The organism is Pigmentibacter ruber, from assembly GCF_009792895.1.
GTDB classification, from domain to species: domain Bacteria; phylum Bdellovibrionota_B; class Oligoflexia; order Silvanigrellales; family Silvanigrellaceae; genus Silvanigrella; species Silvanigrella rubra.
The window spans coordinates 288,358-346,028 of the sequence record NZ_WSSC01000002.1; the positions used below are offsets into that span (position 1 = coordinate 288,358).

Below are 57,671 nucleotides of genomic sequence, written 5' to 3' on the forward strand. Positions count from 1 at the left end.
CAAAATATTTAACTTCAGAAAAAGTGTCTACAATAAATTCAAATACAAACTTCGGCTTATATCAAAAATTTTTGACACAATTAGAAACAGTAGCAAAATCAGAAAATATTGATTTTGTAGTTATTTTGGGAGATTTCTTAACTCATGGTTTCCATCAAAAGTTAAATGACTATGCTAAATTAACGCAACAAAATGAAGTAGAGTCATTTATTAAAAAAACATTTGAATACATTAGTATAACAGTGAATGCAAAACTGCCAAAAGATGTTGAAGTGTTTCCTGTAATTGGAAATAATGATTCCTATAAAGCAAACTATAATTTTGATAATCCTAAAAGTTCTAATTTTTATAAAGATTTGTCAGTTATTTGGGGAAGCAATGCTAAGCAATTAACTAAATCAAAAACTTTTGTTACTGAAGGTGGCTATTATACTATAAATCTAGCAGATAAAAAATTATCTATCGTTGCTTTAAATACCAATATGTTATCCAATAAAGCACAATCAGTAGATGGTTCTGACATTGACTCCAGTGCCAAAAATCAATTGAATTGGTTTAGTGATTTATTTAAAGCTGCAGAAAAAACAAATAACAATGAAAATAAAGATAATAAAGATGAATTCCGTATTCCTGCGGAAAATAAAGTTTTAGTCATCTCCCATATTCCAAATGGAATTGATGGTTATGCTTCATCTGTGTCTAAAGATGGTTCAGCTGTACCATTTTGGAAGAGTGAAGTACATTCTAATTCTTATTTAAATATTCTTAAAACAAATTCACAAAGAATTTCAGGTATATTGGTAGGCCATACACATCATGATGGATTCCAAATGATTGATGCTTCAAAAAGTCTTTCATCCTCATCTGTACCTTCATTAACTTCACTAAGAAATAATCCAGGGTTTAAAATTTTTAAACTTAACAAGGAAAATACTTTGATTGATTCAAAAGTTCATTCTTATGATTTAAATGAACAAAAATGGGACGAAAATCCAAAATCTTTTTCTGAGTTACATACCAGCGCTGGGCATTTGACTCATGGCTATGAAATATTATTGAGCGCGTGGTCGAAAGATACAAATCAAGCGGATGAGCATTATTTAAAACGATTAGTTTTAAATGCAGATCATAAAACTTTAGTACAAAAATGGAAACATTATTTTTGTGCTGCAGGAAACGGAATGACAATTAAAGATTTTAATGATTGTTACAAAAAGGTAACTGAAAAAAACTAATTCGTAATTTTTTAAAAAAGACATTTTGCTAATTTAGTAAAATGTCTTTTTTGTTTTTGATAATAAATTTAATAAAAATAGATAAAAATCAATTTCTTTTGTTACCATAAATAAAAATTTAATAAAATACAAATTTGCAGAAATTTCTGGACAAGTAAAAAAATAATTGATAATTTTTTTCATTCAAAGAATTGTCTTTAAATTTTCCATAGTTTTCTTAGTCATGCTGGTCAATAATTGTAGGTACAATTATTTTACTATGCATTGGAGGTTATTTGTATGAAGTTAGTTAGTGCTCTTTTTGGTTCGATTTTTGCACTTGGTTTTACTGTTTCTGCAATGGCTGATGTTCCTCCGTATGTTACAATCCCACCTGTAGTTAACGGTCAACCTAATCCATCCTATGGTGGTAGTGGTTGTCCAGCGGGTTCTGCGCGTGCCGTTGTTGCACCTGACCTGAAGTCCTTTACTATGATTTTTGATAAGTATGTTGTGAATGCAGCAGGATCAAATTCACTTGATAGAAAAAATTGTCAAATATTGATTAACTTTGAATTTCCTCAAGGATGGTCCTATTCCATTGCAAGAATGGATTATCGCGGCTTTTATAATTTAAGCGCAGGAACTTATGGTTCTCAACAAGCATTGTATTATTTTCAAGGAAATCTGCAACAAGCTAGACTAAATACAGTATTTAGAGGTCCTACTTCTGGTGATTATACTATTAGTGATACTTTAGGAATTAATAATTTAGTTTGGTCTCCTTGTGGATCATTAAGTGGATTAAATGTAAATACTTCTTTAATCGCACAAGTTGGACCAAATAATCCTAATGGATATGCAACTTTAACTACAGATTCAGCGGATGGAAGTGTACAAACTACTTATGCTTTGCAATGGCAAAGATGTGGACACTAAAAATAAAAAATTAAAATGAAAAAAATTTTCTTTCATTTTAAATCGGAACAAAATTTATCAGTTAAATTATTTTTACTATTTAACTGATATTTTTCTTTTAAAACTTTCCCTACTTCGATTGCTGCAAAGCAATGAATTTTAGTTGTGGGGTGAACCAAATCCCAAAATAAAAATTCTTGTGCCTTGCTACAACTTTCATTTGGAATAGCTGGTTTACTAGGGACTCCCACATAACAGGCGTTTTTAATATTACTAACAAAATATCTCCCTGGATTTTGCCTAACTTTATTTAAAAATTCAAAGGCATCAAAGTAAATTAAATTAATATCTTTATTTTCATCTCTAAAATTAGCAATTTTTTTATCCAGTAAATAGTTTTCTAACTTTGTGATATTAGATAAAATCCATTTCATTTTTTTAAAGCTATCAATTTCTGTTGTTAATGCAATGTTACCTAAATCAGGTATATTTGCGATAAAAATATTTTTCGCACCCAAATTTTTTAATTTAGTTAAACTTTGAGAAATATCATTTGTTAAATTATATAATGTATTAAAAGTCTCTATTGGTTCTTTAAAATTCATTTTAAAAATATTGTTAGCACCTGCCCAAAGGAAAAACATTGTGTTACTAAAATCTTTACCCTTATTTTCATTCTCAAATTTATTTATTTGATTTATGAGATCAACTGCTTCTGGATATCTTGGATTTTTGTCAGATGTTAAGGCTCCTAAAAAAGCATAATTTAACATTTTAAAATTATTTTCTTCGGCTAAATATTCTAGCCAAATTTTCCCATTACTTGCTCTTCCTGCAAAATAAGGTTTGAGTGGCATAGGATTACTTGTTTCTTTTGAAGCATTTAAGTAATTGCCATTGTCAGATAAGCTGTCTCCAAAAGTAACGATATTATTTATTGTTACTTTTTGATTGTTATTGTCAGCTAAAACTGGAAATTTGAAGAAAATAAAAAGATAAATTGTGATGAAAATTTTTTTTAAATTTCTCATTTCTCACCAGATTCTAAAATTATTGATTTATATTTTTTTCATTGACTCTTCTCGCAGATTCTTTCGGAGAATTTTTCCTATTGGAGATTTTGGAAGCTCTGTTCTAAATTCAATCTGTTTAGGTACTTTATAACTTGTCATGAATTTATGACAATGTTCCAAAACATTTTCCTTAGTCAAAGAGTCATCCTTCCTTACTATAAATGCTTTTACAGCTTCATTTGTCTTTTCATTAGGTACGCCAATGACAGCGACTTCACCAACACCAGCTAATTTAGCAATACAATCTTCTACTTCATTTGGATACACATTAAATCCACTCACTAATATCATATCTTTCTTACGATCAACTATTTTTATATATCCATCATTATCCATTACACCTATATCGCCAGTGAGCAGCCAATTTCCTTTTAAACATTTGGCGCTTTCTTCAGGACGTTGCCAGTAACCTTTCATCACTTGTGGCCCTCGAACAGCAATTTCACCTGCGTCTCCCAATTGAACTGGTATTCCTTCTTCGTTCAAAAGAACAACATCAGTACTTGGCATAGGGATGCCAACCGTATCGCTTTTTATCATTCCATTTATGGGATTAAAGGTAACAACAGGAGAAGCCTCAGTCAGGCCAAAGCCTTCTACAACTATGGTTTTTGTTACAATATTCCATCTTTCTGCTACAGCTTTATGCAAAGCAGCTCCGCCAGCAATTGAAGCTTTTAAATCTTTAGGTGGTTTTTCAGCAAACCATTTTTCATTTAATAGTCCATTAAATAAAGTATTTACTCCTGAAATCCAAGTGATTTTCTTCATTGAAAATGCTTTTTCTAAATTTTTTAGTGGTCTTGGATTGGGAATTAATATACTTTCTCCACCACAATAATAAAATGTTATTAAATTTACAGTAAAAGCAAAGATATGATAAAGTGGTAAAACTGATAAAATATACTCATTACCAGGTTCAATTTTTGATTTCCCCATTTCTACAATTTGATACATATTCGCTAAAAGGTTTTTATGGGTAAGCATTGCACCTTTGCTCACGCCAGTAGTTCCTCCAGTATATTGTAAAGCGCATAAATCTTCGAGAGTAATATTACTCCAGTATTTATGTGGATTTAATTGCTTTGCTTTTTGAATATTTATTCCTTTATGGATAGCTGAAGTAATCCTTGTTGTATATACTTCACACTTTGGTATTTGTTTTTTCACAAATTTCAAAACAGAATGAACTATTGTTCTTTTTAAAATTGGAAAAAAATCAACAACACTTACTAAAATAACTTTTTCTATATTTGTGTTAGGAATTACTTCTTTTAGCTTATCTGCAAACATATCAATAATAATTAAAACTTTTGCTCCACTATCTTTAAACTGATGCTGCATTTCATAAGCTGTATATAATGGGTTTGCGTTTACTAAGACACAACCTGCTTTAAATACACCAAATACTGCAATGGGATATGATAAACAATTAGGTAATTGAATAGCGACCCTGTCACCTTTTGCAAGTTTTAACTCTTCTCTTAAATAAACAGCAAATGCATCTGAATATAATTCAATATCAGAGTAAGAGAGCTTACTTTCCATGCCATTGTGCAGAACCATACTGCAGGCAATTTTGTCTTTCCATCTAGCAGAACTGCGTGTCACCATATCTGCTAAATTTGAAAATTCAAATTGACCTAAATCTAGATTTGTTCCTGGCCCATAATTTTTTTGCCAAGGTCGGTCTTTGCATTCAATTACCTGATCCACCATTTTTCGTCTCCTCTATCTCGCATTTGGTGGATTGTATAAAATCATGTTGAAACGTCAATTTCAATACTGAAAATATTATATATTTAATTTGTGCTATTATAAAAAAGATTGATTTAATTTTATAACCTTATTTATTGCCTGTTAATTTTGCCTACTTTAAAGTAAAAATTGTTTAATGTTACCTAATATAAATAGATTTTGACTGTTACTATTTTTTTCCTCTAAAGATTTTAAAAATTAAGGTACTCTTAAGCAAACCTTTTATAGGAGGGCTTTATGGCAGTGAATGGAGTAAAGAACTCTGCAAATTTAGCAAATGCTATTCAAAGTGCAGATGCAGGAAAAGTCGAAAAACCGGAGAAGGCAAACATAAAAAATGCAGCAGCAAATTATGCAAAAGCCGCAACTCCTCCTGGTATTAAAGAAGCCGCAAATGTGCAAATCTCACAAAAAGCAAAAGAGATGAGTTTAGCTAAAAAAATAGCTGAAGAATCACCTGATATAAGAGATGATAAAGTAGCATATTTTAAAGATCTTATTGATAAAGGTGAATATAAAGTAGATTCAGAAAAGGTTGCTAATGCTATGGTTAGGGAAGCTATGCGTGATGAGTTAGCAAAAGATCCAGGAGTTGTTTTTAGATAATTTATATAAAGTGAAAAGATATGGAAGAACTAATTACACTGCTTTCACAATTTAATGATATATTGAAAAAACAAATATCCAATTATATTGAATACATTCCAATTTTAGAAGAAGAAGAGCTTGCTATTACAAATTGTGATTTAACAGCACTTGAAAAAATAGTAATAGTAAAAGATCAGCACTCAAGAATATCACAATCATTGGAACAGAGAAGGGTATCTATTTTAAGAAAAATTTGCTATATGATAGCTTTTGATCCTAGGGGTCAAAAACTTTCCTTAAGTTTATTTAAAATTACTTTTAAGAAATATTTAGATAATATTAAAACTTTGGTAAATGAAGATACATACAAAAAAATTTTGGAAGTAGAAGAAAATATTCTTTACACAGCAAATGAATTTGAAAATTTATTTGAAACTGTCTATCCTCGGATTTATAGAAATCAATTAATTTTAAAAAAATTACTAAGAAATATTACTTTATCAATAAATTTATTTCAATCAGAAGCTAATATTGGTATGAATTATGACAATCTTGGAAAAGCACATTCTAATGCAAATAAAGGTTCAGTTAATTCTTCAATGCGAATAAAAGCTTAAAGGAACAGAATGGTAGCAACATTAAACCACATTTTAAATATGGGTAGCGAATCGCTGCAAAACTCTAGAGTGGGAGTGGATGTTACTGGTCATAACATTTCTAATGCTCAAACTCCTGGTTATAGTAGACAAGTTGTTAATTTAGAAACAAAATGGCCAATTGAATATGGTTACCACGTTTTTGGTGATGGTTCTAGAATACAAAGTATCCGCAGAGCACATGATAAATTTATTGAAGGTCAATTAAGAAGAGAAGTACAAGAACAAAGTAGAACCGAAACTCTTTCAGATGGATTAAAAAAGTTAGAAAGTTTTTTTAATCCAGATTTGACTTCTACAATACGTGATAGATTTACAAGTTTTGTTAACTCTATTCGTGAATTATCTAATTTTCCTGAAGAACCTTCAGTACGAATTAATACAATAGAGAGTGGTAAAGCATTAGCGCAATCTTTTAATTCAACACATGCAAATATTGTACAAGTACAAACTGATGCCAATGAAGAAATTCGACAAAATATCAATCTTGTAAATCAAAAAATTGCGGAAGTAGCAAAATTAAACAGACAAATCCGTGAAATGGGTGCGGGTAATCTTTCTGATGTAAACGATCTTGAAGATAGAAGAGATAAATTGATTAAAGAAATAGGCTCTATAGTTGATATTAATGCCTATAAAGATAGTAATGATCAAATTACTTTACGTGGACCTGGTGAAAGTTTATTAGTGGAAGGTGGTTTATCTTCGCGATTTATGCTTGAAGATATTTATACAGTTAATAGTATGCCTAATGTTGTTGTTTCAGAATTTGAAAAAGAACGTTATTTTGATATGACCCATTTAATCAAAACTGGAAAAATGGGTGCATTATTGCAAATTAGAGATAAGTATGCACAAAATTTAAGAAACGAAGTAAATTCATTGGCCAAAGGTTTTGGTGATTCCTTTAATGACATTCATGTTAAAGGATATGGTGTTAATGATATGAAAGAAACAAATGGGAGAGTATTTTTTGAAGGATTAAATGGACCAGGAGAGCCAGCACAAGATATCGAAGTATCATTAGGAATTGTTTATAACCCAAATGCTATTGGAGCTGCTATGTCTACAACAACTCCAGGCGATAATGTTGTAGCAAATAAGCTTGTAAAACTATTCTATGAACCATTATTTGATGATGAAACAACCACGATAACTGGTATTTATGATAAAATGATTAGTAAAATTGGTATTGCAGCTTTAAAAACTAAAGAAGAAGCCACAGCTTCACAAATTGTTTTTGATCGCTTAAAAGCGCAAAGAGAAAGTGTTGCTGGTGTTTCTTTAGATGATGAAGCTGCAAATCTCTTAAAATATCAACACTTATTTACTGCGAGTTCAAGAGTAGTAACAACCGCTGATGAAATGTTTAAAACTGTATTGGATTTAAAAAGGTAATGTTCTAAGTTTTTGAGGAGTTTATATGCCTGTAAATCCACGAATATCAGAACAATATAGATACGGATCAACCCTAGACAGAATAGGAACTGTTAAGAATATTGCAGATGATGTTCATGAAACAGCTGTTTCTGCAAGAAAATTAAAAAGAATAAGTGATGATCCTGTTGCAACAATTAGAGTTTTGCGTAACAGAACACGTATCTCTAATTTAGATCAATATAGAAAATCTTTAGATTTTGGTCGAGGCTATTTAGCTAAAACAGAAGATGCATTAACCTCAATTTATGAATCATTAATTCGCGCAAAAGAATTATCTATTCAGCAATCAAATAATATTTATGATGATGCGTCTCGTAAAGCTGTTGCAGAAGAAATTCGACAAATTTTAAATCATGTTATTATTTTAGGTAACACAACATATGGTGATAAATATGTTTTTGGTGGTTTCCAAACAACACAACCACCAGTCTCACCTGATGGACATTATTTAGGTGATGATGGATATATTTTTATTCAAGTCGACGAAGATAGTTTTAGACCAATCAATGTTAGTGGAAGAATGGTCTTTGATGTTCCTGGTGGTATGGAAGGAAAACGTCCTCCATTGGTTAATATCTTACAAAATATGTATGAGTCTCTTTTTGCTTGGGATAAAGATCAATTGCACCAGTCTATGGTTGACTTAGATGGTGCAATGAATTCTGTTGTTACAGCTACAGCCTCGTTAGGCGCGAGACGTGTTGCTTTAGAAGATGTTTCTGAAAGATTAGACAGAGGAGAATCTCAGTTACATAGCGACAATAATAATTTAGAGGGAGCTGATTTAGTTAAATCTGCATTAGATTTAAAACGTGCTGAAACAGCACTTAATTTTACATTACAAGCAAGTTCTAAAATGCTTACACCTTCCTTGCTTGAATTTCTTAAATAATTTATAACGAAGTTTAATTGAATATTGTTCCTTATTATTGAGGTTAGAATGAAGATAACTATAATTTCTGGTAGTCATAGAAAACATTCAGAATCAGATAGAGTTGGTAAATTTATTGAAAATACTTTTAAAAAAAATCATAATTTAGATATTAATTTCTTTTCTCTCGCAAATAATCCTTTGCCTTTTTTTGATGAAGAATTTTGGAATGCAGAAAATGAAAATTGGCAAAAAGTTTGGTCACCAATTGCGAAAGAATTTCAAACTTCAGATGCTTTTGTTATTATTTCTCCAGAATGGCATGGAATGGTTCCTGCTGGATTAAAAAACTTATTTTTACTCGCTTCTCCAAAAGAATTTGGCCATAAGCCCGCTTTAATTACTTCAGTATCTGCAGGAGGAAGTGGAGCATATCCAGTAAGTGAATTACGCACTAGCAGTTATAAAAACAATCGAATTTGTTATATTCCTGAGCATTTAATTATTCGCGATTGTGGTAATGTCCTAAAATCAGAACAACCTGCAAATCCAACTGATGAGGCCATTAGAAATAGAATTAAATTTGCAACAAATTTATTAGTTGAATACGCCAAAGCATTTAAGCAAATTAGAGAAAGTGAAGTTATTGATTATAAGAGCTTTGCATTTGGAATGTAAATTTTTTTGCATACTTCTAATTAATCCTATAATTAGAAGTAAAATTTTAAATTATCTCTGTAATAAGATACTGTTTAGTTAATTTCTTTTCTGCTGAACCACAACTAGAGATATTTTCAATTGAATTTGTTTCTATTACTTGAAAAATTCTTTTAATTGTTTCTTTGTTTAGATTATAATAGAAATATACTAAAAGACCTTCTTTTTCAGGATTTGTTACTATTTCATAATTTTTATTACTAAAGGATTCCCATTCCCAAGAATATTGTTTAAATAATTCACCTTCTACAAGAGATGCTATTTTATTATTTAAACCACTCATTCCTCGATAATTATTATTTACAAATAATTTATTTTTATCTCTTAGAAGAAAATCCTCGGCTAAATTTAAATCAAAAAGACCATACCAACGCATGCTTGGAGCTTCAAAAAATGTCGGTGCGTATCTATGCCCACCAATATGAGAAGATTTCCAGACACGAAAGTTAAGATTATTTTGATGAATAATTTCATTAAATTTTTGAAAAAGAGTGAAACCATATTTACCGCAACATTGATCTCTATTACTGTGCACACAAATAAAAATTTCCTTAGTAGAGGAATTACTTTTTATGCTCCATTCTAGTAAATTTGAATTTTTATTTTGCAAATAATCTAAGCAATAATTTGAAAATAAATTTAATTGTGAATGAGGTATACTCAGTTCTATTTTTTCATAAAAATTAAATTCAGAAAAAGATTTTTTAAAGATAAAAATTTTTGTGAAATTATTTTCACAATGCTCATTTTTAGAAAAATAATTAATACCAACATTAATCTTATTTTTAGCTAATATAGAAGGTAATAACTTAAATTCTTCAGGGTATTTGTTTGATTTAACTGGAATTGCGTCCCAAGGCTCTTCTAATTCAATACTTAATTGAATATCATAATTTGCTGCTGTACCGATAATTTTTTCATTACTGTATTTTGTTATTTGGGAACACTCTACATGTTGAGTCATTATCTCTTCCTTTAGACGGTATTCTTTAAAAGTTGTAAAATGGTTTTAAATATTTTGTTAAAATGTTCAGCTTTTATAATTAAAGGTGGAGTAAAGGAGAGAACATCGGCTCTCTCTCCTTCAGGTAAAACAATAAAACCATGATTCAATAATTGCTCCATTAAGGGAACACAAAATGCTGCATCGCTTTTATAAAACCATAATCCTTTCATAAAACCTTTTCCTCTTATTACAAAAGGAAACCGTGTATAAAGTCCTTCTTTTTGCATATTATGTTTGAATTTTAAAAATTCAGCATCAATTTTAACAAGCTCTTTTTGAAAATTTGGAAGTTGTTTTTGAATTGTTTTAATAGTTTCAAAGGCAACAGCACATGCTAAAGGATGGCCTAAAAATGTTTGAGTTTGTCTTGCCTCGCCTTTAGATTTTCCCCACACATCCATAATGTCGCCAATACATAGACTAATAGGTAGTCCTCCGCCCATAGCTTTTCCTAAACAAAGTAAATCTGGTGTTACGTTACAATGCTGCAAAGCAAACATTTCTCCTGTCCTACCAAATCCAGTATAAATTTCATCAAAAATGAGGAGTGTTCCATATTGTGTACATAATTGCTTACAGGTTTTTAGAAAATCTGGAGTAAAAGATCTTTTCCCTCCTCTTCCTTGGATTGGTTCTAATACTAATGCTGCATATACTTTCTTTTTTAATTCATCTTCAAGTAAATTTAGGACAACACTTTCAGGATAAAGTTGATGAATGTTTTTTAGTTGCTGCGAATCTAGAAAAGTTTCATCATCAGAAAAAGCAGGAAAAGGAATTGCAACACTTTTATTGAAGAGCCAAGGCTCAAATCCATGAATAAAATCTTGTCTGTGATTGAGAGCAAGTGGTGCGAATTGCAATCCATGATATCCACCTGAAAAGCTTAAAAATTGAAACCTTTTTGTTGCAAGCATGGCTGTTTTTATTGCAGATTCTATAGCATCTCCACCGCTTTGACTTAACAATGATTTTGGATTTGCATAGGGGGTTATTTTTGCAATCAGTTCTAACAAATTGATTTTTGCTTCGGTTGGATGAACATCGCCCATACCATGAATTAATTTTGCAGACTGTTTTCTAATGGCCTGAAGTGTTGTTTGAGGCCTGTGCCCAAGTGCTAGAACACCAAAACAAGCTGTAAAATCTATATATTTATTATTATCAACATCTTGGACATATATTCCCTTCCCTTTTTTCATAACGATGGGGAATTTTTCACTAATATATGTTGTATCAGGGCATTCTACATTTTGCAGGCGAGAAAGAAGAGAAGTGTTTAGTTTACGTGAGCGGCTTTTTTGCATTTTCGGGTATCCACAAATCCATAGTATCATCAAAAAATTTGATCATTTCTTCTTCTTTACGAAGAAAAAGTTTTCTAAGTAATTCATCTTTATCATAAAAAGATGACCATTTATATGGAGTTTGCAAATTATTTAGATTTTCTAGTTTTGGGAATAACTTATTTTCAAAAAAAATTGTTACAGATTCATAAAATTTTGAAATTTCTTTACTTACTATGTTTTCCGTATTTTTGATTAAGTATATCTTTTTTTCGCTCTCAATATTCTTTTTTTCCGAATAATTTTCTAAAAAAACTCTAATCATATAACAATCAAAAAACAACTCTGTAATAACCTCATAACCCTTATGCCGGAGTTGATATTCTTCAAAACGAATTTTAAAATTATCAGCTATATTTATCAATTCTCTAGGAGTGAAAGTATTTAACCATGTTGGATTTTGAAATGCTAAATGTATTTTGTTATTTTCGAATATTTGTGAAAGATAATGATTGATAATTTCTTCATTTCTTTCCCAGGCAATTGGAAGAAAAATAATTTTTCCTTCAAGTTTTTCACAAAGTTCAATAATTTCAAACTTATTTTTTCCTTGAATACGTTCATTTTCTGAGTAACCTAACAAAACAATATAAGTTGTATTATAATTCCATAAATTTGCAAGTAATGCCCATCTGTCCTCTTCTTTTAAAGAGCTATGATCTAAATCATCTAAAATATAAACTTTATGCTTATAATTATTAAATTCACGCATATCAAGTACTTTTCTTGTAACAATTGCTAAATGAAAACCACTTGTAATAAGTAAATCAACTAAACTGCTAGTTATTTTGTATAAAGAGTAGGATAGTTTAAATTTATTAGTTAATAAAATAAGGCTTATAATTATAAAAACTGGTGTAAAAAATTTTGAAGAATAAAATCCAAAAATATAAAAAATAAAGTAAAGCATAAAGAGAAAGAATGTTGCTTTAAAAAAACCTAGTAAATGCATATACGCTTCACTTAGAGAAGTTATGCCAAAAAAACTCTTCTTTATGAAGTGCAATCCATCTGCTTGAATTTCATTGGAGTACTTTTCTATTAAATATGTTTTTCCGGAACCCCAAGGTCCTATAATAAAAATAAGGTTTTCATTTTTTCTAATGAATGTATCTATTTGATGTTTTATTGTGTCATAATTTAAACTCTTATGATCATCAACTCCATCATGCTTAGCTAACTTTTCTTTTACTATTCTTAATAGTGGCGGATCATTAGAAACAAGTCTTCTAAAATTATCAAAGCACTCTTTTATAGAACTTTTATTTTTATTGTCATCAATCATAAATATATCCTATAAACAAAGGTTTGAAAAATTATATATTTTTCCTAAATTGAATTACTTTACTTTCAAGAAATTCTTGAGAAATATTTTTGTTTAACATGGTATTTTGTTTTTTCATAAGCTTTGAAATATCTTTATAAGTTTTCACTATTTCACGATCTAATTCATTGCATTCATTTATTTTTTCCATGAAATTTTTTAATAGAACTTTGTCTTCTTGTATTATTTTTGTTTTTTCTAATACAACATTTTCAATTTCAAAAACTCTTTCTTCACTTTTTTCTAAAAACTGTTTAAATAAATTAATAAGAATTTCTTTTTCTTCTGTTAATTTTTCATTTAAAACAAACACCTCTTCTAAAGTTAAAGCTTGTAAAATAGTATGTATTAAAATTTCAAACGTAACAGGCTTATCAAGTAAGTGATATGCTCCGAGTTTTAAGCATTCCACAGCCTCAGATTTTTCTGCATGCCCTGAAATAACTATGATAGGTTTTTTTATTTTCAATTTATTCACTTTTTCAATAAATTCTAAGCCATTCATTTTAGGCATTTTAATGTCAACTAAAATTAAATTTGGACAAACTCCTTTTGATAATTGCTCTAAAGCTTTGAGAGGAGAATTAAATTGCTTGATTTTGATATCTAGATGAGTAGTTATAATATCACTAATAACTTCCAATATTCCAATTTCATCATCAATAAGAAATATTTCTTTTTCACTAAAATCATGAATCATAAAACACCTCAAAAACCTATCTTAGATAATGAAATTATTTTTTTTGCTATGTCTTCTATTGGTTCTACATAATCAACAGCATTTAATTTAATAGCCTCTTTAGGCATACCAAATACAACACAACTTTGTTCGTTTTGGGCAATGGTTTTTGCCCCAGCTTCTTTTAATTTTTTTAGACCTTTTGCTCCATCACTTCCCATTCCAGTTAATATAATTCCAATTGACTTTTTAAGGTTTAAATCTGCAATAGAATTAAATAATACATCTACAGAGGGACGATGGCTGTTATAAGTTTCTGTTTGATTAGTTTGAATTAAAAGTTTATTATTCAACTTCTGTACTATCATATGTCTATTTCCTGGTGCAATATAAACTTTATTTTTTTCAATAATGTCACCATTTTTTGCTTCAGTCACTTCAAAACGACATAGTTTATTTAATCTTTCAGCTAAAGCTTTAGAAAAAACTTCTGGGATATGTTGGACTATGACAATAGGAGGAATTTCTTGTGGCAATTGTTCTAAAATGACTTTAAGGGCTTCAGTTCCTCCAGTAGAAGAGCCAATTGCAATTAAATAATCCGTATCTAATTTTTCAGTAAAAGTATACGCTCTAAATTTAAAATGATTAGCTGCATTTATTTTAGCATTTTTGCAGTGAATAATTTTTTCAATTAAGATTTTACTTTGTTCTTCAATCTGGCTTAAATCAGGTTTTTGGAAGAAATCAAACGCACCTAGTTCTAATGCTTCCATAACAAGTGAGCCTTCTTCCATATTTAAAGCACTGACGACTATAGTTGGAATTTTATATTTTGGTATAATTTGCTTTAAAATATCTATTCCATTTAAGTAGGGCATATTTATATCGAGTGTGATAATATCTGGCTTGAGTTCATAAATTTTTTCATCTAAAATTCTAGGGTCCTCTATCTCTCCAATTACTTTTATTTCTTTACTTTTTGAAAGTATTGATTTTAATTGCATTCTTATTGTAGCTGAATCATCGACAATTAGTACTTTAATAAAATTATTTCCGTGAACTTGGCTTGAAAATTTATCAGTTGGTAAAGACGACAAAATTTTGCTTTTGTTTTTCCTGATTTTATATTCATCATAAATTGTTTCGAGCTTAAAACAAATTTCTTCAGTAGAATCGTCTAAATTTTTAAGATTTGGTTTTTCTACATAATCAGAAGCACCTAGTGCTAATGCTTGTTTTGCGACATCTGTTCCATCTCGCTCAATTGAACTAACTATTAAAACAGGAGGATGATTTTCATTATTAAAATCATTGCGTAAATAGTCAATTCCAGTTTCTTCGGGCATATGAATATCTAAAGTAATAATGTCTATTTTAGTTGTCTTTAGTTTTTCTCTTGCCTCTTTAGCACTCGCAGCAGTTGCTACAACTTGAAAACCTTTTTCTTTGGTTAATATTTTTTTAAGAAGAACGAGAATAGTGGGAGCATCATCGACACATAGTACATTTATTATTTTTGGTTCTGATTGAAGAATAACATCAGGGATATTTTTTTCTTTAGGTGTATAGTTTTTATGTGTGTAAATAGAATTTGCAAGTAGTTTTACAGGTAAATTAAGACTTAGTATGGATTCACTAATACCTAAAATAAGTAAACCATAAGGTTCTAATCTACTTAAAAGGGAAGTTATAATTTCAATAATTTGTTGTTGATTAAAATAAATTAACACATTGCGACAAAAAATAATATCAAATTTTTCATTGATATATTTATTACTTAATTTTAATAAATTTGCTTCTTCAAAAATAATTGGATCTTTAATATGCTTCTTAGGTTTTACAAAGTCACGAATATCACCTAATCCTCGTACCCAATTCCCATGAACATAAGTCATGGGGATTTGAATCAGATCTTTATATAAATAGACGGAATTTTGGGCGTATTTCACAGATTCATGATCAATGTCTGTACCAATTATTTTATAGTCAAAATCTTTAATTTTATTTTCATTTTTTAGTTTGTTAAAAAACATTGAAATAGAATATGCTTCTTGACCTTGACTACAAGCTGCACTCCAAATTCTCAAAGTTTTTCCATTTTTTTCTGAAATAATCTGGTTTAAATATTTTTTCTCTATATCTTCAAAGTGAAAATACTCGCGAAAAAAGTATGTATGATGTGTAGTTAATAATGAGATTATTGCTTTTTTTTCTGTATCAAAATTTTTTTCTAAATGCTTTATATATTCATTAGGAGAAGCAATTCCAAGGATTGAAAACCTTTTATTAAGCCTTGCTTCAACCATAGAATAATTTTTTTCAGTAAGTTGATTTCCTGTCTCATCTTGCGCAATATTAGATATTCTTTTAATTAAACTGTACCATTCATTATTCATCACAAGTCCTCAAATCTCGGATCGTTAAATGAAGGAACTTCTTCTGTTGGGTTTACTTTCTTTTTTTCAGGAACTTTATCTATTTTTTTCTCGCTTTCTGATTGAACTTTTTTTATTTGTGAGTTTATTTGTGTATGTGTGGATTGTTTAATGTCTGTTTTTTTTCCAAACTCATTTAAATTTTCGTTATTTTCTTTCTGCTTTTTAACAGGTGGATTTGCTGGAGGATTATAATTATTATTTACACTTATTTTTTCTATATTATAGTTACTTCCTAATACAATTAAAAGCAAGTTATTTGCCATTTGTTCTAATTCATGGCTTTGTGTTAAGAGTTCTTTTGCTGTTTGAGAAGACTTTTGTGCAATAGAATTATTTTGATTTGTTACGTTATCTAAATCATGCATTGCATGATTAATTTCTTCAACACCTTTCGCTTGTTCTTGCGCTGAATTTGCAATTTCATAAATTATGTGATTCACTTCTTGCGAATTATTATAAATTTTCTCAAAAATATTTGAGCACTCAACACTCGTTTCTTCACCTTGTGCCATAGCTTTTTTTGATTGTTCAACTATTGTTTCAACATTTGCCTTAGTTTGCGAAATAATATTTTTAACTTTATTAATACTGTTCTCTAGCATAGTAGAGATTTCTTTTGAAGCAGTACCACTCATTTGTGCTAAATTTCCAACTTCTTCTGCAACAACAGAAAATCCTCTACCATGTTCACCAGCTCTAGCAGCTTCCACAGATGCATTAAAGGAGAGAAGTTTCGTTTGAAAAACAATTTCATTAATTACTTTTGTTTTATTTTCAATTTCAGAAATTACTTTGACAATTTCAGAAATTCGTTTATTTCCTTCTATAACTTGATCCATAATATCTTGATTGCGTGACTTTATATTTTGAATTGCATTTACCATTTTATTAATAATATCTTTTCCTTCATTTACTTTTTGGATATTTTCATTGGATTTCATTCTAGAATTTTCTGCCATTTCAGCAGTTTTATTCATCATTGCGCTGATTTCATTTACTGCTGTGACACTCTGCTGTAAGGAAGAAGCTTGTCTTGTAGTTGCAGAATATAAGGTTTCACTATTTTTTGTAGACTCATTTGAGGTTTTATTTAATTTTTCATTTCCTTTAGCTAGGCTTTGAGCAACAAATATTAATTTATTAGCTAAACTTTTACTGAAATAAATGCTTAGAAAAATAGAGCAACTAATAACAATAATAAATGTAAAAACAAAAATTATCTTTAAATTTATAATCGAAGTATATGCTTCGTCTCTATCAACTCTTACTAAAACTTTCCAACTCAATTCATCTACCATTTTATCCCCTTTAACAGGGGTATAAGATTGTATTTGCCAAATTTTGTAGCGGGAGTTTAATGATTCTAAAACCCCCTCTTCGCCTTTATTTGCTTGTACTGCTGCAGGTTGTCCTGATTTTACTAAATTATATTTATTTAATATTTTTTCATCGTGAATAATTTCTTTTTTATTATTATTTCTGAATGGGTTGTAGTCTAATATAATTTCCCCTTCTTTGTTTATTAAAGTAATGTGTAAACTTTTTATTTTTGATTGGATAAAATTTTCATACATCCTTGTTGCTAAATCTTCAACCCAATTAAAACGCGCGTGATTGCTGATAACTCCAATCGGTTCACCTTTGGAATTATAAATTAATGATGAGAATATTGTACCATATCTTTTTTCACGAAATACTTTGTCTAGAACTTCGTCAAAATTTGCATCTTGAAAGTTTACATCTGTAAAACCTTTTTTCTCATCTTGTAAATATTTTTTTGCTATAGTTTCTTTAAACCATGCAGTTTTAGAAAAATTTTCTTTATATAGTATTTCTGAGTTAATTTTTTTACCCTCTGAGGATTGATCGTTTACACTTAGTAAATGACCATTAAGATCACATACTAAAATGAGATCATAAATCCCATTTAATTTTGTCAAAGCGTTAAGATAATTTACAGTTTCTCTTGAATTAAGGTTTGAATTCTTTAAATGTAAAGAAAAAGTTTTAACATCTCCATACCGTTCAAAGAATTGATCTGATATTTGATCTGAAAAAGTAATAGCAGTAAAAAAAATTTTATCTTTTACAGTTTGCTCTTGATTAGAAAAGTTTATGAATGAAAATATTGTTAAAAATATACTAATTATTGCAATACCGCCTAAACTAAGTATTAAAATCTTCACTTTTAATGAAATTTTATCTAACATAAGATATCCTTTATGCGGCTGCCTTCTCAATATGTACAAGATCTTCAATGCTTAATGATTTTGCTAAATTAATAAGGACGATTAAAATATTCTTATATTCTATTAGTCCTTCAATGTAGTCATTTTTAATACTTGATTGCATATCTGGTTTTGGAAGTATTTTTTCTTTTTCAATATTAATAACATAGTCAACTGAATCTACAAGAATACCAATGGTAATATTATCTAAATCACATACTATCACCGAATTTTCTTCGGGTCCTTTAGTTGTGATAGAGAGTTTTTTTCGCATATCTATTACACTTATCACTTTTCCACGCAAATTCATAATTCCACAAAAATAGTTTGGTGTGTATGGAATTGTAGTAAATTCAGGGATACCAATAACTTCTTTAACCTGCAAAAGAGGTATACTAAAGTGCTCATTGCCTAAACTAAAGCATAAGTATCTGTTGTCAGTAGTATAAAGCTTTTCAATTTTATTTTCTTCATGCATTGTCATATCATCCTGCTTTTAGTGAAATAGAATTTATATTTCTTTGTAAATTTTGTTGAAAATACTTCCCACTAATTAACTCTGTTACATCAAGTATAGGTACAACTTTTCCATCACCAAGAATTACACTTCCTACAAAACCTTTTTCACAACGCATTTCTTCTCCAATTGATTTTGTAACCACTGATTGAATTGCAATTATTCTATCAACAATTACTCCAATTTTTTTTCCGTGTCCTTGGGCAATAATAATTACTTTTTCTTTTTCTTTCACCTTTTCTATTTTTTTGGAAAATAAACCTTGTCCTAAATCTACCACGGAAATTTCTTCATTGCGTAAAATAATAAAAGCCTCATTTCCAGAAATATGATTTATATTACTTTTTATAAGACTCAAACATTCGATAACTTGATTCACAGGTATAATATATTTTTCACCAGATATTTCTGTAATAAATGCATCCATTATTCCAACAGATAATGGAATTCTGATAACAAAATTTGTTCCTTTATCTATTTCGGTTTGAATATTTATTTTTCCATTTAACATTTCAATATTTGTTTTAACTACATCCATTCCTACTCCTCGACCTGATATTTCAGTAGTTTCTACTTTAGTAGAAAAACCTGGAGCAAAAATAAGTTGATAACATTCTTCATCAGTTAAATTTTCAGTTCCTTTAATGACACCTTTTTTGGTTGCAATTTCATACAAATTTTTAGCGTTTAATCCTTTTCCATCATCTTTTATACTGATAATTAGGTTCCCTGCTTCATGCGTAGCTGTAACGCTTACATGGCCTTCAAGAGGTTTATTTTTTTCTTTTCTATCTGCATTACTTTCGATTCCATGATCTATTGCATTGCGAACCATATGCATTAAAGGGTCTGAAATTTCATCTAATATTATTTTATCAATTTCTGTGTCTTCGCCTGAAAAATCAATTTGGATTTGTTTATTTAACATTGCTGAGGTATCACGAGCTGTTCTTGCTAATTTTTGGAATACGGGTTTTATTGGGACTAATCTCAAATTCATAATAATATCTTGAACTTCTTTAGTTGTTTTATTTAATACACGAAAGTAATTTTTAAAATTTTGATTTTGCATTGCTTTTATATGTTCAGCAAATATACTTTGAACTATTACTATTTCTCCAATATAGTTTTGTAACTTTTCGATTTTACTTAATGGTATTCTAATAATTTCTTCTGTTAAATCTTTTTTTAATTTTTGTTTATTATGTTTTTGTATTTTAATTTCATCTTTTTTTACCTCATCTATGGGTTGACTTTCTTCGTTTTGAAAGAGAAATGCGCCTTGATTTTCAGGAATTTCTTGTAGGCTAGTATGGGTTCCTGAATCTAACATGATATTAGAAATGTTTTCTATAATTACTTTATTTTCAAGTTTTTCTCCAGGATTTGATTTTAACTTTTCAATAAATTCTTTTAATTTATCATTTGTCATTAAAAGAATATTTACCACTGAATTTGTTACTTTTAACTCTTTCTTTTTCATTTTAAGTAATAAGTTTTCTAGATGATGAAGAATTTCTGCTATTTCACTAAATCCTACAGCTTTTGCACTACCCTTCAAGTTGTGCGCGAGTCTAAAGCTACGAGCAAGTAAATCTTCAGGAGGATTTTCTCCTAATTGCAAATAAACTTCTTCAGCCTCTTCAAGATTAATATCAGCTTCTTGAAAAAAAGTTTTTTGTAGCTCTAATTCAAAATCATCTAGCATACTAAAATCCTTATCTTTTTAACCAGCTAGAGTTATCGGCATGTGAATTGCAAAGTAAAAATGAGTGTCAAATTTTAGAAAGGTAGTTTTTTTCATTTAGCTTATTTATTTCTCATCCTGTGACGATACTCTTTGAAATTTATTTGAAGAGAAAATTATGGAAAGTAGCAAAGATTTTTCTTTGAAAAAGTGGTATAAAATATTTATCATTATGATTATTACTAATATATTAATCTTAGGAATTTTTAGTTTTGTATCAGCAACCCTTACAAATTCATATTTAAATGAAATTAATGAGACATATGTTCCACTATTAAAAAATGTAATGTTGATTGATATGTATCATGACGGTTTACGCGGAAATGTTGTTAATGCTATGTATGCGTCTCTTACAAATGCTCAACAATCCGAAAAAGATGACATACTCGCAGAGAATAAGGATTTTACGAAAAAATTTACTGAAACTATAGAAACAATTAATAAGTTAAAAATAGATCCTGAACTTAAAAATAATTTTACTGAGGTAACAGTTTTAATAAAAAACTATGCTGAAGGTAGTACCAAAGTCATAAATTCTGCTTTTAATAGTAACAAAAAAATTGATTCTATTGAAGTTGAAAAATTTATGAATCTATTTAAAAATCTAGAAGAAAAGTTAGATAAGTTTTCTAAATCAATTCAAGAAAAAGTTGATACAGAAATTAAGAGAGATGATGAAATTTCACAAAACTTGAAATATGTAACTTTGCTAGCTGTTTTGTTTTTTATTTTGTTAACTTTACTATTTGGTTACTTTTTTATAACAAAAATTACCACAGCGATAAATACTATTGTCACAAGTCTTTTTTCACAAAGCCAAGATATTTTGCAAGAGGCTTCTCATTTAAATGATACATCTAGAGAATTAAATTTAGGTACTCAAAATCAAAATGCTTCCTTGCAAAAAACAGCCTCTGCTGTTCAAGAAATAAGTTCTATGATTAAAAAAACCTCAGAAGGAACAAATGAATCATCAGATCTCTCAAAAAATAGTGAAAAAACAGTACAAAATGGTGCTCAAATTGTTCTTAAATTAATTTCTTGTATTGATAAAATTAGATCAGGTAATAAAGAAGTAATGCAGCAAGTAAAGCAAGGTAACGATAGAATAAAAGATATTATTAAAGTAATTGCAGAAATTTCTAATAAGACAAAAGTAATAAATGATATCGTCTTTAAAACAAAACTACTTTCCTTCAACGCATCTGTCGAAGCTGCAAGAGCTGGAGAACATGGTAGGGGGTTTGCTGTTGTAGCTGAAGAAGTTGGTAACTTAGCAAAATTAAGCGGAGACTCTGCAAAAGAAATAAATCAATTGCTAGCTGAAAGTATTGAAAAAGTAGAAGATATTATTCTTACAACGACAAGTGAAGTAGATAAATTATTTAAAATGAGCAATCAAAATATAGTTGAAAGCACTGAAATTGCCAACCAATGTTCTGATGTTATGCAAAATACTGTAGAAAATGTTGTGCTTGTAAATAGATCAATAACTGAAATTGCAACTGCAGCAAAAGAGCAAGAATATGGAATATCTGAAATCGTTGATGCAGTTAATCAATTAGAAAAATCAACACAATCTAATGCTGTTGTTTCAGAACAAACTGCTAAGTCTGGTACTGAATTAACAAATAAAGCAAATGAAATATCTGAAATAATACAACATCTACAACTCATACTTGGAAGCAAAAAAGATAGAAATGTTGCATAATAATATAATATATTTGTTAGCACAAAAAAATATTACGTAATATTTTTTGTATTTTACATTGCTCTACGATATTGCCCTCCAACAGCATAAAGAGCCTGAGTTATTTCTCCAAGTGATGCATAGCGTGTAGTGTTGAGTAATTCAGCAAAGATATTATTATTTGTTAATACTTTTTCTTGTAAATTTTTTAAAGCAATTTTTTTCTTCTCTTCATTTTTTATTTTAAATTCTTCTAATCTATTCAATTGCTCATCTTTTTCTTTATATGATGCTCTTGAAAGTTGAATTTCATTTTTCTTTTCAATTTCTTCAGTATTCGGATTTAGATACGTATTTACACCAATTAATGGTAGTTGTCCGGAATGTTTCAAAGTTTCATAATATAGACTTTCTTCTTGTACTTTACCGCGTTGATATTGAGTTTCCATAGCACCCAAAACCCCACCTCTACTAGATATTTTTTCAAATTCTTCTAAAACAGCTTCTTCCACGGCATTTGTTAATTGCTCAATAAAGAAACTGCCTTGCATTGGATTTTCATTTTTTAATACACCAAACTCTCTGGCAAGAATAAGTTGAATTGCCATACTTCGTCTTACACTCTCTTCAGTTGGTGTTGTTATTGCTTCATCGTATGCGTTTGTGTGCAATGAATTACAATTATCCGATAATGCGAGTAATGCTTGGAGGGTTGTTCTGATATCATTAAAATTCATTTCTTGTGCATGCAATGATCGACCGCTAGTTTGAATATGGTACTTTAATTTTTGTGAGCGTTCATTTGCTTTATATTTATCTTTCATTGCAATTGCCCATATCCTTCTTGCGACTCTTCCAATAACTGAATATTCAGGATCCATTCCATTGCTAAAAAAGTATGCTAAATTAGGTGCAAAATCATCAATATTCATTCCACGACTCAAGTAATACTCAACATATGTAAATCCATTTGCTAAAGTAAATGCGAGTTGTGTTATAGGATTTGCCCCAGCTTCTGCAATATGATACCCGGAAATACTAACAGAATAATAATTTCGTACATTATTAAGAACAAAAAATTCTTGAATATCACCCATCATTTTTAGGGCAAAATCTATTGAAAAAATACAAGTATTTTGAGCTTGATCTTCTTTTAAAATATCAGCCTGAACAGTTCCTCTAACAGTTTCTAAAGTTTGTTTTTTTATTTTTTCGTATTCTTCTGTTGTTAATTTATTTCCTTTTTTCAGTTCTTCTTTTTCAATTTGTTGATCTATAGCGGTATTGAAAAAGAATGCAAGGATAATAGGTGCAGGACCGTTAATAGTCATACTCACACTCGTATTGGGATCACATAAGTCAAACCCTTGATAAAGTGTTTTCATATCATTTAGGGTTGCTATACTAACACCACTTTCTCCAATTTTTCCGTAAATATCAGGTCTTTTAGCAGGTTCATCACCATATAAAGTTACGCTATCAAATGCTGTTGACAATCTTTTTGCAGGATCATTTTTAGTAAGAAAGTGAAACCGATTATTTGTTCTGGCAGGTCCACCTTCCCCTGCAAATTGTCTTTTAGGATCTTCATCTGCTCTTTTAAAAGGAAACACACCTGCAGTAAAAGGAAAATATCCAGGTAAATTTTCATTTCGTAAAAATTGAACAATATCACCATAATTTTTATATTGCGGAAGACTTATTTTTTTAATTTTTAATCCAGATAAAGAAACGGAAAATGTTTTAACTTCATATTTTTTTCCTCTAACTTCATATTTAAACGCTTCACTTTCATAATTTTCTTTTAATTCTTTCCAATTTTTTAATTCATTTCCAATTTCGTTGGGTAATAAGTTCCATTGTTGACTTAATTCGTGAGCTAAAATTTCTTTAGCTGTATGATTTTTAATTAAATTAACAGAATTTTCGAGTGAAAAAATGTTAGTAGCAGTCTCTATATATTTATTTGTTTCTTGATGATAGTTTCGAACTGTATGTGCAATTTCTGTCAAATAATTCGTTCTGCTTTGAGGAATAATAGGAGAGCTATTGGAAGATTTCTTCCTGCAATTCATTTGAATTCTTTCTTCCCACTTATTTGAGTTGCTTTTCTTATTTAATAATTTTAAAAGTTCCTTATATATTGCATTAACACCGTCATCATTAAATTTTGCTGCTATCGTACCAAAAACCGGATAATCATTATCTGCAATATTTTTGTTACCTGCATATCTGCTCCTTCTAATGGTATTTTTAACGTCGCGATATGCATCTTCTGATCCTCTGCGGTCAAATTTATTTATTGCAATTAAATCAGCAAAATCCAGCATATCAATTTTTTCTAATTGAGTTGGAGCACCAAATTCAATTGTCATGACATATAGGCTGATATCAGAAACGTCTAATATACCTGTATCACCTTGTCCAATTCCGCTTGTTTCAACAATAATAAAATCAAAGTCCGCTGTGCGTGCAAGACATAATGCTTCAGTAGTAATCGATGACAATTCATTTTTACTACCTCTTGTCGCAAAACTATGCATAAAAACATTTTGATGATGAATGGCATTCATTCTTATTCTGTCGCCAAGTAACGCACCACCCGTTTTTCTTTTTGAAGGGTCTATACTAAATATACAGATTTTTTTTTCAGGAAATTCATAAGTAAAGCGGCGAATAATTTCATCAGTTAAACTGCTTTTTCCAGCGCCCCCTGTTCCTGTTACTCCAAGAACTAAAGGATGGTTATTTTTATTATTTTCTTCTTTTATTTTTTTGCCTAGTTCCATTTGATGACGAACGGATTCTGGAAGATAATTAGCATTATTTTCAATCATAGTAAGCGCTCTTGCAAAATGCAAAGGATCGTTTGCATTGACCTTTTTATCTTTTATCCCAACAGGCCATTCACAAAGGGCGTAATCTGATTTCTCTAACATGTCACAAATCATCCCCTCTAAACCCATTTTAAAACCATCTTCTGGAGAATATATTTTTGTAATTCCGCTTCTATGCAATTCATCAATTTCTTTTGGAATTATTACTCCCCCACCTCCACCAAATATTTTCATATCTGGACGACCTTTTTTATCAAGAATTTCTCGCATATATTTAAAATATTCTAAGTGCCCTCCTTGATAAGAACTGACAGAGATAGCTTGGACATCTTCTTGAATTGCAGCTTCTACAACTTCATTTACACTTCTGTTATGTCCTAAATGAATGACTTCAGCACCTCCTTGTTGTAAGAGGCGGCGAATAATATTAATGCTTGCATCGTGTCCATCAAATAGTGAAGTGGCTGTGACAAATCTAACTTTATTTTTTAGTTTATAGCTAAAACTTGTTTCCATTGATTCAATTCCTCTATATTGATCTAATATGCCTTTAGAGCATGCAGGTGAAGGTGTTTTAAAGTAGCATAATTTGTTGTAAATTATAATATAAATGGAGAAAACACAAAATGTGGCCTCTTTCCGCGAGTGAAATTTATCAAGCTATTTTGAAAAATCAAAAATGTGAAAAAGAATTTAATGCTATTATGATAAAAGGAGTTTGCATTGATAGTCGAAAAGTGAATTCTGATCTTTTGTTTGTTGCTATTAAAGGATCTCAACACGATGGGCATGCTTATTTAAAAGATTGTTTTCAAAAAGGTGTCCAATTAGCTTTAGTTGACGAGAATTCAAATTATCTAAATGAATTAACTATTGAGCAGAAAAAGAAATGTATTTGTGTTTCTGATGTTTTAGCTTCTTTTCGGCAATTTGCAAAATTTATGCGCAGTCAATTTTCTTTTCCAGTGCTTGGAATAGGTGGAAGTAATGGAAAAACAACCACAAAAGAAATGATAGCTAGTATTTTAAGTGGTGGAAATTATAAAGTAACAAAGACAGAAAAAAGTGAAAATGGTTTTTTAGGAATGGCAATAACTTTATGTCAAGAAGATCATAATAAAAATAAATCTCCTGATTGCTTAGTATTAGAAATAGGTATTGATGAAATTGGTGCAATGACACAGCATGTTGATTTAGGACAACCAAATATTTCTATTTTAACTGCTTTAGGACCAGAGCATCTTGAACATTTGATAAATTGGGAAACTGCAGCAAATGAAGAGTTAATATTATTTAAAAATCCAAAAACTAAAAGAATTTGGCAACTTTCTGATGAAAAAATATTAAAATTTTTTCTTGAACATGTAAAATTAAATGATCAAAATTCTGAAAGTGTCATTTCTTTAAAAAATGACTTTATTGTTGTCGAAAAAAAATATTTTGCAAAAATTGGAATAGATAAATCAACCATTTTAAAAAATATTTCAACTTTAATACTTTGGGATATATTTGAAATAACGCCTACAGGTAGCGAAGTTTCTATAGAAATAAATTCAAATATTTCAACAATAAAAAATGAAAAAGATATTCATTTTAAAGTACCACTTCCTGGAATTCATAATGCAAGCAACTTTGCATTAGCTTTTGCATCTGCTATAATGCTGAATAGAAGTTTAAATGAGATAGCTCTGGGTTGGTCAAAATTTGTTTCGCCTCCAATGCGTTCTCGTATTTCTTATTTAAAAGATCAAAATATTTTATTCGACGATTGCTATAATTCGAGTCCAATGAGTTTAGAAGCTGCATTACACGCAGTGCAAAATGAAGAATGGAAAGAAAAAAATAAACTTCTTATTCTAGGTGATATGCTTGATTTAGGAAACGAGTCAAAATACTGGCATGAAAATGTTTTTCATGCGTTAAAAAATATCAAGAATGCATACTTGTGTCTTTACGGCTTAGCAATGTATGATTGTTACAAGTTATTAAAAGAAACAGAAGATTTACTTTTATCTGAAAATAAAACTAGGATTTTTTGGCGTGCTGCTCAAGATGATCCTAGTCAATTTCTGACAGATATACATGTGAATTTATCTGGTTTTGTTATTCTAGTAAAAGGTAGTCGAGGAATGAAACTTGATAGGGTGATTAAATCTATTGAGTCGGTGTATTGTTAAAATCAGTCAATCCTCGATATGTGAAGCAATTTTGAATTTCGGGAGGTGTATACTATGCGACCTGAAGTACTTCAAAATGAACTTTTAAAGATTTTGGAAAATTCTTTTGTTGATAGAAGAACAACTGAACCCAAAGATGATACTGTTCTTTCTTTAAGTGAAGAACAAATGTTTAAGCTTTGGAATATTCTAGGAGAGGAGCTTGGCATAGATTTATCTTTAGCGACTGAAGATCAAAGAAAATTGCTTTTTGATGCTTGTGCAAACGGTAAACATATCGCTCCACGCGATTTTAGTTCGTTACTTTGGCTTGTTTACTACAGTGATACTTCTTATCAATAGAGGAATATAGTTTATGTTTAGCAGCATTTACAAAAGAAGTGCTGCTAAATTTTTATGAAAAAGACTTTATTTAAAAAAAATTAAAAATAATATAATAAAATATTAAATAAACATAATAGTAATAATAAAAAATAATTCGTTGACTTATCAAAATAACCTATATAATGTCTGCAACTAATAAAAAATAAATAGTTAAAATTTTATATCTAATTGGGAGAAGTTATGATTTCTTTTTTAAGAAAAATAAAATTATCTGTTTTAAGTTCAGCATTAATTTGTTGTTCAGTCAATGCACTAGAAGCAAAAGATATGCAGATTATTTCTCATCAAGATGATGATTTTTTATTTATGAATCCGGATATGGAAAATGCAATTAAAGCTGGTCATAAAGTTCAAACAGTGTATGTTACTTCAGGTGATGCAGGTTTAATTCATTGGAATGATGGTTACTTAAGCTTAAATGCTCCAGGGGTTCTTGTTTATCATTGGCAATTAAGAGAACTTGGTACCCAAGCGGCTTATGCAAAAATGGCGGGAGTAGCTAATGTTTGGACAGCACAAAAAATAAATGTCTTAGGAAAAGATTTAGATCTTTATACTTTAAGAGATGCACCTAATGTAACAATTATCTATATGCGATTACCAGATGGAAATCCTTCTGGTACAGGTTATTCAGAAACTTGTAATACTTCGCTTGAAAAATTATGGAAACATGAAACATCTTTTATTCCAAAAGTTAATGCAAGCAATTTTTGTCAACCACAACAATTTGAGAGTTATTCAAGAGAACAATTAATTGAAGTATTAACAAAATTAATTAAAGATTACTCGCCAAACATTGTAAGGACTTTAGATAGTACTGGAATTTACGGTAATGATCATTCAGATCACAAGCATTCAGCACTTTTTACACTAGAAGCTTTGCATGCAAGTAATAAAGAAATAAATTATAAAATTTATCGGGGCTACAATATTTCTTCTCTTCCTGTTAATTTAACAAACAATGACCGCAATATAAAATGGAATTCTTTTTTACAATATGCTGCATTTGATATGTGTAAATATCCTCGCCCATCACAACCTAATGGTGGAGCGGATCCAAATACGTGTGAAGTCAATACTGATTACACAACTTGGGGATATCGGATGTATTCTATTTCTGCAGTTAAAAATAGAAATGGAAAAATTCAAGGCTTGGGTGGTAAGTGTTTAGATGTAAGAGGTGCGCAAGCGAATAATGGTACCGATGTGCAAATTTGGGATTGTGTAAATACTCCACAACAAGAATGGAAACTGACTAATGAAGGATATTTGCAAGGTCTAGGTGGAAAATGTTTAGATGTCCGCGGTGGATCTGACACTAATGGAACGGCAGTGCAAATTTGGGATTGTGTGAATGTCCCACAACAAAAATGGACTTTAATGGAAAACGGTTTACTGCGTGGGATTTCTGGCAAGTGTTTAGATGTAAGAGGTGCTATCTCAACAAATGGTACAAATGTCCAAGTTTGGGATTGTGTTGATGAGCCGCAACAAAAATGGAAATTAAAATAATATAAATACAAATAGACTAAGACAATTTGAAATGTTTAAACTTGACTTTTTAATACAAATGAATGCAAAAAAAACATTTCATAAATTTCTTCTTTATCAATAATTTTCCCATAACTATTTTTGATATAATTATGAAATATTTTTGGGAAAAAATCTATATGTCCTATGTATTGATATAAGCCAAAGTTGGAGTCAAAAAAATAAATTTTTTCTGAGAAAAAAGAAGATTTTTCTTTCATAACAGCAATACAAATACTGTGTTTTAATAAACTTATAGTAATTGTAATTGGTTTGATAATCACAAATTTTTTTGTTTTATTTTTAAAATAATTTAATTCATTTTTTAGGTCACTAGAAAACTCTTTGGCTTTAAATTCATATTTTTTAGAATATAAATATTCATAAAACTGGTTTTTGAAAATATTTTGCAAAAGATCAAATTCACTTTCTAGTAAATTATCAGCATCATTATTTTTATTTACAAATTTAGTTTTATGATTATTTTTATAACTATTTTCAACGTCTTTAATATATTCTGAATCATTTATTTTATCGTTCAGAAGTTTTAATTTTTCTCTATTTTGTTTTTTTTCTGCAAAATTAGTAGCAGCATCTCTTAATTCTTGTAAATTTTTTCTTTCAATCATCATACTAATATCTAATTTTTGATTTACATGGGATTGTGTTAACATGACACTTTGTAAATAGGGATAATAGCTGTAGTCATTTGTATATAAATTAAAATGAACTATGGGTAGATTTTTTTTATTCCATTCATCACTTAAATATTTAGCAAATAAGGCTGTATATCCAAGACATAAACCATTTTTAAAATTCTCATGGAGAAACCTTTCTTCTTGAGATCTTCTTGCAAAAGGATTGTTTGCTTGGAATTTTGCTTGATCAAATGCAAATAATTTTTTTAAAAACATATATTTTTTGGCCTTAGAAATTAAAAAAAACCTAAGGAAATATATAAATTTTATCATGACCAATTGGTTAACCTGTTATTAAGATTATATTAATGTATTTAAGGAGGTTTCATTTTTTTTGGTTATCATTTTCAATCCACAATATTGCAATTCTCTTCTTTGCCCACTATATATAATCTTGGCTCAAAGAATATTAAATGAGCTTTATGTTTTTGTTTTCATTTCTTTTTGATCTAAAACATGCATCTAAATCTAGACTGTAAAAATATTTATCCATTTCATAAATAAAGGATGATATATTATGAAGCAAAAATATTATAATAAATCTATCTGGCAAAAAGTAAAAGACTATTTTGATCCACGAAAAGTAAAAATAAATTATAACTATCAAAAACGTGCAATGGCTATGAGTCTTATCTTTCTTACAGTTATTGTTGCTATATTAATTCGCTATGCATGGTTGACTGTTTTACCAACAGATTTACGTGCAAGGCTGATTGCTAAAGGTTCAAAACAACTTGAAACTAGTGTCACTTTGTCTAAGCCTAGGGCAACTATTACGGATAGAAATGGAAAAGTATTGGCTGTAAGTGTCTCAAGTACCAGTTTATATATTTTGACAAAGAAAATGCCGCAAGATGAAGAAACATTGAAGATTGTAGCAAAACAAATTCAAGTTCCTTATAAAGACTTGCTTAATTTGCGCAATGATAAAAGAAACTTCGTCTGGTTAAAAAGACAAATGACTAACAATGAATTAGTTTCTTTAGGTTCATTAAAAAAATGGAAAAATTTTATTGATACTGTTGAAGAACCAAAACGTATTTATCCAGAAAAAGATATTGCTGCGCAATTAATTGGATTTGTTGGTGCTGATGGAATTGGTCTAGAAGGTGTTGAAAAAATTTATAATTCTCGTTTGACAGAAAAACCTATTAAAGTGGATGCAAGGCGTGATGCACGCGGTAGAGTTGTGATTAATAAGGCTAATGATGCTTCAAAACCTGCGCAAATGTTGCCAAATCTTCGTCTTTCCATTGATATTTCTATTCAGCAATTTACGCAAAATGCCTTAAGAGATGGAGTGATTAAAGCAAAAGCAAAAGGTGGTAGTGCTATTGTGATAGACGTAACAACTGGAGAGCTGTTAGCAATCGCAAGTTATCCTACTTACGACTTAAATAATCCTCCTGTAAATGATCCTGAAGCCAAACGTTTTAGACCAGTTATGGATGCGATTGAACTTGGTTCTGCATCGAAACCAATGTGGATTGCAAAGGCTTTAGATTTAGGCATTATTCAGCCCAGCACTATATTTGATGTGCGTGGTGGTGCAATGAATGTTCCAGGGGGAGTCATTCATGATGACCATCCTGTTAATTTTAATTTAGATACACAGGGTGTGTTACGTTATAGTAGCAACGTGGGAATGTATAAAATTTCGTTAAAAGCAGGACGGGAACGTTTTTATGAATCCTTAATGAAAGTTGGCTTTGGCAGGTCTCCTGGCCTTGGTTTCCCAGGGGAATGGAAAGGACGAATTCATAAGCCAGAGTCTTGGAGTGAAATGCGTTTTGCAAATATGTCCTTCGGCCAGGGTTTTGCTATTTCTCCACTACAATTGGCACACGCTGTTACTATAATGGTGGGCGGTGGACAAGATAAAGGAATGAATATTTTAGCAAAAGATCCTGAACAAGAAAAAAACTTTGTAGGGCCACCTATTCAATTTATTCGCAAAGATACTAGCAAAACAATTTCAGAAATGATGGGGAATGTTATTGAACAAAGTAACGCTGGAAGAATTCCAGGTATTCTAGTAGGCGGAAAAACGGGTACGGCACAAATTTGGTCAAACAAAGATAAAGCTTATTCCGAACGCACTGCAGTCTACCAAGGAATTATACCTGCAAATAACCCTAAACTTGCCATTGTGGTTGTTATTGATGAAGTAAAGGTACGCCCTGCATACGGTGCTATGCTTGCAGGACCTGTGTTCTCGCAAATTGGGAGAAAAACTGTAGACTATTTAAATTCCCAAGGAATCTTTCATGTTGAGCCTTATGTGAACGCTTATCTTTCTAAAAGCGAAGACAAAAATACTCCAATTCAATAACTTGACTTTAGTATGGCATTGTTGCAAGGCTTATGTGCCACAATACTTTTAAGTATTTTCCTGATTGGACCCATGGTGAAGTGGATATCACGTAGGCCTCCGAAGCCTGAAGCGCAAGTTCGATTCTTGCTGGGTCCGCCATAGGGATAACCTTTATTTTCCTGTTTTTTTCTTTCCCCGCAAGATAGTCCCAACAGGGAATCCCAATTTTTTCTTGGGACAGTCCAAATTTCCAAAATTTGAAAAAACTCAATATTTTTAGTTAGTTTTAAACATTGCTGAGACTAAATTCTATTATTTTATTGATTTATCGTAATACATAAAGTATATTTTTTGTATTACGATAAGTATTTAGGAGGAAGGAGTGCAGTATGAGTGGCATGAAGAAAAAGCAGCAAAAAACAAGAAAAAACACGGAGTCGACTTCGAAGAAGCCAAAAGCATCTTCAACGACCCAAAAATTAAAATCAAATACGATGAAAACAACAGCGAAGAAGAAGACAGATTCCAAGCCATTGGATACTCAGAAAAATATCGCTGCCTCTTCGTTGTCTTCTGCGAATATGAAGGAGAAGGAGATGACACAATCAGAATTATCTCTGCAAGATGTGCTGAAAAATTTGAAGAAAAAATCTATTCAGAATCAGCAAAAAAAAGAACACGGATTTATTAGCCCAACTGCTCAAGAAAGAGAAGTATTGCAGAATGCAAAGAAAAAAATGGGTAGACCAAGAAAACAAGAAGAGCTTAGGAAAGAGGTTGTTTCTTTTCGCTTATCTGCTTTAGAAAAAAGTTTATTGTTTTATTGGGCTAAGAAAAATGGGTTTACAAATTGGGTAGATTGCGCTTTAGGTCAAGCAAAGAAAAGTAAAATAAAAATGAAAATTTCTGATGATTTTGATGCAGAATGTGAAGAAATAAACAATTTATTTTATGGTGATCATAAGTAAAAATTTAAATAAAAGAACAATTTGTGCATGTATTTAAGTTTTCATGTTGGCTGAAATGTTTTTTCTAAATGTTACTAATTAAAAAACTTGCCATATTTAATAAGACACGTATTGCTTAGGCTAGGTAATAAATACCATTCAAAAAAAGTGCTTAACGTACCTATGATGTTTTGTACCGTTTTAAGGGAACGAGCTTTTCCTTGGACCGTTTTTGTTTCAGTAAGCTTTATGGCAAAAGATAAAATTAAATTCTCATCAATTTCGGTAGGCTTTAAACTTCCAAATTCTGGCAACAAATACAACCTTAAATTTTGTTTATAAATAAATATGGATTGTGGCGAATAAAAACTAAATGGGTTATTCAACCAACTATCATATAACAATTCACACGTTGCAACAATAACCGAAGTTGGTTGTAACAACTGCGTTCGCCAAAAAATAGCATCTTCTTTATTTAAAAATGTTTTGGAATAATGTGTTCCTTTAACAGCAGATCTTGCTTCCCATTTGTTAATAAGCAGGATAAAGCGAGTTCCAATTAAATTTGCTTGTTGTTTTGTCATTATTAAAATGTCCTTTTGTTGAAAAAAAGACACCTCATCATGAAAACAAACCTGTAAGTAAGCTTGTAATCTTGCTTACTTTATGTATTATTTAATTATCAAATAACACCATGTGATTTGATTTTAAGGGGAAGCACGAGCTATGTGTCTTCCTCTTTTTTTTGTATCAAACCTGAAGTTATTTTACATGTTGGACGGGGAAGATCAAATGGGGGGAGGAGTAGGGTTTGCTGAGAATCAATTGTGAAAAGTAACTAACTTTTTTAGAGTTGGTAAAGAGAATTGTAAGATTTAAAGAAGTCTTATTTTATGCTTAAGTTTTTAAATATATTTTAGAGTTAGAATAATTAATATTTGGATAATTGATTTTTAAGCACGGTGACTTTTCTGTATTTTATAAGTGTTTTTTTGATTTCTAAAATTTTCTTTAATTTTGATGTTGATTTTATTAACGAAATGAAAATATTGCTTATTTTAAGCAATCGTTTTAAGACTGCTTTATCTTGATTTTTATAAAATTTGAGTAAAGGATCTTAAAATGAATACACAAGACCCAAAATTGGAAAATATAAAAATTAAAATTAAAGAATTTCAACCAAAATGGGCTGATTTTTATAGTCAACATCATAAATCAGGATTATCAACTGCCAATTTCTTTTCTGATATTGATAATTTAAATAGCACAATGATAGAAATTATAGAGATTATTACATCTAATGTCTTTGAAAAAATTTTTATAGAATTAAGTCTTTCAATAAAAACAGAAATTGAAAGTAATATTAATAATTTAAAATTTATTATCAATAATAATATACCCCAAGAAAATTTAAATAATATTATAAATTACCTTAATAATTTAATAAAAAATTTTCATTCATATGGAATTTACTTTAGATGTAAATATTTTAAAGATCAAAATGGTATATTAGAAAATATAAAAAGCTATAATGAAAGAATGAATAACATTGAAATTTTAGAAAAAAGATACAATGTAATAGAAAGTCAAATAAATGATTTACTTGGTGATGCTAAAATAAAATCTATCGCTAATTCATTTAATAATGCTACTAAAGAAATTAAACCAATAATGTGGTTTTGGCTTGTTTTGGTATTTGTTACACTAATAGTTCTTCTTGAATTACATTTGTTTTCTTCAAATATTCCAGATGTTAGTAAATTTAAAACTGAAAATATTTCTTTATTCCAAATTGAAATATATACCTCTATTATTAGGCTTTCATTGTCCATTCCAGTAGCATTTTTAATAAGATTTTGCTGGTCTCAATATCTATTTAACATAGATTTAAAGACATCTTATATTTTAAAGGCTTCTGTTGCAGAAAGCACTCCTTCAATACTTGAGCAATTAAAAGAAAAAAATGCTGATGAAACGATAAAAGAAGTATTTAAAACTATTTACTCTGACAACAGGCCAACTTCTAAAAATGATGATGACTTAAAAGAAATAATGATTTTTTTAAAATCAAACAATTTAAAAGAATTAACTAATTTAATAAAAGAGGCCAAAAAATAATCTCATTTTCAAATTTTCAATTAGTAAGTTTTAAGTTGTATTGGATTTTGCTTGTCTTTAAAAGGATCTTGACTTGAGTTAACTTTCTCTAATTTGAATGATATTTTTATCTATGAAAATAAAGTATAAGTTTATAATTGATAATTTTTTATGCGATTCTTTGGATTTGGTAAAATCAATTTAAGTTATTGATTTTATTGTATTAAATATGGTTTGATTTTTTGACTATATAAAAATACTAAATGGAATTTGTATTGTAAATTTAGAACAGTTATTTCTAAAAAGCGGAGTTAAAGTTGCTAATTTTAAATTTAAAATGAAATGCTATCATTTATTTTAAGGAAGTTGTCATGGAAAATTTATCTACCGAAAACGACATTATTTATTTGTGCGAAAAAAATTCTAAAATACTTAGGGAAGAAAAAAATCCTTTAATAAAACCTGAAAAAATTTCATTAATATTAGATACAGTTGTTCAAAATAAAAAGATAAAAATCAAAGCAAAAATTATCAAATTAATGAGAGCTTTACTTCGATATCAACATAATCCTAAAAATATTAAAGTCAGCACAAATTATTGGAATTCAGCAAATACACATCCAGAGAGTCTTAGAGAGAATAGAGTAATTATTGAGAACCTTAGAACACAATTGGATGTTGAATTTAGAAATAGTAAGACACTTTATTTGTATATTTTAGATAATCTTGAAGATATCTATAATTTGACAGTAATTTTAGAATCAGAGGATAATAATATTAGTCCTGATTGCTATGAAAAGAAATCGCCTTTTAGTTTAGAGAATATACTTAAAAAAGAATATTATCCTGAATATAAAGAATTCCATGATAGCCTTTATGATGAATCATTAGCAAAATAAAATGATCTAAATTAAAGCTGAGTTTTGATGATGATTGTTTTTCAAGTTAAGATTTATAATCTATTCAACACTTTCTATTTTTTTTAAATTAAAAAAAAAATTTAAAAAAAATAGAAAATTAATTTGAATACTTGTACTATTCATAGTTCATATATCTTATAAATTGTTTTCTTATTAGGAAATTTCTATTATGTATATTTTCATGATTATTTTATGTTTATTTTTCTTTATAATTTTTGTCAACTCTATTATAGGCTTTATTAAACCAGAAATTCTAAAAGACAAAAAATCTGGAAAAGTACCAAGTAAAAAAGAATCTTTATGGTTTTTTATATTTTCATTAATATGTTTTCCTTTATCATTAAGCTATTTTATACCAAATGATATAAACATCTCAGAAAAGGAAAAACTTAGTTCTTCAACAAACAAATCACTAGATTTCGAAAAGAATTCAATTATTTCAATAGATAAATTCATTGAGAGATATAATCGTTTTGCTGACGAAACAAAAAATGTATTGAAAATTAAAAACGATAAAATAAAAGAAAATGATGGTACATATACTATATATTTAAATCAATATTATAAAATACATTTTGAATTAGATAAAAATAATAATATTCAAGATTTGACGGCTCTAATTAAATTGAAAGGAAATCCTCGTGACACTAAATATTGTCTATTAAATTTGTCTTCAATAATATATTCTTTAGATTCAAATTTAAATAAAGTAGAGTCAATAGATATTTATAAATTAATTTATAATAAATCTTTGAATAATTTAGAAGATAATATAAATGTAGGAAAATACGAAAAAAATAACTTAAATTTTCGTCTAGTAATTTTAGACGGAGAACTTTTGTCTTTAAATATCAGGAAAAATGAAAGTAATATTTAGTATTATCAAATTACTTTTATTTTAAAAAATAGGAATTTCTTTTATCGACGGATAAACTTTTAATTGGCACTAAATGCAATTAGGTATGTAATTATAAAAATAATTATGCTTTCGTTATTTTTAAAATTTCATTTTTATGTTATATGTATTATGTAAACATTTATGAATTATATAATTAGTATTTCCATTATTATCTTCTGGTAGTTTTTTAAATAATGGAGAGTTTTTAATATAATTTTTATTATCTTCTATTTCTATAAATTCAACAATCATCCAGCATTCTAAAATTTTTTTTATTGCAGTTGTTTGACTGTCTAAGTAAATTTGAGTAAGTTCGTCATTGATAAATCTAGTATTTTTATTAAATAAATCGTTAATAGATTGTTGATTTATTTCACTGATTTTAAATTTATATTTTAATCCTTTAATTAAATCCAAAGAATATCTTAAATATGGAAAGTTATATTTCCATTCATCGATCACACTTTCAATTATTTCTTGTTCAAAATATTTTGAAATTTCTTTAACTTTTTCCCAACTAATTCTTTCAAATTTTTCTGAATCTATTAGTTTAACTAAATTATTAAAAAAAGAAATTACATCTCTTGGTCTTTGGAATGTTCTATTCAAAATATAATCTATTGCTTTATTGTCAGTATTATCTTTGCCGTTGTCTTCTGTAGGTAATATATCATTTAAATCTGGACTTGACTTTTGATATTGATGTTTAAATATGGTTAATCTTTTGTTTATCAATTGAATAAGTTCCTGTTTTTTCCATGTAATAGTTAGAATGAAATCATTCCATTTTTCAATTTGAGGTTCATTGTCTCTTGTTGTTTGTAAAACACTATTGAATATATTTTCACGAACTGAAACTATAATTTTAATATTTAAATCTCTAATTTTTGTATTAATATCTTTTATAGCATTAAGTAAATATTTAATAATTTCATTTAAATCTTTATCATCATAGGTCCAATTTTTATCTAAATTATCAATTATTATATAATATTCTTTTTGATCATCACTAAACTCTTTAATTAGAGATCTTATTACTCCATCTAGTTCGGATATCTGGTACCTATCAATAACGTAGTCTGTGTCTTTAAATTCTGATTCGGATTTTTGTTTTATTACTGAGTTATTTGAGGTCTTTAAATCAGTTTTAACTTCAGGTTTATAACTAATATTAGCAGAAAGTTGAGCTTCTTCAAGAACTTTTTTTTCTATTTCAGTTACTGCATTTTTAATGTTTTCCTCAGTATTTTTAAAAACACAATCAGAGTATTTTTGGAAATATTGTGATGCTTGGTTAATCGCTTTGTTTTTATTTTTTGAATTTTGAATGTTAAAAAATTTATAGAATGAATTAGTGTTATTTACATCTTCAGAAAAAAATTGGACAATCTCTAAAATAAATATATGTCTCCAAAGATACTTGTAGAATGATTCAATATTTTTTTTTCGATCTTTTAGCGTTCTTAAAGTAATATTATCTTTTAAGTATTGCAGACATAAGTATTCAATTTCAATTTTTTTAAACCTTTTGGAATCTATTTTATTTTCTAAATATTTGATAATTGCGGATTTACCAGCGCCCGTTCGACCTAGTAAAATAAATTGAGGTGTTTTTGGATCTTTAATTTTTTCTAAATACCCATTATCTATGAAAGCTTCGATTAAGTATAAATCATGTTCAGCTGAAACTGCTCCAATGCCATCTTTTAGTTTGTACTTTGGGTTCATTTTTACCTGACCTCTTTAAAATTCTATATTTATAATAATAAACAATATTGAATATCAGATATAAATTGTTTTAGAAAATTTTAAAACAATCCATAACCTTTAAATTAAGATTACTTCTAGTTATGATCCTGTTTAAGTAAGTAAAATAATTACTTACTTAAGAACGATAAAATATTTATATTCAATAATTATATAAAATTTTAAATTTATTTTTAATCAATTTTTTATTCTCAATGCTAAAATAACAAAACACATTTAAAAGTCATAATTTCAAAAAATTTTTTACTAAATATAAACATTTTTATTTTTAACTTAAAACTACCCCAAAATCCCTTCAATACTAGCAGTAACACCGGTCACAGGAAGTTGAGTTGCATCAAAATATGCTGTTGTCATATCAGAAGTTTTATGCCGAGCTATTTTTTGAACGACTTGCATAGAATGGCCTGAACTCGCTAAGAAAGTAATTGTGGTGTGTCTAACCCCGTGAGCAGTGACGTGTTTGATATTTGCTTTTCTAGCTAAAGAAGAAATAAGAGCAGAAAAGTCTTTAGGACTTTGAGCAACAAAAGGAAATAGAAAGTCTAAGCTAGAAATAGGATAGCCATAATCAGAAGCTATTTTTTTCCACTGTTCTAACTTTTGGGCAATGGAATAAGAAATTTCTACTTGCCCATTAGAATCACATTTTGCAGAGCGTTGAATGCTTTTCGTGCGGTGGTCCATGGTTTTATTGATAGTAATGAATAAAGAAACATTGCCAAGGTTGTCAGTTTTTAAATAAGTCAGATCGCCCCAAGTTAGAGCTGCGGCTTCTCCAATTCTTAATCCTGTATAAATTAAAAATTCTATAATCAGTCCTGTTTGAAATCCTCGTTTGTAAGCTTGGGCTATGAGTAATTTAGCTTCTTCTTTGGTAAGAGCTTTTTTCTTTATTGTATTTGCTTGATTATTTTCTAACCGATTTTTCTTATAAAAAATACTTAGGTTATTTTTTACTTTAGAACGTTTCAAAGGATTGTCTTCTAAGTAACTTTTAAAACAACACCAATCTAAAAATGAACTGAAACAACCAACAATGTTTTTAATGGACTTTAGAGAGCGTTTTTTGCCTTGGTTGGTAGTAGAGCTAGCTAAATTTAAAACAAACGTTAAAATGGCTTGTTCTGTTATTTCTTCAGGTTTCAAATGTCCAAAGGCTTTATCCAAGTATAATCTTACATTTTGTTCATAGATAAAAAGTGTTTGAGGAGAATACGCACCAAATGGATTTTCAAGCCACTGTGGAAATAATATTTCACAGGTTGGAACTAAATTAACAGAAGGTTTTAGCATGTGCTCTCGCCAAAGTATGGCATCCTCTTGTTTAATAAAAGTCTTTGAATAGTGCTCCCCCTGAACAGAAACCCTCGCTTCCCATTTATTGATGCGTTGTAAAAAACGAATGCCTGCTAATTTATTAGTACTTTGATGCATACTTTGTAATTCCTTTTACTTAAGTAAGTTGTAAATTAAATATGTTTATATAAATATCCATTAAAAGTTTCATTTATAGATAAATGAAAACCTGTATGTTTTTTTCTTTGTCCTGCCTTATTAACTTTGGCTTCATTAAACCGTTTCGTAATTTCATTAGAAAAGCTTTTAATTTGGTCAAATTTACTTTTTGGAAATAACTTTTTAAACACATAAAATAAGTCTGAAATTAAAATAGCTGTACTATTTTTATCTATCGTTATATTAAAAATTTCAATAAATTCATCAACGTCAGTTAAAACAGTGTGTTTCTTTTGAATAGTTGCAATTTATTCTAGGGATAAAAAACATTTCCAGTTTTCATCAACTAGGGTCCATAGCCAAGTACCATCAAAATTTAAAGGGTATAAATAACCTTCCTTTTTTTCATTTTCAGTTAAATAATTTAAATTTTCTAAAGCATAATAGGGAACGCTTATTTCTTTAAATGATTTGACTTCAATAGGAAAGAAACGTCTGTTTCCTGTATCATCTTTAATTTTCTCTGCTAAATTTAAAACATTTGCAGTTGCAATAAAAGTAGATTTATTTTCAACATGTATGGTTTTATTAGAGCCTAAAATTCTTGGAGATAAGGTTTCTGTCGTAATAATATTTTTTAAATAACTGATGTCACTTTTTTCAGCTTGGGCAAGTTCATCTAAAAATAAAATATTGCGTTCTAAGTTTGAGGCAATTTCTCTTGAATCAACAATTTCTCCAACACTTTTATTTAAAAAGAAGGAATCAAATTGACTAAATGGTTTGCATAAGTTTTTAACAAACTCTGTTTTACCTACACCCTGATGAACATTGATAAATATAGGGCATAAGTGATTTTGAACTTTTAAGGCATTCATTTTTCTTTTTACTTGCCAAATAAAATGCATTATTACTTTAGCAATTATTTCAGGATGATTTTGACTGTCATGATTTAAAGCTGGAAAAATAAACTTAGTAAATATAGCTAAAGAAGTTTGATAACTTGAGCCTTTATATTGAATTTTCTTTTTAATATCTTCTAAATTTTGAAATGCAATTTCATGATCCATAACGCTAATTGTATTTAAAATATGCTCTTTATGAAAACGAATGCGTTTTGTTGGGTGTTCTTTATTACTTTCATAGTAATATAAGTTTTTTAAAGAGTTTTGAAATATATATTCAGTTATTCTTAATTGACTAAACCCTTTTTGTTTGTATTTTAAAACTTCTTTTCTTAATAATTCATCAATAGATTTTGCAGTAACAATATTTGTCAAATGCTGGTTTTTTTCTTGTCTATATTTTTTAATATTCTCAACTTGCTTATTTTCATAACTTATATTATATTGCGGCATTGTGATGAAAACCTCCTAAAAGTAGTTTTTGAAAGCTTCTAAGTTGCTGTTAGAGGCTTTCTTTTTTTTCAGTAAATCATTTAAATCATTGCAACTTTCTAGTAATTCAATGGGAAAAAGTTCTACATTTTTTATGCCAAATTGTTCAGCGGCTTCTTTTGTTTTAAAGGCTAATTCTTGGCCTGTATTTAATTTTGATTTGTTATCATTATTAAATGCAATTATAAGTCGTTTACAATTACGAATTAATCTTAAGTTATCTTTCCACATTGCACTTTGAATTTGTCCTGATGTGGCCCAAATAACATCACTTCTTTTTAATAAATGTCTTCCTGCCAGCATATTTGTGCAGCCTTCAGTCAAAATAACAGTAAAATTTTCACAACCATTGTATTGCAACCATGATGTATTTTTATGATCTAAAGCTTTTGGAATAAGTAAACCATAGTAACCAATGCTAGCAGGAAATCTTTCTAATTCAGGAATATGTTTTATTCCTAAGGTAACTTCTTTGGGTTGGTTTGTTGGTTGCAAATTTGCATAACGTGCTCTTATTCCTGTAACATACTCTATTGCATTGCCATTAGAATCATATAAATAATTCCAGCAAAAGAACAAGGCTAAATAGTCTTTACTAATCCATTGCAAACAAGGTTTATTTGTGATGGCATGCGGTTTCCAAATTCCTGTTAAATATTTTTCTTCAAGCGTTAAATTTTGAACACAATTTAATTTTTCTAATTGTTCAGGTGAATTTAGTAGGACAAATGATTTTTTGCCATAAAATGCACATTCTAAATTGAATCCTCTTTTTTCCCACCACTCTAAAACTTGTCTAGATGCGTTTTTATTTTTTGTAAATTCTAATTCTTTTGCAATTAAAGTTAAAAGTTCACAACGTTTTTGATACCATTCATTTTGCATACATTCCGAAAATGATCTAAATTCAGAATAATTTTTTGAATTAGTTGGAACGTTTTCTTTTTTATATTTATTTAAGCTTATAAGTGTTGGACTAGGGAAGTCTTTCCACTTCCCTAATTCCTTTTGTAATAGTATCCAAGCTTGTTTTTCTGAAATTTGCGTTAATTTAGAAATCAATTTAACAGGAGTCAAATGCATTTCTGAACCACTAGCACAATGGTTCATGAAGACTTGTTTCCTAATTAAATATCGTAAGGAATGATACTTTTGGCTACCAGTGAAAATATTTTTAAAGACAATTTCATTTCCTTCTTTAATGCCATAGCCTAAATCAATATTACAAATTTGCAGAGCCTTAACCCATTCAGGTGAGGCAAATGAAGCAAAATTCATAACTTTGCTCCTTTGAATGGTTTGATTTTCTTTTGTTCTATTTCTTCAACAAATGCTTCTAGCTTTAAACGTGTGGCATGCGAACATGACTTTCCCTTAGCAATATTTGTAAGAGTTTGTCTTGAGATTCCAGATTTACGTTCTAATGCACAAATACTACCGCACATTCTAACTCCTTTCTTTAAGGCCACAGAGGCCAATTCTTTAAATTTTTCGTTGGAAAGTTTTTTATTCAGGTGATGACTAGTGAAATCCATAAAGGCTCCTAAAATGTTTATGAAGAGAAAAATCTCTCTTCTGAAGTGATTATGTTGGTAAATAAACGGACTGTCTAAATTAGTTATGAAGCGTAAAAGTTGCAGAGGACTTGTTTCTTTAAATAAGATTTTTAATTTATGTATGAAATTCTTGAATGGTTTAAGAAGTTGTCTGAATTGAATTAAACTTCCAGAAAAAAATCAAAAAAATACTGGTTTTATAAGGAATATATTTTCCAACCCTTTTAAAAGAATCGTAAAAATTCAAAGACAAAGTTATTCTTTTAAATACTGATAAACTTTAAAAACATGAGTTTTCATGGTAATGTCAAAATTCAGTTTAAATATTTGATATTATTAAATAATTCATGGTTTGATTTTTTGACTATACAAGTAGGGTATCCATGATTTTATTGAATATGTACGAATATTGCTTTAAAGACTCTTATTAACCATTTAATAATATTATAAATTTATTGCTCTTAGCAGACCGGCACTGGTACACTTTATTTTCGACGGTCTGCTATTGTTTAGTACATTTGGCCAAAGTACATTATAGTTAGAAAATTCATGAAGTTAATAATTTAACAGACCGTCACTTGGCCTAAACATTTTAGACGGTCTGCTATAATTTTCTTCACTTAAAGGGAATAAATTTGTAATTCGATAAATTTTCTTAAATTTCAAATACTTAACGGACTGTCTCTTTAACGAAACATTTTAGCTAGTCCGTTAAAGCTTGTTTGATTGCATAACATTTCGCTCTCGTACATATTCCAAGTTCTTTGTGATCAAGTATAGGTTTTTCATTTCATTGGTAACAAAACTATCTCCAGGACATATATTACTGGCCTAATCTTAAGAAAAGTAGACTTAATTTTAAATAGGGTAACAATTGAGAATCTGTTCAATAGTGAACAAGATTAATTAAAAATAGTAATTAATTTCTACTTTTTTTACCCTTAAATTTTAAAATAATCAGAATTTGAATTTGTTATTAATATCAAAAATTATCATGCTAAAAACTGCATTATTTTTTAGCGGACCGCCTCTTTAAATAAACATTTTAGACGGTCTGCTATGCTAAAGCGCAATTTTATTAGTTCGCATTTTTTCTAGCTTTTAATTCATAAAACGAAATCTTTGATCATAATAGAATTTTCAATTTAAGCTTATAAAACAAACATAATAAGAAAAAAATTTATTATTTTAGTTAAAGTTACAATTGGTAAGAGTAGAATAATTTAACAACTTAGACATAAAATAAAAAACTCTTACTTTTTTTAGTTGTCCTACCTGATTAAACATTTAAATGCGTAAAGTAAAATAATATTTTATCGTTTTGGCGCTCAAATTTTTGGATAAGCATGCGTCGTTACAAGGTAGGCGATAAGTAACTCTTCCAAATAGGGCGAGATTAGTATTTAAATAATTATAATTATTATTTTAAACTAGAAATTTTTTATTTAATTCTGCCTTTACTCAAATTAAAACTTATATAATGACAGTTTGATTTTGGCATGAGTTATGGCAGAAAATTTAAATAGATAGATAGCGTTCCCGCCCTATTTGACTCTATTGCTTACCTCCTACCCATTTGATTCTGTAAATTCATCCCAAATATTTTGAATATCTTTTAGCGGCTTGTTATCTTTTTTACTTACTATTTCACCTGTTATACCTGTGCCTATAGTGTTACTTTCTATAGAAATTATTCCACGTTTTGAATAACCATCGTTTTTTACTAGATCTCTTGACCTTGTACTTAGTATTTCAAGCCCTAAAAGCTTGCCAGAAACTAAAAAAATACCGTTCAAATTCCAATATTTATAGCGATCTGATTTTGTTGCACCTTCAATTTTTCTAATTTCATTAAAAAATTCTCTTTTATGATTTTGTAATTGTCTTTTTTTACTTTCTTTTGATCCAAATAGTTCTATAAATTTATTAAAGAAGTCCATTTTATTTAGACTCCTTTATTAAAAATTGTGTATTTGAAACCATTATTTTTTTTATTTGAAACTTTAGCTAATTCATTTTGTAGAAGCTGTCTTGCTTTAAGCATTTCTTCAATAGATCTGTAGACAAACCTCTCGCCCATCATCAAATTTTACTGAATAAACTGACTTAGAAATGGAATTATTTAAGGCTTCAATTTTTGCTTCGATTTCTTCTTTTTTCATAAAAAAATCCTCCAATAAAAATCTTATTTGGAGGGAATTTATTTACTTAAAAATTTGAAAAATGGGTGTTATTTCTTTAATGCATTTATTAGACTAGTTAATTCTTTTAAGTTATTACCTTTTAAAATAGACATTATTTTTTTAAAATCATCATCATTATTTGAAATAGGCTTATTATCTGAATAAATGGTTTTAAATACCTCTTTTATTGTTTCATCTGCATTTCTACCATCAAGTTGAGTTAAAATTGAAGGAGTACTTTCAGCAATGGCAGCTTTTAAAGCGTACGAAGTTTTTAAATCTCTGTTAAAAATATATTGAGACCAACAAAATCTAATAAGAAAAACAAATGGTATTACTAATAATAATCTAAATAATGACATATACAATTCAAGATAAAATAAAGGGATACTTTGATTTTGAAATTTATCTATATTTGGTATATTAAAGTAAAACAATGCTAATTCAACTGTTGCAATTAAAAATACTAGAGTTGCAATTAAATAACCCCATGAGGCTATTTTAATATTTTCTTTTGCATTATTAAACGAATTAGCAATAGTTTTTATTTTAGCATCACCATGCAGATTCTCTATTATTTTTAGTAATTCATTTGACTTTTTTTCATTTTCATTAATTATATTAATTTTTGTATTAAATAATTGAATATTTTGTATAATTTCGTCATCATTTTTAAAAAATATAATTCTAAAATAAATGTTTGAATTATAAAAAAACCTGATAATATTATTTAAATATCCACAAATTTGAATCAATTTATCACTTGGGATAAGACTAGATATGAGAATATTATTCAGGTCTTGAATATAGTTTTTAATCTCTCCTTTTATTCCTTCATTAAACTCTGAAAATATAGATTCCATTTTACTATTTTTAAAAATATCAATTGTATTATTAATCCTTGTATTTACATCTTCAATACTTGAAAAATGAGGTGTAGCTAAACCACTTGACTTATAGGTAACATAAAATTCTGTCCACTTTGATTTAATATTATCAATTTGATTTTTGATTAAATATAAAGTTTGGTCTATATCCATTTAAATCATCCTTTTTAGTTTTAAAATTGATCGCACATTAACCCATACTTTCCATAAAGTAGGCTAAAAACAGCCTTAAAACGATTCTTTAAATTATTCAATATTTTCAGCAATATATACTAAATTGGTAGGCGGTAAGAAATAGTGTCAAATAGGGCGGGAACGCTATCTATCTATTTAAATTTTCTGCCATAACTCATGCCAAAATCAAACTGTCATTATATAAGTTTTAATTTGAGTATAGGCAGAATTAAACAAAAAATTTCTAGTTTAAAATAATAATTATAATTATTTAAATACCAATCTCGCCCTATTTGGAAGAGTTACTTACTTACCGCCTACCTACAACTTAAATCATTATAAATCTTTAATATTTCATTCAAATACCCCATCCCCCCCCCCAAAAAAACATCTGCCGGCCATGCCGATGATGCCGAGAAGAGTTTTTGCTCTTGCCGGCACTTACTTATATATATTTTATATAAATAAGTATTAATTTGCCGATGAAGCCGAGAAGAATTGCTATACTCACAAAAAAATTTTGTTGTCCCAAATTCATTGCTTTACAGTTTGGCAGGTTTGTTACTCGTATGAAGTGTCTAAGTTGATATTGTTATGTTAATTAAATTCCAGAAATTTGAAGCAAAAAGAAAAAAGTCGGCAAAGCCAGTTCGATTCTTGCTGGAATTAATTCATTTTACTTATACTTAAAATTTATAAATTTAATGTTTTAAGATTTATATCATAATTAGGTCCAATACAGTAGCGTTCATCATTTAATTCTTTAGCTATTTGTGTTGTTGTCATTATAATCTGGTGTTTGACATCACTTTCAATGCTTAATTTTTGAATTATTTTCTGGAAATTATGACTTCTTTGTTGAGTCATACCTTTATCATCAATGTTATCTAGTAATAGAAGCCTTGGATATAATATTTTCGGTTCACTTAGTGATAACTCTAAAATAGCTAAATGCAGTGCATTCTTTAAAACTACCTGTGAACTTGCAGAAATTTTTGAGTTATTAATCACAATTTTATTTTTATTAAAAGAAACTTGTATATCATTTATGTACTTAAATGTATCATCAATATTTATGTCCTGATCGAGTATTTTTTTCATCGAAAGATGTATGAAATTTAAAGATTGATTGTTTAAATCAGTTTCATTTAATTCAGCTATGTTTTCTTTTATTTTTAAAATTTCATTATGTAATTCTTTTGTTTCTTTTTTCACTTTAAAAAAATTTTTTTCAATATCTTCTAGGTAATCAAGTGATTTTAATTCTCCTTGAGTGATTCCTATTTCAATTAATGTTTGATCTCTTTCAGCATTACTAACATCAGATATTTTATAAATTTCACAAAATCTTTTTTCTAAGATTTTTATTCTATTATTTAAATTATATTTTTTTCTTTCTAGTAAGTTTTTTTCAGTTTCCATTGAAGTTTTCAATTTTTTTGATTCATTTATTTGAAATTCAATTTCTCTTAAAGCTTTTTCCCTGCTATATTTTCTTACATTTGAATTTAAATGGTTTTTGCATAAAACACAATGCCCAAAAAGATAGTGAGTTTTTGTATTTTCTGTAAAACAAGATGGACAGTACTTGAAATCTGCATTTTCAATAATATTAGAAATGTCAATAGAAATATTAAGAGCATCTCTTCTTTCATTTAATGCACTTATAAATGCTTCTGATTCCTCCAAATATATTTTAATCCTTTTAATGTCTTGCTTTATTTTTTTGAACTCTTCTCTTGAATTTATAATATTATTTTCTATATCTGATATTCCATTTTGTTCAATACTTCCTATTTCCATTATATTTTTAATCTCATTTTTTTCAGAACTCTTCATTTTAAGTTCAACATTTTTCATTAAATTTTCTATTTTTTTATGCATTTTTATCTTAGTAGCATCGATTAAAAAATCTTTATTATAGTGTATTGATTTGATATTATCAAAATTTTCTTTAAAAACTTTAAGATATTTTTCAATATTTATTTGTTTTTTTCTTTTCAGAGCTAATAAGTTCATTGCTTCTATAAGTGATTCACTTTTTCTAAATAATAGTAATTCAGCTATAGATTTTCTAATCAATTCATTACTATTCTCAGGATTTTTAAATATCGAATTGACTGAAGAATCTTGATCAGAATATATAAGGCAAAGCAAATCTTGAATTCTTATAGATCTATTCTCATTTATAGATAAATTTGGGATTTTTAATATCTCAAGAATTCTTTTATTGTAATTAGTTTTATTTTTTTCTTTTTTATTTTCATTCATAAATTCAAAATTACTTGCCTCAATTTCGCTCAATGTTATATCATAAATCATGGTAGGTTCTTTATTTTCATATCTAGATCTAAAAAGAGTATAAATTGCATTATTTAATTCAACTTCCATTAACCCAAATTCAATCTCTTGTGCTGCATAAGTCCAATTATAAACATTACCACCAAGAATATAATAAATAAAATTTAAAATTGAAGATTTCCCAGTAGAGTTGTGTGAGCTTCTTATTATATTTAAACCATAATGAAATTTTTGATTATAAGCGAGTTTATTTATTGAGTATAGTTTCAATTGTCTAATAATAATTGAAGGAGTATAAAGCATTTTCATTTTCCTATTAATTTTGATTTCTTTTGAATTTCTTCAATGGTATTATTTTTAAAAAATTCAAAAAAAATATCAAACCATTCAACCTTTTTATTTCTTTCTTCTTGAAATAAATTAATGAATTTTTTATCAATTTCTTTTACTAGTAATATTTCATTTTTTTTTAAATAAATTTCTCTATCAAGATATCCTTGAGAAATTAGATATCCTATTGCATTTTTATGAATTGTATGAAGATGAAAAAAAATATGAAGTTTTAATTTTGTATTTTCAAACGGTTCTTTAATTTTTAATTTTCGTTTATTGCATATTTTTAGTGAATTAAGATTGTAAGGAAATAAATAGTAAAAGTCTATTAATCTTATTTTATCAAATTCAATATTCATATTTTCTAATTCATGAGTATATAGTAAAAAACGAAAAAAACAATGATAAGGATCTAAACCTTGATGATATATAATCATGGTACCCACTTGATGTGACAATGTCCAGCAAGCATATATAGCATTCCACTTACATCTTGTGAATCAAATAGTTTATATTTATTTGAGACATATTCAATAACTTCCCAAGTTTTTTTGTCTATTGTAATTCTACTTTTATTTTTTTTTATTAATGGTTCTATTTTAAGTTCAAATTTTGTTATTATATCTGACAAACAATTAGAAGTATTATTAATAAATTCAATGTTGAAAGTATTTTCACTTATCATTTTATATATTTCTTCCTTAGCTTTTAAAGCTTTGAATATTTTGTCTGACATATTAGCTTCAGTTAACTTTTCTTCAAGGTCTTTTTTTGATCTGCTTTCTTCAATTATTGTTATATAATTATTAATTTTATCTAGATTTTTTTTAATCATATATTTATTATTTTTTGATTTCTGGATTTTATTTTTTTTTGAATTTGAATTTAAATTAATATTAATAATTTTATTTTCTATGTATTTACTTCCAGCAAGAATATCACCTTTTGCAATATTATTTTCTTGTTGAATTTTATTTTTCATTTTATTTTCCTTATATTTCCTGCAGATAAGTCTCCATTTACGATGTTATTTTTCTGTATAATTTTTTTACTTTTTCGAATTTTTCCAATAAAAGTAAAACTTATACTTATAGAAATTAATAGAATAATGATCCATTTATTTTCAATTACGAATTCTATGAATTTTTCTAGCATAAAATCTCCTTAATGTTATAAACGATGTTTATATCAGCTTCTTAGAATTTTTTCAAGATTCTATTGTTTACTAATAATTTATCTATTTTAAAATTTTTCTAAGCTTATTTTAAAGTTGATTTCAATATAGAAATAAGAATACCAATTAATGTGATATGTACTTGAACATTTTTTACATATTTTATAGATATTTTAATTTTATTTATAATTTTATAGATGATTGATTTTTCATCTAAAGATTAAATATTAATATTAAATAATATTTAATTTTCAAATAAGAGTATTTTTAATTATTAACAATTAAAAATTAAAAATATATTTTCATATAATAACCATAAATATTTATCTGTTGCTTTAATTTTTTAAAATATTTTTTAATAAATATAGATTATTTAATTAATCTAATTAATAACTACTATTTTAAGTGTTTAATTTTTATAGATATTTAATTCATGAAAGATGGAATTAATTTAAAATATTTAATTTTGATCTTGTTTTTTAAATTTATAATTTCAAAAAAATTTGTTCCAATTATATTTTTGTCAAATTTATTAAATTTTATATTAAATATTTTCTTTAAATAATTTATATATTAAGTGCTTAAATTATAATATAATATATTACAGTTTGTAATTTGTTAAAAATAAAATTTTTGAAATTTCTTTTATGATTTACTTTATTAATATTACATTTGCTTAAAATTGATAAAGAAAAACCTTTTAAATATTATTTTTATTGAAATTTTTATTTTACTTCATGAGTAATGAAATATACAAAAATGAAATTGTTCTACATTTTGATATTATTGCTAATAGTCTTGTAGAGATATTTTATTTAATTTTAAACTACATTTATAATAACAAATTAGCAATAAAAATTTGAATTAAATAAAGTATTTAATTCAAATTTTTATTATCTCTAAAGATTTTAAAGATTTAAGACATTGAAGTTTTTAAGTAAAAAACATATTTGATAAGGTAAATGAAAAATAAATCATAAAAAAATTAAAATTTTATTATTCTCTGATCATTTTATTAATTTAGTTGAAAAAAAACTAAATTAATTTAATTTTCTAATTTTTCATTAGTTAATTTTTATATTACTTAATATTATAAGTTTTTTTCTTTTATTATTGTAATAAAAATATTTTACTTAAATTTACTATGAACCCTATTTGAGTTGACACATGATTAATGAGAATTTTTACTATACAGGACTCAACATTGAAAGTCCTGAATCGGGAAATCATAATACCATTTTTCTAAATGTCCTAAAATCCAATCACCAGAATAATAATCATTAACATAAACATAATCTCTTTAAATGTCACAACAAATGCTTCAACCATAAAGTTACTTGAAGGACTATAAGGAGTAGTGTAACATGGTTTTAAACCAAGATTCCTTGCAAATTATTGTAATAATTTGTCTCTATAAATTGAGCTCCTATCTGTGAGCCATTCAATTTGTCTAGGTTTTCGAATTTTATTAAATCTTTTTCAACAGAATTTATTATCATTAATTCTTGTATATCTTTTCCTAATAATGGTTCTTTTGAAGCAACATAACCTCTATCTCTACAATCTAAAGAAAAAGCAACATAAACTTTTTCATCATTGAAACACCTAATTTCAAAAGCATCTTAATACCAACTTGTGTTTGAAAGTAACGTTATTATTTTACCAGTTTCTGTATGGTATTTTCTTTGAATATCATTTTTTGGTAATAATAAACCATTTATTTTCATGATTCTTTATATTCTTTTTTATTAGCATGAAAAATATTATTGTCCATAGCTGTTATTCTTTTATAGCCATATGTTTTTATTATTTCAATAATATTTCTTATCATTGGCAATAAAATACTGTCCTCTTCTTTTAAATAATTTCTCATAAAACGACCTTGTCTCTTCTCTTATATAATGATTGTCTTGATATTTTTGGGCTTTTAGTTACCTTTGATACTGAGTACTTCTTATGACATAGGATCTCTTTTGCTGCTTTAACAAGGCTCTTTCTTGGCTTTTTTTCATAATTTCAATAGCATCAGTTAACATGGAATTATCTATAGTTAAATTAGATACCGCTTTTTCAAGATGTTTATTCCGCTTCTTAAGTCTTTCGTTTTCTACAAGAGCTTCTTCTAAATTTGTTGTTGTGTTTGATGAATTATCCACTTTACCACTCATGCAGAGGTTCCTCTTCCTGTTATATAAGGTCACTGGGTAAACTTGTGGCAGATAAACTCAAGCCAGAATTAAAATGCTCTTATAAAAATTAACCATTTTCTTGGTATCCATACCTCTTCCTTGTTTCCTTTAATTTATCCATTGACTCTCCTTTTCTTAGGTGAAAAGTGTCAACTTCAAATGGTGGTTAGGATCAATATCTGAGAATATTCATGCAAAATTAAAGTTAAGAGCTTTATAAGATAGTACTACAAATAAATAATTAAATTTAAATTAGATTTATATATAATTTATTTATATTAAAATTTATTTTTTAAGTTGTAAAATGCATACTTATATTTGTATCTAATCTATAAAATTAAGATTAATGAAGAAATATTTTAGCAATTTCAAGATCAAAATAAATAAAAACTTGTAAAAACATTCCATGCTGTATATTCTTATCAATTATTGGAACTACTGTGGTTAGTATTTAAACCACTAAAAGTTTCATCAATCATGATAGGAACATAAATACAATATGGAAACTTCAGTTCCACAATCAACTTTTGCAACAAAAACAGCCTCTAATATGAATGTATTAGCTAAACCGGTTTTGAAATGGGCAGGAGGTAAAACCCAACTACTTCCAGTGCTCTCAGCTAAATATCCAAAAAGTCTTGGAACAAAAATTACAAAATACATTGAGCCATTTTTTGGAGGTGGTGCTGTATTTTTTGATTTATATAACTCAAATTTTATTAAAGATGCTATTATTTTAGATGCTAATCCAGAATTAATTTTAATGTATAAAACAATAAAGAAAAAGCCAGAAGCATTAGTTGAAACTTTGCATAATTTACAAAAAAAGTATTTGTTGCTAAATAATTCCAACAGAGAAAAACTCTATTATGAAATAAGAGAAGATTTTAATTCAAATCGCAAAAGTAATTATAAAGAATTGAATCCAATTCGTGCGAGTCAAATAGTATTTATGAATCGAACTTGTTTTAATGGACTTTTTCGTGTGAATAGAAAAGGGGGTTTTAACGTTCCTTATGGAAATTATAAAAACCCTAAAATTCTTGATAGTGAAAATATATATGCGGTGTCTAAAGCTTTTCAAATAGCTGAAATTTTGCATGGTGATTATGAAGATATTTTAGCATTGGTAAAAAGTAACGATGTATTTATTTATTATGATCCGCCATATAGACCTTTAAATGATACTTCAAATTTTAATTCGTATACCGGAGTATTTAATGATTCACACCAAATTAGGTTAGCAAATATTTTCAAAATTTTGAATGAAAAAGGTATTTATCAAATGTTGAGTAATTCTGATCCAATGAGTGCAACTGGAGATAATTTTTTTGATAAACTTTATGAAGATTTCAATATCTCTAGAGTAGAGGCGAAACGTATGATAAATTCAAACGCTTCAAAACGAGGTAAAATATTTGAGCTTCTTATAACTAATTATTAATAAAATTATATTTTTTAAGCTTCTTTTTCTCTAATTAATCTCGAAAAATATTTTTAGGCTAAAGAATTAATTTTAAATTAGATAAAAATTATATTATATAATAAATGCCATAAGTTTAGAAATATTTTAAATTATTTAATCGAAATTAAATTTTTTCCTATGATATTCTAGATATTTAATTTGTTCTTGCTTAAATAAACCAACATTTTTATTTATGTCAATGCCCCATGATTTTAGCATTAATTCATCAATATTCTTTGAAATTAAAATATTTCCATCATTACTAAAACTAATGTATCCTTTATCAAATAAATGATCTATATGAGGAGTGAGTAACAAACCATTATATTCACAAATTTTCTCTTTACTAGAGCTTTCACGCCATGGTTTTATATGACTAGCTATTAAATGTTTTATGTCGGTTGTTCCTGTTATTCTACATTTTTTTTCGTGGATTTGAAGATTTTTTTTAAATAATTTCTGACCTATTCTTTGATAAGTTAAAATTAATTTTTCTCCTCCAATTGAATTGCCATTTTTTTCTAAATTTATTTGATCTACATATGGATTATATATTTTTTCTAAAATTTTGTATGCTAAATCAAAGTCTAATTCAAATAAATAACCTTGCTTTACTAATCCATTTTTAGTGAAAGGAGTATTTTTTAAATTAGATTTTATTTCTGCAAATAAATTCTTAACTTCAATAAATTTATCTAGCTTATTAAATTCAACTTTGATCAGCCAACCTTTTTTTTTCCAATTTTCAGAGGATTTTTCATAATTTGGTTTTTCACAATCAATAGCTTTATTTGTTACAATACCGATTGCTTTAATCAAAGAATTTTGATTTGAAAATATCGTATCACCAACTTCAACTTTTTTCATGTTTTCATAAGAAATATGACTTTTACCAATATTATTTTTCTGGGGTGACCATAAAAATCCTCGATTAACTTCAATATTAAATGTTTTATTTTGATTAACCCACCAACAATTCATTTATTCTCCTTTTAAAACTTTTAATACTTAAAAATGATTTATAGAATGAAAATTTTTTAATTTCTTAATATAAACATTAATAAAAAAATTTTACGTAACAATTTTTTTTTAATAATTCAAATTTTATTTGCAAAAATATTCTTAGATTACCAAAAAAATAACTTTAATTGAAATTTTATTTCATTGTATGGGTACATTAATTAAATTCTCAAATTTAGTTAAGAGTCAAATAGTAACATTAGATTTGTGGCATGATTAAGTTTGTATGTTCAGATTTATCTCGCGACTAATTCTCCTAAAAATGCAATTTATATTTGTACAAAAATCATTAGTAGTTTTATTAAATAAAATTTAAATAGTTAAACTTAAAATTAAGCTTAGAAAAACTTTTTTCTTTGTAGATGTGAAAATTATAATTTTGAATTAAATTGATAATTAATATGGAAAAATTCCATAGTGAAGTAATTAGCGATGATAAAATTTATTTTTTCATCTATAAATATATCAAATTATATTTCTAATAACATAAAGCGAAAAAATTTAATTAATTAAAATTAAAAAATTAATTTGACATTTTTATTATTTTATATAAAAAATTAAATTCATACAATTCTATATGAGGTTTTTTATGTTGCGAAAAAAAATAACACTTATTGCTCTTATGTCCTTCTCATTTTTTTACACTTCTTGTTCATCTGATTCAAAAATCAATGATAAAGATAAAAAAACTGTTGATCCAAAGGAGAATGTTATTCCTAAGGGATATATAACTATTGGAGAAAATTCAATTTATTACAATTGTATTGGAGCTGGCACGCCTACAGTTATTTTAGAATCTGGATTCGGAAGTATTGCCGACTATTGGGTTAAAATCCAAGAATTAACTCAAACTTATACACAAGTTTGTAGTTATGATAGGGTTGGTATTGGGAGAAGTTCTCGGAAAGAAACGTTATCACATAGGACAGGTGAAAATATTGTCAACGAATTAAAATTATTACTTGATAAACTTTATTCCCAAAACATTATCAGTGATTCTTATGTACTTGTGGGACATTCTATGGGGGGCGTTTATGTCAGGCTATTTGCTGATAAATACCCAGAAAAAGTTAAAGGATTAGTATTGGTAGATGCAACTCATGAAGAAATATATAATAAAATTGATATGAATGATCATGAGTTAAATAAAATGACTTATAAGGATTATACTGATCTTATAAAAAAAGATTTAAATACTTATTATCCCTATTTTAATAATAAATTAAATTTGGATGAGATTGAGAAATTAGTTCTTAATCAGAAACATTTTCAAACTTTTAAAGATGAAAGTCTAGAACATAAAAATACTGTAAATGATTTAAATATCAAAATGCAAAAATATAAAAAGCAGCTTCCTGCAGAAAAAATTAAAAATCTAAATTATAAAGTTTCTATTATATATAAATCCAAATCCCATACTGATCATGATTGGGAGATATGGGAAAATTTGCAGAAAAGCTTACAAGATGTATATCCTAAGAACAAACTTATTAAATCTTCATCAGATGATCATAATTTGCATATAACAGATCCTGAAACAATTAATAAAGAGATTTATGAAATAATTAAAGTTTTTAAAAATTAAAAGAATTTTTCTAAGGGAAAATAAATTATAAATTTTTATACTAATTTTAGAAAAATAACTAAAATTTTATTAAGTTAACTGGGGTATTTTAAATCCAATTTGAATTGATACAAAGTTAATATCATACTTTGTAATTGATTTTGCTTTGTACCCAGAATACACAAGATCTTTTATATAGAGCTTATTATATTTAAACATAAAAAAAATATTACTAAGACCTAAAGTAGCAAATTGGCAAAGAAGTATAATAAAACTCCATTTCCAATCTCCTCTAAACATAGGAGCTATGAATCCGAAGAAAAATACAGTCCATGAAAACCCTACAGGTGCTTCTTTCATCAAACCAGTTTTGGGGTTCTCAAATATAATTGATGCAAAAGCCATAATCGCTCCATTTTGTTAAAATCATTTTTTAATTTGGCAATCTTCTACAATATCATGTTAATTGTCAATTCATAGATTTCATAAATTTATATATTTTATTGCGAATTAAAATTTTTATCTCTCTAATATAATAGAAAACACTATATTATATAAAATAACTTTCTTTTTTCATTTGTAAATTCCATAAAAATCAATTAAATAAATTTTCATAATTTTCCTATTAAAGATAAAGAAATTAAAATGAATTTCAAATTTGTATTTATTTTTATAAAAAATTAAAAAATTTATAAAAGTTGAAAAATCCTTTATATATTTTTGAATTGTTTTATTTATTCCTTTCTATTCTTTAAAAATTAATTTAATATGCCTTGATTTATTTAGATTTTATTTGTCTTCATGGAAAAATTTCATTTTAAAATAGTGAGTTAGTGAAATTATGTACTATCTATTTTTTGTAACTGTAATTTTATTAGCATTTTCTCCAGGTCCAAACGTTGTACTAATGATAAACAATGGTCTAAGATATCAATTAAAAGATGCTGTTTTTGCCGTTTTTGGCATTTTTTCTGGTTTGATTTTCTTTGCTGTAATTAGCTCATTTTCAGTTCAGGGTGTTTTTAAATTTTCAACAAATTTTTATACCTATTTAAAGTTTGTTGGCGCTTTTTATTTAATATACTTAGGGATTAAAAATATTATCTCAAAAGATAAATATAATTTTGTAAATGCTCAGTCCTCGGTTAGGCCAAATAGATTTAAATTATATTATGAATCTTTAATATG

Annotated in this window: 48 protein-coding genes and 1 tRNA gene (2 of these 49 only partly in view); 21 read left to right on the plus strand and 28 right to left on the minus strand. The window is 27.7% G+C overall.

Annotation, left to right across the window (positions count from 1 at the left end; genetic code table 11):
• On the plus strand, nucleotides 1–1,235 hold the 3' portion of the coding sequence (locus tag GOY08_RS07745; RefSeq protein ID WP_158998325.1) for a metallophosphoesterase. Its footprint begins 244 nt before the window's first position; 1,235 of the gene's 1,479 nt are visible here — the last part of the coding sequence; its start codon lies beyond the left edge, outside the window; the stop codon is at nucleotides 1,233–1,235.
• 279 nt (nucleotides 1,236–1,514) lie between these two features.
• The gene (locus GOY08_RS07750; protein WP_158998326.1) at nucleotides 1,515–2,153 is read left to right on the plus strand and encodes a DUF4360 domain-containing protein; all 639 of its coding nucleotides are present in this window, start codon (nucleotides 1,515–1,517) and stop codon (nucleotides 2,151–2,153) included.
• Nucleotides 2,154–2,185: 32 nt separating this feature from the next.
• On the opposite strand, the gene GOY08_RS07755 is transcribed toward GOY08_RS07750, so the two are convergent.
• Nucleotides 2,186–3,163: an SGNH/GDSL hydrolase family protein gene (locus tag GOY08_RS07755; RefSeq protein ID WP_158998327.1), complete on the minus strand. Its 978-nt coding sequence runs from the start codon at nucleotides 3,161–3,163 to the stop codon at nucleotides 2,186–2,188.
• A gap of 27 nt (nucleotides 3,164–3,190) precedes the next feature.
• Nucleotides 3,191–4,924 (minus strand): AMP-binding protein, encoded by a 1,734-nt coding sequence (locus GOY08_RS07760; RefSeq protein ID WP_158998328.1) that lies wholly within the window; start codon nucleotides 4,922–4,924, stop codon nucleotides 3,191–3,193.
• A 276-nt stretch (nucleotides 4,925–5,200) separates the two neighbouring features.
• On the opposite strand from GOY08_RS07760, the gene flgM reads away from it, so the two are divergent.
• Genes flgM through GOY08_RS07785 form a run of 5 tightly spaced genes read left to right on the plus strand, consistent with a single transcriptional unit; the run spans nucleotide 5,201 to nucleotide 9,196 of the window.
• Nucleotides 5,201–5,569: a flagellar biosynthesis anti-sigma factor FlgM gene (flgM, locus tag GOY08_RS07765; protein WP_158998329.1), complete on the plus strand. Its 369-nt coding sequence runs from the start codon at nucleotides 5,201–5,203 to the stop codon at nucleotides 5,567–5,569.
• A 20-nt stretch (nucleotides 5,570–5,589) separates the two neighbouring features.
• Nucleotides 5,590–6,168, plus strand: coding sequence for a hypothetical protein (locus GOY08_RS07770; protein ID WP_158998330.1), 579 nt, complete (start codon nucleotides 5,590–5,592; stop codon nucleotides 6,166–6,168).
• 9 nt (nucleotides 6,169–6,177) lie between these two features.
• Nucleotides 6,178–7,605, plus strand: coding sequence for a flagellar hook-associated protein FlgK (flgK, locus tag GOY08_RS07775; protein WP_158998331.1), 1,428 nt, complete (start codon nucleotides 6,178–6,180; stop codon nucleotides 7,603–7,605).
• 25 nt (nucleotides 7,606–7,630) lie between these two features.
• The gene (flgL, locus tag GOY08_RS07780; RefSeq protein ID WP_158998332.1) at nucleotides 7,631–8,539 is read left to right on the plus strand and encodes a flagellar hook-associated protein FlgL; all 909 of its coding nucleotides are present in this window, start codon (nucleotides 7,631–7,633) and stop codon (nucleotides 8,537–8,539) included.
• Between the two features lie 48 nt (nucleotides 8,540–8,587).
• Entirely contained in the window at nucleotides 8,588–9,196 is a 609-nt protein-coding gene (locus GOY08_RS07785) for an NADPH-dependent FMN reductase (protein ID WP_158998333.1), read from the plus strand.
• A gap of 46 nt (nucleotides 9,197–9,242) precedes the next feature.
• On the opposite strand, the gene GOY08_RS07790 is transcribed toward GOY08_RS07785, so the two are convergent.
• From GOY08_RS07790 to GOY08_RS07825, 8 genes are read right to left on the minus strand one after another with little or no spacing between them, the layout of a single operon-like run.
• A complete protein-coding gene (locus tag GOY08_RS07790) occupies nucleotides 9,243–10,199 on the minus strand; it encodes a sucrase ferredoxin (protein ID WP_158998334.1) in 957 nt (318 codons plus the stop codon).
• Nucleotides 10,200–10,210: 11 nt separating this feature from the next.
• Entirely contained in the window at nucleotides 10,211–11,548 is a 1,338-nt protein-coding gene (locus GOY08_RS07795) for a class-III pyridoxal-phosphate-dependent aminotransferase (protein ID WP_158998335.1), read from the minus strand.
• Nucleotides 11,526–12,872 carry a P-loop NTPase fold protein gene (locus GOY08_RS07800; protein WP_158998336.1) on the minus strand — a complete coding sequence of 449 codons (1,347 nt, stop codon included), beginning with the start codon at nucleotides 12,870–12,872 and terminating at the stop codon, nucleotides 11,526–11,528. The genes GOY08_RS07795 and GOY08_RS07800 overlap by 23 nt, the downstream gene beginning before the upstream one ends.
• Nucleotides 12,873–12,903: 31 nt before the next feature.
• Nucleotides 12,904–13,611 carry a response regulator gene (locus tag GOY08_RS07805; protein ID WP_158998337.1) on the minus strand — a complete coding sequence of 236 codons (708 nt, stop codon included), beginning with the start codon at nucleotides 13,609–13,611 and terminating at the stop codon, nucleotides 12,904–12,906.
• An 8-nt stretch (nucleotides 13,612–13,619) separates the two neighbouring features.
• A complete protein-coding gene (cheB, locus tag GOY08_RS15670; protein ID WP_158998338.1) occupies nucleotides 13,620–15,989 on the minus strand; it encodes a chemotaxis-specific protein-glutamate methyltransferase CheB in 2,370 nt (789 codons plus the stop codon).
• Nucleotides 15,989–18,241: a methyl-accepting chemotaxis protein gene (locus GOY08_RS07815; RefSeq protein WP_158998339.1), complete on the minus strand. Its 2,253-nt coding sequence runs from the start codon at nucleotides 18,239–18,241 to the stop codon at nucleotides 15,989–15,991. Before GOY08_RS07815 ends, cheB begins: the two co-directional genes overlap by 1 nt.
• A gap of 10 nt (nucleotides 18,242–18,251) precedes the next feature.
• The gene (locus GOY08_RS07820) at nucleotides 18,252–18,743 is read right to left on the minus strand and encodes a chemotaxis protein CheW (RefSeq protein ID WP_158998340.1); all 492 of its coding nucleotides are present in this window, start codon (nucleotides 18,741–18,743) and stop codon (nucleotides 18,252–18,254) included.
• A 1-nt stretch (nucleotide 18,744) separates the two neighbouring features.
• Complete coding sequence (locus tag GOY08_RS07825) at nucleotides 18,745–20,484, minus strand: chemotaxis protein CheA (protein ID WP_158998341.1); 1,740 nt, start codon at nucleotides 20,482–20,484, stop codon at nucleotides 18,745–18,747.
• Between the two features lie 157 nt (nucleotides 20,485–20,641).
• Between GOY08_RS07825 and GOY08_RS07830 the strand changes: the two genes are divergently transcribed.
• Nucleotides 20,642–22,234 carry a methyl-accepting chemotaxis protein gene (locus GOY08_RS07830; RefSeq protein ID WP_158998342.1) on the plus strand — a complete coding sequence of 531 codons (1,593 nt, stop codon included), beginning with the start codon at nucleotides 20,642–20,644 and terminating at the stop codon, nucleotides 22,232–22,234.
• 53 nt (nucleotides 22,235–22,287) lie between these two features.
• On the opposite strand, the gene icmF is transcribed toward GOY08_RS07830, so the two are convergent.
• Nucleotides 22,288–25,566, minus strand: coding sequence for a fused isobutyryl-CoA mutase/GTPase IcmF (gene icmF, locus GOY08_RS07835; RefSeq protein WP_158998343.1), 3,279 nt, complete (start codon nucleotides 25,564–25,566; stop codon nucleotides 22,288–22,290).
• Nucleotides 25,567–25,676: 110 nt separating this feature from the next.
• Here icmF and GOY08_RS07840 point away from each other — a divergent pair, with 110 nt between their 5' ends.
• The 3 genes from GOY08_RS07840 to GOY08_RS07850 all read left to right on the plus strand — a co-directional run bounded on the left by GOY08_RS07840 (nucleotide 25,677) and on the right by GOY08_RS07850 (nucleotide 29,123).
• On the plus strand, nucleotides 25,677–27,227 hold the full coding sequence (locus GOY08_RS07840; protein ID WP_158998344.1) for a UDP-N-acetylmuramoyl-tripeptide--D-alanyl-D-alanine ligase: 1,551 nt from the start codon (nucleotides 25,677–25,679) through the stop codon (nucleotides 27,225–27,227).
• A gap of 54 nt (nucleotides 27,228–27,281) precedes the next feature.
• Nucleotides 27,282–27,569 (plus strand): hypothetical protein, encoded by a 288-nt coding sequence (locus GOY08_RS07845; protein WP_158998345.1) that lies wholly within the window; start codon nucleotides 27,282–27,284, stop codon nucleotides 27,567–27,569.
• Between the two features lie 222 nt (nucleotides 27,570–27,791).
• Nucleotides 27,792–29,123, plus strand: coding sequence for a ricin-type beta-trefoil lectin domain protein (locus GOY08_RS07850; RefSeq protein ID WP_158998346.1), 1,332 nt, complete (start codon nucleotides 27,792–27,794; stop codon nucleotides 29,121–29,123).
• Between the two features lie 35 nt (nucleotides 29,124–29,158).
• Here GOY08_RS07850 and GOY08_RS07855 read toward each other — a convergent pair whose 3' ends face one another.
• The gene (locus GOY08_RS07855; protein ID WP_158998347.1) at nucleotides 29,159–30,055 is read right to left on the minus strand and encodes a hypothetical protein; all 897 of its coding nucleotides are present in this window, start codon (nucleotides 30,053–30,055) and stop codon (nucleotides 29,159–29,161) included.
• 301 nt (nucleotides 30,056–30,356) lie between these two features.
• Between GOY08_RS07855 and GOY08_RS07860 the strand changes: the two genes are divergently transcribed.
• The 4 genes from GOY08_RS07860 to GOY08_RS15750 all read left to right on the plus strand — a co-directional run bounded on the left by GOY08_RS07860 (nucleotide 30,357) and on the right by GOY08_RS15750 (nucleotide 33,121).
• A complete protein-coding gene (locus GOY08_RS07860) occupies nucleotides 30,357–32,171 on the plus strand; it encodes a peptidoglycan D,D-transpeptidase FtsI family protein (protein ID WP_158998348.1) in 1,815 nt (604 codons plus the stop codon).
• A 66-nt stretch (nucleotides 32,172–32,237) separates the two neighbouring features.
• Nucleotides 32,238–32,312 (plus strand) — tRNA-Arg (locus GOY08_RS07865).
• A gap of 223 nt (nucleotides 32,313–32,535) precedes the next feature.
• Complete coding sequence (locus tag GOY08_RS15745) at nucleotides 32,536–32,844, plus strand: BrnT family toxin (RefSeq protein WP_158998349.1); 309 nt, start codon at nucleotides 32,536–32,538, stop codon at nucleotides 32,842–32,844.
• Nucleotides 32,750–33,121: a hypothetical protein gene (locus GOY08_RS15750; protein ID WP_158998350.1), complete on the plus strand. Its 372-nt coding sequence runs from the start codon at nucleotides 32,750–32,752 to the stop codon at nucleotides 33,119–33,121. The genes GOY08_RS15745 and GOY08_RS15750 overlap by 95 nt, the downstream gene beginning before the upstream one ends.
• Before the next feature lie 74 nt (nucleotides 33,122–33,195).
• Here GOY08_RS15750 and GOY08_RS07880 read toward each other — a convergent pair whose 3' ends face one another.
• On the minus strand, nucleotides 33,196–33,684 hold the full coding sequence (locus tag GOY08_RS07880) for a hypothetical protein (protein WP_158998351.1): 489 nt from the start codon (nucleotides 33,682–33,684) through the stop codon (nucleotides 33,196–33,198).
• Nucleotides 33,685–34,222: 538 nt separating this feature from the next.
• On the opposite strand from GOY08_RS07880, the gene GOY08_RS07885 reads away from it, so the two are divergent.
• The 3 genes from GOY08_RS07885 (at nucleotide 34,223) to GOY08_RS07895 (ending at nucleotide 36,994) form a co-directional block, all read left to right on the plus strand.
• A complete protein-coding gene (locus GOY08_RS07885; protein WP_158998352.1) occupies nucleotides 34,223–35,218 on the plus strand; it encodes a hypothetical protein in 996 nt (331 codons plus the stop codon).
• A gap of 350 nt (nucleotides 35,219–35,568) precedes the next feature.
• The gene (locus GOY08_RS07890; protein WP_158998353.1) at nucleotides 35,569–36,096 is read left to right on the plus strand and encodes a DUF29 family protein; all 528 of its coding nucleotides are present in this window, start codon (nucleotides 35,569–35,571) and stop codon (nucleotides 36,094–36,096) included.
• 190 nt (nucleotides 36,097–36,286) lie between these two features.
• Complete coding sequence (locus tag GOY08_RS07895; protein WP_158998354.1) at nucleotides 36,287–36,994, plus strand: hypothetical protein; 708 nt, start codon at nucleotides 36,287–36,289, stop codon at nucleotides 36,992–36,994.
• A gap of 120 nt (nucleotides 36,995–37,114) precedes the next feature.
• On the opposite strand, the gene GOY08_RS07900 is transcribed toward GOY08_RS07895, so the two are convergent.
• From GOY08_RS07900 to GOY08_RS07960, 13 genes are all read right to left on the minus strand, one after another.
• Nucleotides 37,115–38,743 carry a P-loop ATPase, Sll1717 family gene (locus tag GOY08_RS07900; protein WP_158998355.1) on the minus strand — a complete coding sequence of 543 codons (1,629 nt, stop codon included), beginning with the start codon at nucleotides 38,741–38,743 and terminating at the stop codon, nucleotides 37,115–37,117.
• Nucleotides 38,744–39,061: 318 nt separating this feature from the next.
• Nucleotides 39,062–40,219, minus strand: a complete 1,158-nt coding sequence (locus GOY08_RS07905) for a tyrosine-type recombinase/integrase (protein WP_158998356.1) — start codon at nucleotides 40,217–40,219, stop codon at nucleotides 39,062–39,064.
• Nucleotides 40,220–40,548: 329 nt separating this feature from the next.
• On the minus strand, nucleotides 40,549–41,598 hold the full coding sequence (locus GOY08_RS07910; RefSeq protein WP_158998357.1) for a VapE domain-containing protein: 1,050 nt from the start codon (nucleotides 41,596–41,598) through the stop codon (nucleotides 40,549–40,551).
• Between the two features lie 15 nt (nucleotides 41,599–41,613).
• Entirely contained in the window at nucleotides 41,614–42,915 is a 1,302-nt protein-coding gene (locus GOY08_RS07915; protein ID WP_158998358.1) for a toprim domain-containing protein, read from the minus strand.
• Entirely contained in the window at nucleotides 42,912–43,172 is a 261-nt protein-coding gene (locus GOY08_RS07920; RefSeq protein ID WP_158998359.1) for a hypothetical protein, read from the minus strand. The genes GOY08_RS07915 and GOY08_RS07920 overlap by 4 nt, the downstream gene beginning before the upstream one ends.
• 1,589 nt (nucleotides 43,173–44,761) lie before the next feature.
• On the minus strand, nucleotides 44,762–45,133 hold the full coding sequence (locus tag GOY08_RS07925; protein ID WP_158998360.1) for a hypothetical protein: 372 nt from the start codon (nucleotides 45,131–45,133) through the stop codon (nucleotides 44,762–44,764).
• Between the two features lie 290 nt (nucleotides 45,134–45,423).
• On the minus strand, nucleotides 45,424–46,416 hold the full coding sequence (locus tag GOY08_RS07930; RefSeq protein ID WP_158998361.1) for a hypothetical protein: 993 nt from the start codon (nucleotides 46,414–46,416) through the stop codon (nucleotides 45,424–45,426).
• A 714-nt stretch (nucleotides 46,417–47,130) separates the two neighbouring features.
• Complete coding sequence (locus GOY08_RS07935) at nucleotides 47,131–49,041, minus strand: coiled-coil domain-containing protein (RefSeq protein ID WP_158998362.1); 1,911 nt, start codon at nucleotides 49,039–49,041, stop codon at nucleotides 47,131–47,133.
• A gap of 2 nt (nucleotides 49,042–49,043) precedes the next feature.
• Nucleotides 49,044–49,508 carry an ABC-three component system middle component 5 gene (locus tag GOY08_RS07940; RefSeq protein WP_158998363.1) on the minus strand — a complete coding sequence of 155 codons (465 nt, stop codon included), beginning with the start codon at nucleotides 49,506–49,508 and terminating at the stop codon, nucleotides 49,044–49,046.
• The gene (locus GOY08_RS07945) at nucleotides 49,505–50,053 is read right to left on the minus strand and encodes an ABC-three component system protein (RefSeq protein ID WP_158998364.1); all 549 of its coding nucleotides are present in this window, start codon (nucleotides 50,051–50,053) and stop codon (nucleotides 49,505–49,507) included. The genes GOY08_RS07940 and GOY08_RS07945 overlap by 4 nt, the downstream gene beginning before the upstream one ends.
• Entirely contained in the window at nucleotides 50,050–50,226 is a 177-nt protein-coding gene (locus tag GOY08_RS07950; protein ID WP_158998365.1) for a hypothetical protein, read from the minus strand. Before GOY08_RS07950 ends, GOY08_RS07945 begins: the two co-directional genes overlap by 4 nt.
• Nucleotides 50,227–51,968: 1,742 nt before the next feature.
• Entirely contained in the window at nucleotides 51,969–52,118 is a 150-nt protein-coding gene (locus tag GOY08_RS07955) for a hypothetical protein (RefSeq protein ID WP_158998366.1), read from the minus strand.
• A 58-nt stretch (nucleotides 52,119–52,176) separates the two neighbouring features.
• Complete coding sequence (locus GOY08_RS07960; protein ID WP_158998367.1) at nucleotides 52,177–52,413, minus strand: hypothetical protein; 237 nt, start codon at nucleotides 52,411–52,413, stop codon at nucleotides 52,177–52,179.
• 520 nt (nucleotides 52,414–52,933) lie between these two features.
• Here GOY08_RS07960 and GOY08_RS07965 point away from each other — a divergent pair.
• Nucleotides 52,934–53,878 (plus strand): DNA adenine methylase, encoded by a 945-nt coding sequence (locus GOY08_RS07965; protein WP_158998368.1) that lies wholly within the window; start codon nucleotides 52,934–52,936, stop codon nucleotides 53,876–53,878.
• 135 nt (nucleotides 53,879–54,013) lie between these two features.
• On the opposite strand, the gene GOY08_RS07970 is transcribed toward GOY08_RS07965, so the two are convergent.
• Nucleotides 54,014–54,880, minus strand: coding sequence for an HNH endonuclease (locus tag GOY08_RS07970; protein WP_158998369.1), 867 nt, complete (start codon nucleotides 54,878–54,880; stop codon nucleotides 54,014–54,016).
• Between the two features lie 628 nt (nucleotides 54,881–55,508).
• On the opposite strand from GOY08_RS07970, the gene GOY08_RS07975 reads away from it, so the two are divergent.
• A complete protein-coding gene (locus tag GOY08_RS07975) occupies nucleotides 55,509–56,504 on the plus strand; it encodes an alpha/beta hydrolase (RefSeq protein WP_158998370.1) in 996 nt (331 codons plus the stop codon).
• A 69-nt stretch (nucleotides 56,505–56,573) separates the two neighbouring features.
• Here GOY08_RS07975 and GOY08_RS07980 read toward each other — a convergent pair whose 3' ends face one another.
• Complete coding sequence (locus GOY08_RS07980) at nucleotides 56,574–56,888, minus strand: hypothetical protein (RefSeq protein ID WP_158998371.1); 315 nt, start codon at nucleotides 56,886–56,888, stop codon at nucleotides 56,574–56,576.
• 436 nt (nucleotides 56,889–57,324) lie between these two features.
• Here GOY08_RS07980 and GOY08_RS07985 point away from each other — a divergent pair, with 436 nt between their 5' ends.
• A protein-coding gene (locus tag GOY08_RS07985) for a LysE family translocator (RefSeq protein ID WP_158998372.1) crosses the window boundary here: on the plus strand, nucleotides 57,325–57,671 show its 5' portion. 256 nt of this gene lie beyond the right edge of the window; 347 of the gene's 603 nt are visible here — the first part of the coding sequence; its start codon is at nucleotides 57,325–57,327; the stop codon falls past the right edge of the window.

What these genes read in the sequence shown, in the direction of transcription:
- GOY08_RS07750 (WP_158998326.1), top strand. Translation starts at nt 1,515, where the DNA reads ATGAAGTTAGTTAGTGCTCTTTTTGGTTCGATTTTTGCACTTGGTTTT.
- GOY08_RS07755 (WP_158998327.1), bottom strand. Translation starts at nt 3,163, where the DNA reads ATGAGAAATTTAAAAAAAATTTTCATCACAATTTATCTTTTTATTTTC.
- GOY08_RS07760 (WP_158998328.1), bottom strand. Translation starts at nt 4,924, where the DNA reads ATGGTGGATCAGGTAATTGAATGCAAAGACCGACCTTGGCAAAAAAAT.
- flgM (WP_158998329.1), top strand. Translation starts at nt 5,201, where the DNA reads ATGGCAGTGAATGGAGTAAAGAACTCTGCAAATTTAGCAAATGCTATT.
- GOY08_RS07770 (WP_158998330.1), top strand. Translation starts at nt 5,590, where the DNA reads ATGGAAGAACTAATTACACTGCTTTCACAATTTAATGATATATTGAAA.
- flgK (WP_158998331.1), top strand. Translation starts at nt 6,178, where the DNA reads ATGGTAGCAACATTAAACCACATTTTAAATATGGGTAGCGAATCGCTG.
- flgL (WP_158998332.1), top strand. Translation starts at nt 7,631, where the DNA reads ATGCCTGTAAATCCACGAATATCAGAACAATATAGATACGGATCAACC.
- GOY08_RS07785 (WP_158998333.1), top strand. Translation starts at nt 8,588, where the DNA reads ATGAAGATAACTATAATTTCTGGTAGTCATAGAAAACATTCAGAATCA.
- GOY08_RS07790 (WP_158998334.1), bottom strand. Translation starts at nt 10,199, where the DNA reads ATGACTCAACATGTAGAGTGTTCCCAAATAACAAAATACAGTAATGAA.
- GOY08_RS07795 (WP_158998335.1), bottom strand. Translation starts at nt 11,548, where the DNA reads ATGCAAAAAAGCCGCTCACGTAAACTAAACACTTCTCTTCTTTCTCGC.
- GOY08_RS07800 (WP_158998336.1), bottom strand. Translation starts at nt 12,872, where the DNA reads ATGATTGATGACAATAAAAATAAAAGTTCTATAAAAGAGTGCTTTGAT.
- GOY08_RS07805 (WP_158998337.1), bottom strand. Translation starts at nt 13,611, where the DNA reads ATGATTCATGATTTTAGTGAAAAAGAAATATTTCTTATTGATGATGAA.
- cheB (WP_158998338.1), bottom strand. Translation starts at nt 15,989, where the DNA reads ATGAATAATGAATGGTACAGTTTAATTAAAAGAATATCTAATATTGCG.
- GOY08_RS07815 (WP_158998339.1), bottom strand. Translation starts at nt 18,241, where the DNA reads ATGTTAGATAAAATTTCATTAAAAGTGAAGATTTTAATACTTAGTTTA.
- GOY08_RS07820 (WP_158998340.1), bottom strand. Translation starts at nt 18,743, where the DNA reads ATGACAATGCATGAAGAAAATAAAATTGAAAAGCTTTATACTACTGAC.
- GOY08_RS07825 (WP_158998341.1), bottom strand. Translation starts at nt 20,484, where the DNA reads ATGCTAGATGATTTTGAATTAGAGCTACAAAAAACTTTTTTTCAAGAA.
- GOY08_RS07830 (WP_158998342.1), top strand. Translation starts at nt 20,642, where the DNA reads ATGGAAAGTAGCAAAGATTTTTCTTTGAAAAAGTGGTATAAAATATTT.
- icmF (WP_158998343.1), bottom strand. Translation starts at nt 25,566, where the DNA reads ATGGAAACAAGTTTTAGCTATAAACTAAAAAATAAAGTTAGATTTGTC.
- GOY08_RS07840 (WP_158998344.1), top strand. Translation starts at nt 25,677, where the DNA reads ATGTGGCCTCTTTCCGCGAGTGAAATTTATCAAGCTATTTTGAAAAAT.
- GOY08_RS07845 (WP_158998345.1), top strand. Translation starts at nt 27,282, where the DNA reads ATGCGACCTGAAGTACTTCAAAATGAACTTTTAAAGATTTTGGAAAAT.
- GOY08_RS07850 (WP_158998346.1), top strand. Translation starts at nt 27,792, where the DNA reads ATGATTTCTTTTTTAAGAAAAATAAAATTATCTGTTTTAAGTTCAGCA.
- GOY08_RS07855 (WP_158998347.1), bottom strand. Translation starts at nt 30,055, where the DNA reads ATGTTTTTAAAAAAATTATTTGCATTTGATCAAGCAAAATTCCAAGCA.
- GOY08_RS07860 (WP_158998348.1), top strand. Translation starts at nt 30,357, where the DNA reads ATGAAGCAAAAATATTATAATAAATCTATCTGGCAAAAAGTAAAAGAC.
- GOY08_RS15750 (WP_158998350.1), top strand. Translation starts at nt 32,750, where the DNA reads ATGACACAATCAGAATTATCTCTGCAAGATGTGCTGAAAAATTTGAAG.
- GOY08_RS07880 (WP_158998351.1), bottom strand. Translation starts at nt 33,684, where the DNA reads ATGACAAAACAACAAGCAAATTTAATTGGAACTCGCTTTATCCTGCTT.
- GOY08_RS07885 (WP_158998352.1), top strand. Translation starts at nt 34,223, where the DNA reads ATGAATACACAAGACCCAAAATTGGAAAATATAAAAATTAAAATTAAA.
- GOY08_RS07890 (WP_158998353.1), top strand. Translation starts at nt 35,569, where the DNA reads ATGGAAAATTTATCTACCGAAAACGACATTATTTATTTGTGCGAAAAA.
- GOY08_RS07895 (WP_158998354.1), top strand. Translation starts at nt 36,287, where the DNA reads ATGTATATTTTCATGATTATTTTATGTTTATTTTTCTTTATAATTTTT.
- GOY08_RS07900 (WP_158998355.1), bottom strand. Translation starts at nt 38,743, where the DNA reads ATGAACCCAAAGTACAAACTAAAAGATGGCATTGGAGCAGTTTCAGCT.
- GOY08_RS07905 (WP_158998356.1), bottom strand. Translation starts at nt 40,219, where the DNA reads ATGCATCAAAGTACTAATAAATTAGCAGGCATTCGTTTTTTACAACGC.
- GOY08_RS07910 (WP_158998357.1), bottom strand. Translation starts at nt 41,598, where the DNA reads ATGCCGCAATATAATATAAGTTATGAAAATAAGCAAGTTGAGAATATT.
- GOY08_RS07915 (WP_158998358.1), bottom strand. Translation starts at nt 42,915, where the DNA reads ATGAATTTTGCTTCATTTGCCTCACCTGAATGGGTTAAGGCTCTGCAA.
- GOY08_RS07920 (WP_158998359.1), bottom strand. Translation starts at nt 43,172, where the DNA reads ATGGATTTCACTAGTCATCACCTGAATAAAAAACTTTCCAACGAAAAA.
- GOY08_RS07925 (WP_158998360.1), bottom strand. Translation starts at nt 45,133, where the DNA reads ATGGACTTCTTTAATAAATTTATAGAACTATTTGGATCAAAAGAAAGT.
- GOY08_RS07930 (WP_158998361.1), bottom strand. Translation starts at nt 46,416, where the DNA reads ATGGATATAGACCAAACTTTATATTTAATCAAAAATCAAATTGATAAT.
- GOY08_RS07935 (WP_158998362.1), bottom strand. Translation starts at nt 49,041, where the DNA reads ATGCTTTATACTCCTTCAATTATTATTAGACAATTGAAACTATACTCA.
- GOY08_RS07940 (WP_158998363.1), bottom strand. Translation starts at nt 49,508, where the DNA reads ATGATTATATATCATCAAGGTTTAGATCCTTATCATTGTTTTTTTCGT.
- GOY08_RS07945 (WP_158998364.1), bottom strand. Translation starts at nt 50,053, where the DNA reads ATGAAAAATAAAATTCAACAAGAAAATAATATTGCAAAAGGTGATATT.
- GOY08_RS07950 (WP_158998365.1), bottom strand. Translation starts at nt 50,226, where the DNA reads ATGCTAGAAAAATTCATAGAATTCGTAATTGAAAATAAATGGATCATT.
- GOY08_RS07955 (WP_158998366.1), bottom strand. Translation starts at nt 52,118, where the DNA reads ATGAGAAATTATTTAAAAGAAGAGGACAGTATTTTATTGCCAATGATA.
- GOY08_RS07960 (WP_158998367.1), bottom strand. Translation starts at nt 52,413, where the DNA reads ATGAGTGGTAAAGTGGATAATTCATCAAACACAACAACAAATTTAGAA.
- GOY08_RS07965 (WP_158998368.1), top strand. Translation starts at nt 52,934, where the DNA reads ATGGAAACTTCAGTTCCACAATCAACTTTTGCAACAAAAACAGCCTCT.
- GOY08_RS07970 (WP_158998369.1), bottom strand. Translation starts at nt 54,880, where the DNA reads ATGAATTGTTGGTGGGTTAATCAAAATAAAACATTTAATATTGAAGTT.
- GOY08_RS07975 (WP_158998370.1), top strand. Translation starts at nt 55,509, where the DNA reads ATGTTGCGAAAAAAAATAACACTTATTGCTCTTATGTCCTTCTCATTT.
- GOY08_RS07980 (WP_158998371.1), bottom strand. Translation starts at nt 56,888, where the DNA reads ATGGCTTTTGCATCAATTATATTTGAGAACCCCAAAACTGGTTTGATG.